The sequence below is a fragment of the Marinagarivorans algicola genome, from assembly GCF_001292705.1.
Taxonomy (GTDB): domain Bacteria; phylum Pseudomonadota; class Gammaproteobacteria; order Pseudomonadales; family Cellvibrionaceae; genus Marinagarivorans; species Marinagarivorans algicola.
This window is the reverse complement of the sequence record NZ_LGAK01000009.1, coordinates 115,343-167,968: the sequence shown is the minus strand read 5'-3', so window position 1 is coordinate 167,968 and position 52,626 is coordinate 115,343. Positions and strand designations below refer to the sequence as shown.

Here is a 52,626-nt window from a genome sequence, read left to right as displayed (position 1 = left end):
GCATTTCTGTTTCTGCATTTGGGGTGTCCAGTTTTTCTGCACGTCAGAATGTTTGGGGTGTCCAGTTTTTCTGCATTTGGGGTGTCCAGTTTTTCCATGCCATTCGTCAGAATGTTTGGGGTGTCCAGTTTTTCCAGAAGCCTTGCCCAATAGGCCATCCAGCAAACATATGGCAGACTGCGATTTAGGCCGGCAAGAGCCAACCGAATCATTAAAATATAAAATGGCAGCCTAGGTCATGCTCTAGCGTTTCCTGTCAATAACTAAAAACTTCGGAATCGAGTTTATAAAAACCGACTACATTCTTAACCACATTGTAATAACCGTTAACTAAAAACCAAACCATCCACCAAAAGCCGCCCGCGTCATCTATTCAGGGCCTTTGGAGGCAGGATGCCGACTAGAGCCTACAGGGAAGTACTTGCCGCGTACCTTGAATGGGTAGCGAGGGTGGCGCACCGATCCAACCGAACAACCAACATGAACATGAACATGAACATGAACATGAACATGAACATGAACAACATAATGCACCACACACCCAAGCGAGCATATCCTCTTTTACACCAACATAAATAATTAAGCGGCATGATAAAACCTCTAAACACCGCAAAGCACTGAACACAATTTTGAAAAACACCAAAACTTTCGGGCTGCAACTGAAATAAGATCAAATCCTTAGCGACAGGGTGTCGCTAAGGGTCAGTAAACATCGCACTTAAAATAGGCTGTACAGCGTGTATCAAAAAGCGCCGCTAACGTGAACCTTTATACCAATTTAATTGACTCTGCAAAGAGACAACCGAGCCAATAATTAATAACGTAGGGGCTTTAACGGGGGTATTTTTAATGAGCAGCGGCAGCGTGATTAAATCGCCGGTATGCACTTGGTGATCGGGTGTTGTGCCGCGTTCAATTAACGCACAAGGGGTTTTGGGGTCTTTGCCGGCGGCAATTAAGCGCTGGCAAATGTCGGGCAACGCGACCAACCCCATATAAAAAACGAGAGTTTGATTGGCGCTGGCCATTTCGGTAAACGGTAAATCACAAGAACCTTCTTTTAAATGCCCCGTCACAAACCGCACCGATTGTGCATGGTCGCGATGCGTGAGTGGAATACCCGAATAGGCCGCGCAACCACTGGCAGCTGTAATACCCGGTACCACTTGAAAGCTCACGTTGTTTTCGGCTAAGAGTTCTATTTCTTCGCCACCACGGCCAAAAATAAAAGGGTCGCCACCTTTTAAACGTAATACGCGCTTGCCTTGCTTGGCTAAATCCACCAACAACTGATTAATATCCTGCTGGGGGACGGCGTGATTATCACGCTTTTTACCCACGTAAATACGCTCGGCATCGCGGCGTACCAGCTCTAAAATAGGCGGACTAACCAAGCGATCATAAAGTACCACCTCGGCTTGCTGCATTAAGCGCAGCGCTTTAAAGGTTAGTAAATCGGGGTCACCGGGGCCGGCCCCCACCAAATACACTTCGCCTTGCATATGATCGATAGCATCGTCTGCACCATCAAGGGCTTGGCGCATAAGCTGCTCGGCTTGATCGAGGTTTTTGGCAAATACCTGCTCAGCCACAGGGCCTTGCAAGGTATGCTCCCAAAACCGCCGGCGCTGCTCACCATCGCTAAAGCGCGCTTTAACCGCGTCTCTAAAACGGCTCGCTAGCTGCCCCAGCAAACCATAAGTACTCGGCAATAAAGCCTCTAGGCGTGAGCGCACCATGCGCGCTAACACCGGCGCTTCGCCGCCGCTGGTAATGCCAATAATCAGCGGGCTACGATCGACAATGGCCGGGGTAATAATCGTGCATTTGCTAGGGTCATCGACCACATTGACTGGCAACTTACGGGCATTACAATCTTCGGCGACTTGGGCGTTAACGCTATCAATATCGGTGGCTGAAATCACCAATACCGCATCGTTTAAATGCGCTTGAGTATAGGGTTGGTAAACACATTGCCCACCGGTTGCAGCAATAAGCTTGGCAAGCTCAGCGCCAATGTTTGGCGCCACAACCGTAATGCGCGCGCCAGCCTTAGTGAGTAGACGGGCCTTGCGCAACGCAATAGTACCGCCGCCCACTAATAAGCAGGTTTTGCCTTGTAAATCATGAAAAAACGGAAAATAACGCACGCGCCCTACTTGCCCGCAGCACTAATCACTTGTAATCCACCCATATAAGGGCGTAATACCGGCGGTACAACAATCGAGCCATCGGCTTGCTGGTAGTTTTCAATCACGGCTAACAAGGTACGGCCAACAGCCAAACCCGAGCCATTTAACGTATGGAGTAACGCCGGCTTGCCAGTTTCGCTATTGCGGTAGCGTGCTTTCATGCGGCGCGCTTGAAAGTCTTGAAAATTACTACAAGACGAAATTTCACGGTATTGCTGCTGTGAAGGTAGCCATACATCTAAGTCGTAGGTTTTAGCGGCCGAAAAGCCCATATCACCAGCGCACAACGCCATTTTACGGTATGCCAAGCCTAATTTTTGTAAAATGGCCTCGGCGTGCCCGGTTAAGGTTTCGAGGGCGGCTTCTGAGTCTTCGGGTTTTACAAACTGCACTAGTTCGACTTTTTCGAATTGATGCTGGCGGATCATGCCCCGCGTATCGCGCCCGTAGCTGCCTGCTTCTGAGCGAAAACAGGGTGTGTGCGTAGTATAGCGAAGCGGTAATTGTGCCTCTTCTACAATTTCGCCACGCAATAAGTTAGTGACCGGCACTTCGGCAGTAGGGATCAAATAAAACTCGCGGTCGTCGTCTAATTTAAAGAGGTCTTCTTCAAATTTAGGTAGCTGGCCTGTGCCGTATAATGATTCGCGGTTAACAATATAAGGCACGTAAACTTCTTCGTAGCCGTGCTCTTGGGTATGGGTATTGAGCATAAACTGTGTCAACGCGCGGTGTAAACTGGCGAGCTGCCCTTTCATCACGGCAAAACGTGAGCCTGTAATTTTACTGGCTGTCTCAAAATCGAGCATGCCTAAAGCTTCGCCTAAATCGACGTGGTCTTTGGGCTCGAAATCAAAGCTTGGGACCTCGCCTACGGTACTAACCACAACGTTATGCTCTTCTTTGAGGCCGGCAGGCACGGTGCTGTGCGGTACATTGGGTACGCCACCTAAAATAGCATCTAGCTCATTTTGTAACTGGCTTAGCTCGGCTTCGGCCTGTTGCAATTTGGCTTTCATATCATCAACAGCCGCCAATAGTGGGGCAATATCTTGGCCTTGCGCCTTGGCTTTACCAATATTTTTAGCGCTGGCATTACGCTCTTGCTGTAAGGCTTCGCAGCTAACTTGCAAGGTTTTACGCTTGTCTTCTAGGGCCGTAATCGCGGCGACATCTAAAGAGTAACCACGGGCTTTAAGCACTGCGGCAAGTTGGTCTATTTCATTGCGGAATAATTTAGGATCTAACATAGTTACCCTGTATCGGTTGCCTTATCTAATAATTGATTGGTATACATATTTGAGCGCGGCGTACGCTATTAAGCGCTCAACAATGACTATTTATAATTGCAGTGATGGGCTTACCTGTATGCCCTGTATTTAATACTTGCCCTTGCCTTTAATACTGCCTTGCTCGCTGGCACTTTTAAACTACTCGTATTTGCCAGCCACTTTAAACCAGCGCTTTAGCACCCCAGCCAGCTAGCGCATAACCTAATGCAATCGCTAAAACACACGCCATCACACTGGCCACTAAATAAGCCAGCGCTAATAGGTGCGCATTGTGCTCAAGCAACAGCCAAGCCTCAAGGGCAAAACTCGAAAAGGTGGTCATTGCCCCTAAAAAACCCGCCATAAGCAACGGTTTAAAGCTGAATGGTATATGTGATTGCTGAATTAAGTAAAAAAGCGCACCCATAATAAGACAGCCGCTAACATTAGCAATAAATGAGGCCATTGGCCATTGGCCAGGCACTAGCGGAAACAGCAATACCAAAGCAAAGCGCACGCATGCCCCTAATGCACCACCAAAAGCCACCCCCAAAAACTGCATTAGCATTTTTTGCCCTCTATTTATTACCTTATTATTACGCCATAAAAGCGCACAATAACACCCCAGCCTAGTTGCATACGGCTTGATTACTCGCTCTGTTTGGCGGCGGCATCGAGCTCGGCTAGGTGAGCGAGTTTTTCGCCAATTTTAATCTCTAAGCCGCGCGGCACTGGCTGGTAATACTGCCTAGCAGGCATTTCATCAGGAAAATAATGCTCGCCGGCAGCATAAGCGCCCTCTTCGCTGTGGGCATAACGGTAATCTTTACCCATATCGAGGTTTTTCATTAATGTGGTAGGCGCATTACGTAGGTGGTTGGGCACATCGTAGCTTGGCTGCGCTTTGACATCGGCCATTACCGCTTTGTAAGCGGTATACACCGCATTGCTTTTAGGTGCGCACGCCAAATACACCACGGCTTGCGCGATGGCCAGTTCGCCTTCGGGGCTGCCTAAACGCGTTTGTACATCCCAGGCATTAAGAGCCAGCTCTAAACCCCGCGGGTCGGCATTGCCAATATCTTCGCTGGCCATACGCACCACGCGCCGCGCCACATACACCGGATCACAACCGCCATCAAACATGCGCGCCATCCAATACAAGGCACCGTCGGGGTTAGAGCCACGCACCGATTTATGCAACGCCGATATTTGCTCGTAAAATAAGTCGCCGCCTTTATCAAACCGGCGCACATCATGTGCCGCGACCTGCTCTACGGCCTCTAAGTTAATTTGGCCACCAGCCGATACCATATCAGCCGCTAGCTCTAATAAATTAAGTAAACGCCGAGCATCGCCATCGGCACATAATATTAGGCTGTCGCGTGCCGCTTTACTGACTGTAAGCTGTTGCTGACCCAAGCCTGCGGCATCATCGCGTAAAGCATTATCAATCAGTAAATTTAAGTGATCTTGCGACAGTGATTTAAGCACGTACACGCGGCAGCGCGAGAGCAAGGCATTGTTCACCTCAAACGAGGGGTTCTCGGTGGTTGCGCCTACAAATACCACGGTGCCCTCTTCTACATAGGGCAAAAAGGCATCTTGTTGCGATTTATTAAAACGGTGGACTTCATCGACAAACAATACCGTTTTTTTGCCGTGCATGGCTAAACGTTGCTGCGCTTGCTCGGCGGCTTGACGAATATCTTTAACGCCTGCCAATACAGCCGATAAAGCTTGAAAATGGCCGTCAACCAGGTCAGCAAACAGCCTAGCCAAGGTTGTTTTGCCCACCCCCGGCGGGCCCCATAAAATCATCGAATGCAAAGCCCCATGGCGCAAAGCTTCGCCTAAGGGTTTACCTTTTTCGAGGAGATGATCTTGGCCAACATAACTAGCTAAGTTACGCGGGCGCATGCGGGCGGCCAAAGGGGCTGCGCTGGCTGCTTTAGCGGCCACCTCGGCACTAAACAAATCACTCATTCATCAACACATCCGTACCTTTGGGCGGCACAAAAGTAAACAGGGCATCGTCAAGCACGCGGTTAGCGACTAGGTCATCAAAATCCATAATGGTTTGCTGGCCTAAGCGGTCGGTTAATATCGCTTGGGCAATATTGTTATTATTAAAAATCAAACGCACCGCAGCAAAAGGAGCATCTGCACTATTAAGCGGCGTTAAATCAAAGAGGTTTTGTGATGCTTTTTGAGCTGGAGGCGCGACTTTTTCAACCCTAAAACGCGTACTTAAATCTTGAATGCCCCCACTTAATAGAACAGCCGGGTTAAACGGCATTTGAGCTTGCGGCGTAATAGTCACTTGCTCAAGGTCGGGGTCGTAAACCCAAATCGTTTGGCCATTGCCTACAATCGTTTGCGGATAAGGCTCGGCACTTTGCCACAAATATAAACCTGGACGCTTGATCTTAAAGGTGCCCTCGGTAGTTTGCAGCTGCTTGCCGGCTTTAGAGTTGAGTATTTGAGTAAAACGGCCTTCTACGCTTTTATAAGTTTGTAAAATACCCATCAATTGCTCGGCAGCGGTATCGCTTGCCGCTTGCACAGAGTGTGGAGCCGGTGCTTGAGCGAATACCACAGCCGGTACACTCAACCCCACTAACCCCACTAATAATAAATTTGACCTTAAAACCGCTGATTTTAAGTATTTAGATAAAAACATAACGTACTCTTAGCTGATACCAGCATCAAAAAACAAGCAGTTATTATTACTGCTTAAACTTTACCACCACTGAACCTATGAGGTGGTGTCTATCGCGGCGGTGGCGGTGGCGCCAATACATCGCGGCTGCCATTATGCCCCATCGCACTAATAACACCAGATTCCTCCATTTGTTCAATGAGGCGTGCCGCGCGGTTATAGCCTACCCGCAGCTTGCGCTGTACCGAGGAAATACTCGCTTTGCGCGTTTCGGTAATAAACGCTACCGCTTCATCATACAAAGGGTCGGATTCGCTCCCACCACTGTCGCTGTCTTCACTAAAGCCCGGTACCACCACAGCATCGGTGGCTTCGCTAAAAATGTCTTCTAAGTAGTTGGGCTCGCCGCGTCGCTTCCAGTCGGCCACCACCGCATGCACTTCATGGTCATCGACAAAAGCGCCATGCACCCTCACCGATAAACTAGTGCCTGGCGGCAAATACAGCATATCGCCGTGCCCGAGCAGCTGCTCGGCACCGCCTTGATCCAAAATAGTGCGCGAGTCAATTTTTGATGACACCTGAAACGCAATACGCGTAGGTACGTTAGCTTTGATTAAGCCAGTAATCACATCGACCGAGGGGCGCTGCGTGGCGAGCACCATATGAATGCCTGCTGCCCTCGCTTTTTGCGCAATTCGAGCAATGAGCTGCTCTACTTTTTTGCCCACAATCATCATCATGTCAGCAAATTCGTCGATCACCACCACAATAAACGGTAAGCGCCCTAATAACGGTGCCTCTTGCACACCAATACCCGCCTCGTCGGGCTGCCATACAGGATCGGCAATAGGTTCACCCGCTTTAATGGCATCGCTCACCTTTTTGTTATAGCCAGCTAAATTTCGCACGCCCAGTGCAGCCATGAGTTTATAGCGGCGCTCCATTTCGCCCACACACCAGCGCAAGCCGGTTGCGGCGTCTTTCATGTCAGTAATCACCGGCGCCAGCAAATGTGGAATACCCTCGTACACCGATAGCTCTAGCATTTTAGGGTCAACCAGCAGTAAGCGGACTTCCTCGGGCGAGGCCTTGTACAAAATACTCACTAACATCGAGTTCACCCCCACCGACTTACCCGAACCTGTAGTACCGGCCACCAATAAATGCGGCATTTTAGCGAGATCGGCAATTATCGGCTGACCCGAAATATCGTGCCCCAGCGCAAAGGTGAGCGGCGAACGTGATTTTTCGTAAACACTCGAGGCAATGACTTCGCTTAAGCGCACCATCTCACGCTCTTCGTTAGGAATTTCGATCCCAATGACCGACTTACCTTGAATCACCTCAACCACACGTACACTAATAACCGCCAGCGAGCGTGCAATATCTTGTGCTAAACCGGTAATACGGCTGGCTTTAATACCTGGGGCCAATTGCAACTCAAAACGTGTCACCACAGGGCCCGGTAAGACCTCAACCACCTCGACAGTAATATTAAAGTCTTTGAGTTTTAGCTCTAATAGGCGCGACATGGCCTCGAGCGACTCTTCGGAGAAGCCTTTTTTATCGTTTTTTTGCACAGGCTCGAGCAAACTAATAGGCGGCAGCTCACCCACAATGGGCTCTTCATCGACAAATAGCGTTTGCTGTTTTTCTTTTTCGACCCTAGGGCTTAGCGCTGGCGCCTTTGGCGGTAAATTAATGGTGGGCGCTTTGCGCTCTTGGGTATGCTTGATTTCTTTTTCGATAGCTACATGGCGCCGCTGCACCGACATTTGCGCAGCTTTATGCTCTCGTCTGCGCAACAGGTAATGCTGCCAGCGCTCGGCCAGTGAGCGGCTAAACGTGAGTACCGTTTTGCCAATTGCATCCATTACCGTAAACCACGAGATATCAATAAAGATGGTCAAGCCAAATAAGAGCAAGCTCAGCAACATTAATGAGCCACCTATCACACCAAAGGCCCCATCAACCGCACTGGCAATCGATAACCCCAATACGCCGCCTACAGACGAGGGCAAGCGGGTAGATTCTAGCCCCTGCGAATGCACCGCCATGCCCGTGGCCGATACCATGACCAGCCAAAAACCAATAAAACGCAACCCTAAAATAACCGGGTCAAACGCATTATCTCGGCGATCGCGTAAGACGCACCACGCTTGATAACCGAGCATCAGCGGGAACAGGTAGGCCATATAACCAAATAACGAAAACGCCACATCCGCGAGCCACGCACCCGCCGGACCACCAGCATTTGCCACGCCGGTATTGGTGCCGGTGTTGGACCAGCCAGGGTCAAAGGGGTCAAATGTTGCGAGCGCTAAAGTAAAAAAGCCACAGCCGGCAGCAATAGCAATTAACAAGCCCTCTCGCATAATAACCGCCAGCATACCTGCTTTATGTGTAGCCGCCGCAATTTGCTCAACGGTAGGGCTATTGGCTTTTTTGGCCTTGCTGGCTCTGGGCTTGCGCGGCTTTTTGGCCGGTGCCGCACTCGCAGGCAGCCCAGCAGGCGCCGCCTCACGGGTATCACCCATTGAGGTACTGTCGATCAAGGTCTCGTCAAAATCGCTGTCAATATCTCTATCAGTCTCTAAATCGGTATCGCTCACATTGGCCCCAGCGTCTTTACGCACTTTTTTAAATATTCTACTGGAATAAAAGCACAAAAAAACCAAACTTTCTGATTATCTCTAATCGCATAACACTTGGCCGTGCCCACCAATCCCTCAATACTGCAGGCGTCACTTTTACGCATCGTAGTATGGACCATGATATCAGCAAGCCAAACATAGCTAAGTTGATGTATTTCACTTAAGATAGTCGCCATAAAACCCGCTAAAATGAACGCTTAACAAGGGTAAATGTTTATTTTGCATCGCCACCTTTAAATAGCGTGTAGCCGCTACCACATAATAAACATTCGAACACTACAATTTAGGATACCACCATGACTGACTCGCAGCACCGCCGCCTGATTATTTTGGGCTCCGGCCCCGCCGGTTATACTGCCGCTATTTATGCCGCGCGCGCCAACCTTAATCCGTGTTTAATCACAGGTATGCAGCAAGGTGGCCAGTTAACCACCACCACCGAAGTTGAAAACTGGCCTGGCGGTAAGCACGACTTACAAGGCCCCGACTTGATGGTCGAAATGCAGCAGCATGCCGAGCGCTTTAATACCGAAATGATCTTTGATCACATCAATGAAGTCGACCTAAGCAAACGCCCCTTCACCCTTAAAGGCTCTAGCGAATACACTTGTGATGCGCTCATTATTTGCACGGGTGCCTCGGCGCAGTACTTAGGCCTACCCTCAGAGGAAGCCTTCCAAGGCAAAGGGGTTAGCGCCTGCGCCACTTGTGACGGTTTCTTTTACCGAGACCAAAAAGTGATTGTAGTAGGCGGCGGTAATACCGCTGTAGAAGAGGCGCTTTACCTCTCCAATATTTGCGCTGAAGTGATTCTGGTGCATCGTCGCGACAGCTTAAAATCAGAAAAAATCTTACAAGATCGCTTATTCGAAAAAGAAAAAAACGGCAACGTGACCATTATGTGGAACCATCAGCTCGATGAAGTGCTCGGTGACGACTCTGGCGTTACTGGAGTACGACTCAAAAGTACCCAAGATGGCGCTACAAAAAACTTGGACATTAGCGGCGTATTTATTGCCATTGGCCACAAACCCAATACCGATATGTTTGAAGGCCAGCTCGATATGAACGGCGGCTACCTAGTAGTCAAAAGTGGCCTAGAAGGCAATGCCACACAAACCAGTACACAAGGCGTGTTTGCCGCTGGCGATGTCGCTGATCACATTTACCGTCAAGCCATTACCTCTTCAGGCTCGGGCTGCATGGCAGCTCTTGATGCCGAGCGTTTTTTGGATCAATAAGCGCCCTTAACTGACCGCTTAATAGCCATGAGCCGCCCTGCTGCAACCTGTGGCAGGCTGGCTTATCTCTTTTACGCTGACCAAACTGTCTCTTATGGATCAACCTATTTGGCTCAACGAAGACCCTAACCTGTTCCCCCCCACCGAACTCGCCTTGCAAGAGCCCAATGGCTTGCTCGCGGTGGGTGGTGACTTAAGCCCAGAGCGCTTAATGGCGGCTTATTCACGCGGTATATTCCCTTGGTTTGATGATGACCAACCGATCTTATGGTGGACGCCCGAACCCCGTATGGTCTTTAAACCCGGCCAAGTACACCATAGTAAAAGCCTGAAAAAGCATCTACGCAAACACACCTTGAGCGTGACTATTGATCGCGATTTTGAAGCAGTCATTCAACACTGCCAGCAGCCGCGTGCAGGCCAAGACGGCACCTGGATCACCGAAGAAATGCAAGCGGCCTATATCGAGTTACACCGTTGCGGCATTGCGCATTCGGTCGAAACCCGCGATGCCCAAGGCACTTTAATGGGCGGTTTTTATGGCGTGGGCATTGGTGGTATATTTTTTGGGGAAAGCATGTTTAGCCTACACACTAATGCCTCAAAAGTGGCTATTACGCAGTTTTCGGATTGGGCTCAAACCCAAGGCTTTGCACTCATCGATTGCCAAGTCGATAACCCACACTTAAGCACACTCGGCGGCGAACTGATTAGCCGCAAGCAATTAGAGACCACCATTAGCCAGCACGGCGCCAGCGAATTTGAGCATTTTCAAAGGCTTTGGCAGCAAATGCGCGGGCAGTGTATTTACAAGAGTGATATAAAGCGTGAGTGCGCACAACAAATGTCAAATGGCGTCAGCTTATGAGTGAACTCGCCAACCTTAAGCTCTATGCCACTGCCGAGCACCCTTGCAGCTACTTAAAAGATCAGCAAGCCTCGACGATTTTTATCGACCCAGCCGCTAACCTTGATGTTAATGTGTACTCTGCATTAAGCGAGCTGGGCTTTAGGCGCAGTGGCGGGCATATTTACAGACCGCACTGCGCCGATTGTGCCGCGTGTATATCGGTGCGCGTACCTGTGCAAGCATTTGCCCTCACTCGCACCCACAAACGCTGCATTAAGCGCAACAGCGACCTCACTATCACCGCAACAGCACACCCGAATATCGATGAGCATTACGCGCTCTATGAGCGCTATATTCATGCGCGTCATAGCGATGGCGACATGTACCCGCCCAACCGTCAACAATATATCGACTTTTTAAATAACCCACTCGGCTGCACGCATTACATAGAAATGCGCAAACAAGGCAAGCTTATAGGTTGCGCAGTCAGTGATAGACTCAGTAACGGGCTATCGGCCATCTACACTTACTTTTGCCCCACACAAACCACGCGCAGTCTAGGTCGCTTCGCCATTTTGCATCAAATACAAAAAGCGCAAAACTTAGGCCTACCCTACCTGTATTTAGGTTACTGGATCCGCAACTGCCAAAAAATGACCTACAAAAGCGAATATCAACCTTTTGAGAAGTTAATTGATCGGCAATGGGTATTGGGTGCATCCTAAGTCACACCGCCAATTAAGCCACACTGCCACAACAAGCTCATGCCAAACATCATATCTAGATGACATATCACCGGTACACGCACGATAACGCTACAAAAAGTGACACTCAAGCCATCGAGCGCACCAAAAATGCCCTCAATAATGTGCTTGTGACAATATGAACGACATTATCTTATCTTAATACTTGCCAACTCAGGCCCTATACCCTCATTATTGCAAATCTATTGCCTGTAACCCGCGCTTAAACCCGCAATGCATAGCCCGTCATTGATGAGCCTTTGCTGTTAACTCGTTGTTTTCGCTTGTTTTTGTTTGGGGTGTCCTCGATCATACTGACCCTTGATCATACCGACCCTTGATCATAGTGGGGCACGATCATACTGACCCTTAAATGGCTCGATCGATAAAACCACCGCGTGTGCCTGCTCAACAAGCCAATACACATAGCAGGCGTAACAGCGCAAAGACGACTTTGCATCAAAATACCTAACACACACACGATGCTATGTATTGACAACTTGGGTATTGACAACTTAGGTATTGACAACGTGGGTACTGACAACTTAGGTACTGACAACTTAGGCTGCCTAAAATGCGCAACCCAATCGCGATATACCTCTATAGACTATACCGTGAGGCTCACCAGTATTGGCAAGCCCGATAAAACGGCATCACCCAGTACAATACAGACAATTTATACATTTTAGAGCAATTTACATTTAGAGTGTCCAGATTCGCTCTTTAAGCACTGACTAAGAAAACGAGGAAAACCCTATGTCCGAAGATGTCGCCGCACTGGTCGCTAACGATATACACAAACAATTTGGCGATCATAAAGTACTGAAAGGCATATCAATGAATGCGCGTAAGGGTGATGTTATCTCGCTTATCGGTTCATCGGGTTCTGGCAAGTCGACTTTTTTGCGCTGCATGAACCTCTTAGAAATTCCAACATCTGGGGATATTGAAGTACATGGCGAAACCATTGATTTCAAAACAGATAAGCGCGGCAATAGACGACCTGCTAATATGCGCCAAGTTGAGCAAATGCGCTCTCGTTTGTCGATGGTCTTTCAAGGCTTTAATTTATGGTCGCATATGACAGTTATGCAAAACATTATTGAAGCACCTGTCAATGTATTAGGTATCAGTAAAGCCGAGGCCACCGAGCGAGCCAAAGAGCATTTAAACCGCGTGGGCTTATATAACCGTAAAGACTATTATCCGGCACACATGTCGGGCGGCCAACAACAACGTGCAGCGATTGCACGAGCATTGGCTATGAATCCTGAAGTCATGCTATTTGATGAGCCAACCTCGGCTCTCGACCCTGAACTGGTCGGTGAAGTTTTAAAAGTGATGCGCGGTTTAGCCGAGGAAGGCCGAACAATGATTGTCGTGACCCACGAAATGTCCTTTGCCAAAGACGTCTCAAATCATGTTGTTTATTTACATGAAGGTATCATCGAGGAGCAAGGTAAACCTAAGGATGTTTTTGAGAACCCTAGCTCAAACAGAATGCAACAATTTTTATCACCCAAATATTAAACATATGAAATGCTTATCTTTTAAAATAACGCTATAAATATACGCTTATTACCCCCTGTCATTATTCAATATTAATGAGCCGCGCTATCAAGCGCCTCATTTTTGCAACGTGGAGCATATAACATGAAAAAACTACTCATCATGGCTGCTAGCCTTTTAGTATTAGCCAATACTGCCAACGCTAAAAACAAAGACGTTATTCGCGCAGGTGTTGATGCACCTTACCCACCTTTCGAATACAAAGCGCCCGACGGCTCGTTAACGGGCTTCGAAATTGAACTGGGCAACGAAGTTTGCAAAGAAATTACCGGCAAAGATTGCGAATGGGTGGTGCAGGCTTGGGACGGTTTAATACCGGGTTTACTTGCACGGAAATATGACATGATCTTTTCTTCCATGTCCATTAATGACGAACGCAAAAAGCGCGTATTATTTTCAAACTCTTATTACACAACACCTTCAGCCTATTTTTCGGCTACAAACTTTGACCCCACTGCCTCAAAAGGCAAGCGTATCGGCGTACAACGCGCCACCATCCAAGACACCTATATTACTGAATTTTTAACAGACGCCGAAGTGGTGCGCTATACCACCGCTGACGATATGGCTTTAGATCTTGAAAGCGGTCGCCTGGATGCAATGTTTGTAGATGCACCTGTCGGCATGGGTATTATTAAGGAAGGCTCTAAAATTGTACAAGTCGGCGAACTCGTCAAAGAACCTGTGCGCATTTTTGGCAATGGCGTTGGCGCGGCCTTTCGTAAACGTGATGCCAAACTTGAAGCACAAGTTTCTGCTGCATTAGAGACCATCAAAAAAAATGGTAAATACGACGATATCATGAAGCGTTATTTCGATTTTGACATCAAAATTTAAATGATTGAACTCATCACATTAAAGCCGTAAAGGGGTCTTCTCCCCTTTTACTTTTTAAGACTCAAAGAGACTGATCGATGTTTGATTTTGAAGGTTATGGCCCGGGGCTTTTCCAAGGGGCCCTACTCACCATAGAGCTTGCAGCCTTATCACTGATAATTGCTTTTACACTTGGGCTACTAGGTGCTGTTGGGAAATTATCAAATAATACTTTAGCCAAGGGGTTGGCCACAGCCTATACCACCATTATTCGCGGCGTTCCCGATTTAGTCTGGATGATGTTATTATTTTTTGGCGGCCAAATTATAGTCAATACATTTTTTGATTGGCTGTATAACTTTAGCGACGGGTCAATTGATATTTTCTTTCCATTTAACGAATTCCTTGCCGGTGTACTCACAATTGGGTTTATTTTTGGCGCTTATATGACCGAAACATTTCGTGGTGCATTTATGGCTGTAGATGTTGGGCAAATAGAGGCAGGTAAAGCCTATGGCATGAGTAACATAAAAATATTCAAACGTATTATGTTTCCGCAAATGATGCGCCATGCCATTCCTGGTATCGCTAATAACTGGCAAGTTTTGTTAAAGACAACCGCGTTAGTGAGCATTATAGGCTTAGCCGATATGGTGCGTTTAGCCACTGAAGCGGCAAAATCGACGGGCGAGCCTTTCAAGTTTTTTATCCCTGTAGCTATTGTATATTTAGGATTAGCGGCGATCTCGGATTTGTTTTTCAAAAAGCTTACAAGCGTTTACAGTGCTGGCGTCGTAAAAGGATAAAACATGTTTGAATCTACCCTCGAAATATTCAGTAACCCCGACACATACCAGACCTATTGGGACGGTACTGTTGTCACCATACAAATGGTTTTTTTATCGCTACTCATTGGCGGTGTGATTGCTATACCACTGGCAATTTTACGCACATCCAAAAATCGATGGATTAACACCCCCATCTGGACATTTACTTATTTGTTTCGCGGAACCCCTTTATTGGTGCAGCTATACATGATTTATTATGGCGTTGCATTAGTAGAAGGCATACAGCAAACATTTTGGTGGGTCATTTTAAAAGAAGCCTTTTACCCATGCTTAATTGCTTTCACTTTAAATACTGCCGCTTATACCACAGAGATATTTAGAGGCACTATCGAAACAACACCAAGAGGCGAAATAGAAGCTGCCAAAGCGTACGGCATGAACTGGGGCAAGCGCATGCAGCGCATTATTTTGCCCAGCGCCTTTCGCCGCGCAATACCGGCATATTCTAACGAGGTCATATTTATGCTGCATGCTAGCGCTATTGCATCCACGGTAACTATTGCTGATTTACTTAATGCTGGCCGACTCATTTATGCTCGCTATTATGCGCCCTTTGATGGGTTTATTTTTGCAGGCATTATCTACTTGTGTTTAACCTTTGGTATTTTAGCGGTATTTAAACAACTCGAAAGGCGCATGCTAGGTCACCTACAGCCACGCTAGCGCAATACACAGCCCATAGACCTTCGACGCCTCTGCAATAGTGATGCTACTCTTTGATGTCGCTCAGTACTTTAAATTACTTATAACTATTCAGAGGTATCGACATTGTGCACTAATCAATCATTGTATGGCCCGTTCAAGCCCTCGGCGACTTTGTGATCCTCGGCTGTGTGCTCCTGCAAAGTCTAATCTTACATCCCCCCATGCAGATGCAGTGTCTAACCCTTGCTTTCCCTGCAGGGTCCGGCGCTTAAATACCCAGAAAATAATCCATCAATACCCTATCAGGTGAAATTTTTCAACTTGGCTAAAATTGTTTAGTTTGTCTAAATCGCGACAATCACTTACCCATTACAGGCTAATCCAAAAACCATAAAGCCCAGATCTATTTTAATAGACTGGGCTTTATAGCGATTATTCAGGGATAGTGAGACTGAACATTAATACATGATGATTTCATTTCCAACCAGTTTAATGCTGGTGCCCTGAATGATTACCAGCCGGCAAGGTATTACCATTGGTGTCATAAAAACCCGTAGCGCCGTGCTCTACAAAACCTAAGTTAATCATCTTTCTAAAAAAAGGATCGGATTCATTATCACCAATATCGGCAAAATCGGTTGTTTGGTAGGCATACAACTCACTAAAATACTGTTGGACAATTGCATCATCATGCACGCTATCTAACAGCAACCATGTAACGGTTTGATTAGCCTGCTTACTCTCAATACGTTTAACAAGCTGCTTATGAGGGTACCACCACACATCAATCGTTTTTGCCTGTGTTTTTTGCTGGTAGTGCTCTAACATGTTACAGCCTGAACCCTTTGTTGTAAGCAAACTTGCACGCTCTTTAAAAGACGGGTGTAACAGCTGAGCATGATAACGCCATGCCTGCTCAGATGACACGGGAGTGACGTCATATTCAATAGCACGTAAATCATCCATAAAGTACGACGTTTTCTTCATATGCTTACCCGATAAATGAGTCCACTGTGTGGCCATTTTTTTATCGTTAATATGCACAGCGTTATTATTGTAACGCAATAAAATTAATTCATTTTTGACACTAGAAGCTGGCGACGCATTATGTTGCTCAATACGATAAGTTGCCATAACAGTGTCTGAGGGGCAATTATCATTTGCCGAAGCCAAAAGGGATAGTAATAAAGTGGCCATCGCCCATACATATTTCATACAATCACATCTTAAAAAATTCACTATTGAGCAATACTGTCACTGATCAGCAATACTAAAAATTGGGTGCTTAAATGCACAAAATAATCCATTAGCCCCCTCATCCTAACTGCATAGTCAAAAAAACCTGCAATAATGTGAACGCTCATATTATTGCAGGGGCAGTATTATTTTAGGTGTCGTATTATTGAGCAGACAGGTTAGCTGCGTGATTCATCACGTGAAATAATAAACTTTGCTCATTTGTGCCGGTAATTAAATGCGCGCCAGGACCGATCGCAAAGACACCCACATCCTCGCCAGCATGGGTTTCACTACCCAGCGGCACTAGCGATTCCTGATGAAATCCCGGTGCCAAGGTATCAACATCCGTTAAGTCAACACGCCCTGTGACTGCTGTCGCTTCATAGGCTTTATCGGCGTTGGTCTCATCACCAAGATCTCTAAAGCCAAGGCCATTCGCATAACCTACCGTAGTATAAGGCATATCATCTAAACCCAAACTCGGCTCAGTAGCACCAATGCCAACCACTTTACCCAGTATAGGATTACCGCGCTTGGGGTAACCGGCAATAGTAAATACATGACTATGATCCGCAGTCACAATAATCAAGGTGTCCTCTTGATTAGTTGCATCCACAGCAACCTGTACTGCTTTCGATAACTCAATCGCATCATTTAATGCGTTATACGCATTACCAGCATGATGCGCATGATCGATACGGCCAGATTCAATCGTTAAGAAAAACCCTTTATCGTTATTATCCAGTACATCGATCGCTTTTGCAGTCATTTGTGAAAGGCTTGGTTCACCCGCAATATCATTCGCGCGATCAGCCTCATATTGCATATGAGACTCATTAAATAAACCAAAAACTTTTGATGTTGTCGCTGCATCAATAGCCTCAAAAGAGGATTGATCGACCACATAAGCCCCTTCTGTATATTTAGCCTGCCACTCAGCTGTTAGGTCGCGCCCATCAGTACGATCGCCTTCAACAGCACTGCTGGCATCAATACTGTTATAGCTAGCATCTTTAGGTAAAAAGTGGCGACGGCCGCCACCCATGACCACATCAATGCCATCTACATTAACGCCGGCATAGCGGGTTTCTAGATTTTTTTCAAAGTTAATTAATTGCAAAGCAATATCTTCGCAATCGGCACGCTCTGGGAACTCATCAATTTTCATATCCGAGATATCTTCCCAATTACGATCTGCCGACTTGGCATAAGCGGCTGCCGGTGTTGCATGAGTAATACGTGCGGTAGAAATAATACCTGTCGATTTACCAGCAATTTCAGCAAGCTCTAATGCGGTAATCATTTCAATGCCTTTAGTACTGGCACATTGACCACGCACAACATTTTCATCGACGCCCAAGACACCGGCATCAGTTTTAACTCCCGACATCATTGCTGTCATTGTACCGGCTGAGTCGGGCGTTTGCGCATCAACATTATATGTTTTTGCCAAGCCCGCAAATGGGAATTGATCAAAACTGAGTTGATTCTCTTCACCCATCATACCTTTATTTTGGCCATCTAAAATACGCGCAGCGGTAACGGTCGATACACCCATACCATCGCCTACAAATAAAATCACATTTTTAGCAGCGCCTTTCAGTGCATTTAATTGCGCCTCAGTCGACACTTCAGCAATAGCAACATTACTGTTACCTGCGAGCTGACTATCTATTTTTGCCCAAATTTCTTCGGCAGCCTTTATTTCGGCAGAGCCTGCTTTAAACCAAGTATTATTGGTACTGGTTGCCAATAAAGCCTTGTCGACCGTTGGCTCAGGTAAGCATGTATAACTCGTCGCAGTGACTTCTGACTGACTTAAGGTTGCATCACCATTGGTATCGACTCCGGTATCAATTTGCATACCACCGTTAATGCAATTTTCATTGCCCACCGCTAGTGCAATTTCATTGGTCAGCGTTGCCGGCTTATTCGCCCCACCACCACCGCTACCGCATGCCGATAAACCAAGAACTAACGAAGTACTCACTGCTGATAATATATATTTATTCATGATGAAATCCTTATGGCCTATTGACCAACTAAACCAAGAGCGCGATCAATCAAATGGAACACAACACTTTGCTCAACAGTACCTTGAATAAAGTGTGCCCCAGGGCCTGAGGTGTGAATAGCGACATCTTCACCAGCATGTGTTTCACTACCTAATGGCACCGTAGCCTCTTGGTGATAACCCGCCGCTGTTGTATCAATGTCGGTCATATCCTGCCTACCGACTACAGCATCCAATGAATAAATAGCATCCGCGTTCGTTTCGGCACCTAAATCTCTAAAACCAAGGCCGTTGCTATAACCCAGTGTCGTATACGGGTTACCATCTAATGCTTTACTAGGCTCTGTGGCACCAATGCCAACCACTTTTCCAAGAATAGGGTTGCCACGTTTAGGATAGCCAGCAATAGTAAACACATGGCTGTGATCAGCAGTTACAATAATTAAGGTTTCTTCATCATTGGTTGCATCTAGCGCAGCCTGTACAGCATTCGAAAATTCAATCGCATCATGTAATGCGGTACTAGCACTACCGGCATGATGACCATGATCAATACGACCAGATTCAACTGTTAAAAAATAACCCTTTTCGTTGTTATCAAGAATCTGAATCGCAGTGGTCGTCATTTGTGACAGGCTGGGCTCACCTGCAACATCATTGGTTCTGTCGGCTTCGTACTGCATATGCGACTCATTAAATAAGCCGAATAGTCGTTCGGTTTTTTCGGTATCAATCGCATCAAAGCCTGTCTGGTCCATAATATATTGGCCATTAGGATAGAGCGCGCTCCACTCAGCAACTAAATTGCGGCTATCGGTACGATCGCCCTCAATATCACTCACAGCATCGATACTATTAAAAGCCTTATCCTTAGGTAAAAAGTGACGACGACCGCCACCCATCACAACATCAATACCATCCACATCAACACCGGCATAACGCTGCTCAAGATTTTTTTCAAAATTAACCAATTGCAAGGCAATATCTTCACAGTCGGCACGCTCTGCATGATCGTCAATTTTCATATCCGAGATATCTTCCCAGTTACGATCTGCCGATTTGGCATAAGCTGCCGCTGGTGTAGCGTGGGTAATACGCGCCGTCGATAACAGGCCTGTTGATAAGCCTTTGATTTCAGCCAATTCCAACGCGGTTATCACCTCATTACCCTTCACCGAGGCACACTTACCGCGCTCAACATCTTCATTAACACCCAGCACACCGGCATCGGTTTTTAGACCGCTCATCATGGCTGTCATAGTACCGGCTGAATCGGGGGTCTGCGCATCCACATTGTAGGTTTTCACAAGTGCTGAATAAGGAAATGTCTCAAAACTTAGATAGCCTTCTTCACCCGATTTCCCAGCTAACTGACCTTTTAATATACGCGCGGCGGTTAATGTAGAGACGCCCATACCATCACCCACAAATAAAATAACATTTTTTGCTTTTGTGGGTCGGGCTTGCTGTAATTTTTCAACTATTTTGGCTTGCCCTTCTTTATACCAATCATTATTTTTTTGAGCTTCTGGTGTCACCGCTGAGAAGGCTAGCGGAGATACTATGCTCGCAATCATGATCGACAAACCTTTTTTGATCACTTTCATATTCAACCTAATATTATCTAAAAATGTGAAATCAATAATTAAGATAATATTGTGCAGTACATATATAAAAGTTTTTTGACATTAATGTGACACTTTTATGTCAAAATCCTAAGCGCCAAACGACCCATATGGGGTATGACAACCAGAAAATTTATTGATAGGAGGCCAAGTAAATAATAGATATCCTGAGCTGATATCGATTATTGGACCTGTAACAGTCTATATAGCAAGCTCGCCTCACGATTAATGATAGTCACTCATTTCTCAGTACGGACTATAGTCCACGCTACATTTCTTCAAGGTCAACGGCGCTATCGCCCAACAAGTATCGCGGTCCTGAGCCTCGCTGATTGATTTTGTCATCAGGGTTATACAGTCTACATTTTTGCAATGATAAGCAGCCGCAGCCGATACAGGTAGACAGGGATGCTTTGAGCGTTTGTAACTGCGCTACTTTTTGATCGATATCTTTCGCAAAGCCACGACTTAGCTTCTCCCAATCGGCTTTGGTGGGTGTTCGCTCATTGGGCAGTGAAGCTAATACCTGCTTAATATGGGATAGCGAGTAACCTAATTGCTGCGATATGAGAATAAACGATACTCGACGAATCACCGAGCGCTCAAATAATCGCCGTCCGCCCGTCGTTCTGTTGACGGGCAATAATTGCTCATCAGCGTAAAATCGAATAGCCGAAACTGCAGCGCCAGTACGCTCAGCCACTTGTCCAATACTCATTAAGGTGTCTTTTTTCATAAGGCTACATTAATGAAAAAAACGCTTGATCTCAAGTTAACTTGAGGTTTTATTATTGATGGCAACATCTAACGAGGAAAAGACTATGCCTGAAGCTATATTAGAGCACGCCAATATTACCGTACATTCGGTACAACAAAGTGCAGCACTTTTTTGTCGATTATTTGACTGGAAGGTTCGCTGGCAAGGTGACTCCATTCACGGAGGGCGAACAATTCATGTCGGTGGTAAAGGGAGTTATTTGGCGCTTTACGAAAACCCTAAAAAAAGCAATGCAATCACTGACACCTACTATCAAATAAACGGCCTTAACCATATATGCCTAATAGTGAGCGACCTAGATGATGTCGAGCGTCGCGTGCAAGATGAAGGCCTCACCCCCATTAACCATGCCAATTACGAGCCAGGGCGCCGCTTTTACTTTAAGACCAACGATAATATTGAGGTTGAAGTAGTCGACTACAAGTAATAGCAAAGGGGAGCATAATGCCAGTATTATGCTCCAGCGACATCACACCAGCAAGTAGAGTAATCACATAACAGGCAGAGTGAATAGCAGCCAAACATTTTAGTGGTTATTCAGTGATTGGGTCACTATTTATCACCGCATGCGTGCTCTTCCATTAATAATTAACGTCACTATTCAGAGGCACCAAATTGGACACTAATGAATCATTGCCTGAGCCGCTCAAGCCATTTATGGGCGCCATATAAGCACGCTCGACAGTTTGCTCTGTACTGTCTAGCCTTGCTTTCACTGCAAGGCCCGGCGCTTAAATGCCCAGAAAATAACTCATCAGTGCCCTATCAGGTGAATTTTTTCAGACTGACTGATCAGACTGACTGAATAGTTACTCATTAACAATGACTCACAAAAATCCGCACTGTATTCTATTTTTATGCAGTATTGGATAATATCCAGATAAAATCCAATACTGCTACAGCTCACGCACTTTTAGCGGTACAACTATGGCAGGATGTATACTGGTACAAACGTATATCACCTTAATGCAGGCGACGTACGCTAAGCACCCATGACCCAACGTCCATTTTATCCCAAGGTTACTTCGCTATGCGTAATATATACAAAGCCATTAGAGTTTCTCTAGTAGGCTTTATTTTTACTCTTACGGCCTGCTCACCACTGAAGCCTGGTCATTCGCAATGGCAAAATATCGCAGCAACAGGCCAGCCCACCGCCCGCCATGAAGCGGCCTTTGCAGCCTATGGTCAGCAATTATACTTAATGGGTGGGAGACGTATAAACCCGACCGACGTTTTTGATATTGCCACCGCCAGCTGGACACAAAAGTCCAAGCCACCTGTAGAAATACATCACTTTCAACCCGTCGTGAAGGGTGATGCTATTTATATCGTGGGGGCAATGACTGGCAGCTGGCCGCATGAAACCCCACTCGATAAAGTGCTGGTTTACTACCCTAAACGCGATGAATATCAATTTACCCATACTATTCCTGAGCACAGGCGTCGCGGTGGTGCAGGTGCAGTCTTGCATGACGGTAAAATTTATATTGTGGGCGGTATTGTTAACGGCCACATGAACGGCTACAAGCCTTGGCTAGATAGGTATGATCCTACAACTGGCCAGTGGCAAACCCTTGATGATGCCCCTAATGCACGCGACCACTTCCAAGCCGTTGTGGCTAACAATAAACTTTATGCACTGGCTGGGCGCACCACCTCCAAAGCGACTGAACAAGATATGGCACTCACCATTGCTCACGGTAATGTCTATGATTTTGCTAAAGCGGCTTGGGAGCCTGTCACCAACACGCTTAAACTGCCCACTTTGCGCGCTGGCAATGCCGCTTTTAATTGGGGTGATAATGTGGTCATTGTAGGTGGCGAAAGCGACACCCAAGAACCCGCCTTTGCCGAAACACAAGCGTACAACACCGCCACACAAACGTGGTCCCGCTGGGCCAACCTTAAACAAGGCCGCCACGGTACCGGCGTTGCAATTGTTGATGGTTATGCTTATATGGCCTCGGGTGCAGGCAAGCGCGGCGGCGGCCCAGAGCTCACCAGTATCGAGCGTTTAGCACTGCCGCCTATACAACCTCACAGTGCAATCACATCAACGCAACCCCCTGCCACACGCGTAGTGGCACCAACACCGACGATACAACAGTGGCATACCCATACCCTAAATTTCACCGGGCCTGACACCTCTGAGCAGGCTCAAGACAACCCCTTTTTAAACTACCGCTTGCGTGTTGATTTTACCAATGGTGACACTCATATTCGCATACGCGGGTTTTATGCTGCTGACGGCAAAGCCGCAAAAACCTCAGCCACTAGTGGTAATATTTGGCAAGTTAAATTCACTCCTCCCAGCATGGGGCAATGGAAATATCAAGCCACTTTAGAGCACGGTAATAATATTGCCTTAGCGAATGATGATGTACAAGGTACTGCAATTGCCCTTGAACACCCCCAAGGGCAATTTAATGTGACACGCAGTGATAAAGAGGCACCGGATTTTCGCGCTTATGGGCGTTTGGGTATTAAAGACAGTCAGTTTTATTTTGCGGCCACCGAACGCTATTGGCTAAAAGCGGGCAGCAATAGCCCCGAGAATTTACTTGCCTATCAAGGCTTTGATGGCACCTACCGCCTACAAGCGAGTAACCGCGAAGGCGAGGCTAAAGCCAATACACAACTACATCAGTTCACGCCACACATACAAGACTGGCAAACCGGTGATTTAGTCTGGAAAGACGGCCAAGGTAAAGGCTTGGTTGGCCTGTTTAATTACCTGAGTGCGCAAGGCATGAACGCCAGTTATTTTTTAACTATGAACATTAATGGCGACGGCAACGATGTATGGCCTTACACCGCGCCCACACAATTTGAGCGCTTCGATGTAAGCCGCCTTGCACAATGGGAGCAACTATTTCAGCATATGCAGGCCAAGGGTATTTTATTGCACTTAGTGACTCAAGAAACCGAAAACGAGCGCCTATTAGATGATGGCGATACAGGCCCTTTACGCCAATTATATTACCGCGAAATGATTGCACGCTTTGGTCATCACTTAGGCTTAGTATGGAACTTGGGTGAAGAAAATGGCCCAGCCGAATGGTCACCACCCGCACAAAACGATGCACAACGTAAAGCTATGGCCAAATTCATTAAACGTAATGATCCTTATAAGCATCCCGTGCTTTTGCATACTCATTCAGAAGATTTAAACCGTACCGATTTACTCACAGCACTTTTAGGGGATGAGCATTTAGATGGTTTATCGTTGCAAGAAGCTGACCCCACAAAAACCGCCCACACTATTCAAGCATGGAAGCAAAAATCGCAAGCTGCAGGCCACCCATGGTTAATTACTATGGATGAAATTGGTCCGTGGTATACCGGCGCCGCTAGCGACCAAGAAACCCCTCAACACCCTGCATTAATTAAAGATGTGCTCTGGGGTTCACTCTTGGCTGGAGCGGCGGGTATTGAATGGTATTTTGGAGCAAAAACACAAGAAAATGACCTCACCGCCGAAAATCTACGCCTACGCCATGATTTATGGCAATACACGCGCATTGCGCACACTTTTTACACGCAGCATATTCCTTGGTGGGCAACGACACCGGCACACGCTAAAGTACTCAGCCCAACGGGCGCGCTCGCCGCCGAACAACCTGGCAAACTACTGGTCGCTTTTATTCCCCAAACAGCTACTGCTCAAACAGCCACAACCACACTCGATTTAAGTCATTTTAATGGTACGGTTAGTGTGCAATGGTTTAACCCATTAAGCGGGGGCGATTTAATTGATGCTGGTACACTCACCCCAGCAAGCAATAAACCCACTGAAATTCCTATACCAATAAAGCAATTAAGCGCGCAAGGCGGAGTCGTACTGATTAAAACAATAAAAGATTAATGCATAGCTGAAAAATATTGTACAAAAAATAACGCTATGATGGTGCTCAACAGCAGTCTGCTAATTAAGCAGCTTAGCACCGCTACTTTGTGCTTCGCTGTTTTATTATTTTAAAAGAGCGAAGCGCTTGTGCAACAGGCCCTAAGCAGTTGTGCTTTGATTTTAATACCAAGCAGTATTTCTCGTTGCCGCTAAAATTAAAATACCCTATAGTGCGCATTCGATCAGTTAACAAACTTATCTGTGTTCGCAGATATAATGACAGCTATAATAAAACTCACCGCGCGCTCCAACTACATTAAATTGCATTGCGCTACGCAATGATTAGATTCAGAGCTGCGTATAAAAGATAATATACATCGCGCTCTGCCGGAGCCCACCCCGCATGAAACACAACCCCTCACATCTGTTAGTACCGCAGATGTATTTAATTGCTTTTCAATAATGAGCAATGTAACCCATAACGCCCCGCCGTACGCGATATTACACTCATGCTTATTTAAAATGCTCTACAGTGATAATACCATGATCCTTAGGCTCGGCATCTAATACAAACCATTAACTAGTATTTGCAACCGCAACGCGAGACAACACATAACATGCTAAAAATAAGCCGACTTTTTAATCATACAAAGTTAAGCCCGCATTTTGTCACTCCAACCACGCCGCAACCTTACTGCATAGCCATCCTATGTTTATGCTTGGTTTTTATCGCAAGTTGCAGCCAAGATAATGCCGTCACCTCCAATGATACCCCCATCAGGCCGGCTAAAATTGTGACCGCTAAAAGTGCTAATGCCGCTACCCAGCGCATTTATCCTGGCACCGTTGAAGCATCAAAAAAATCTGACTTAGCTTTCCGCGTCAGCGGCCAACTGACATCACTGACGGCGAAATCAGGAATGCATTTTAAGCAAGGCGATACATTGGGTGTACTCGATGATGCTGAATATCAAAATGCAGTCGATGACAAACAAGCAAAATTTGATTTTGCACTGTCTCAATACGAAAAAATTAAAACACTTTTTAATCAAAAATATGTCAGCCCATCTGATTTAGATGAAGCCGCCGCCAACCTCAAAGGCGCTGAGGCAGCTCTTGCCTCAGCGCGCGACAACTTGAAATATACCCACCTCAAAGCCCCTTTTGATGGTCTTGTTGCTCATGTTTCTGTCGAGAACTTTCAATCAGTACGCGCAAATGATGTCATTATGCAATTCCATAACAGCGATAGCTTAGATATCCGTTTCAATATCCCAGAGAGTCTATTGGGTCGCATTAAACCTATCGAAGATCCTAGTGGGTTTTGCGCCAAAGTACATTTTAATGCATACCCCTCCAGCGACTACACCGCTTGCTTTAAAGAATTTGAATCGGTACCCGACCAACAAACACGCTCTTACAGCGTCGTCCTAACGATGCCGCAAATACAAGCTTTTCAAGTACTGCCCGGCATGGCCGTTACTGTGCACCTCGATTTAAGTAATATACTGATTCAACCTTCAGTGACTGGAGCATTTGTACCTGTCGAAGCAGTATTTGAAAAAAACGGCAAAACATGGTTATGGAAAGTCAATAAAGAAATGATCATCGAGCAAACAGAAGTAGAAATTGGGACGCTTAGCAACAGTGAAGTATTCATTCACTCAGGCATTCAAGCTGGTGACTCTGTGATAGCCGCCGGAGTCAGTCGATTACAAGAAGGCACTCAAGTGACACCTTTCACACAAGAACGAGGCCTATAATCTATGAGCTTAGCCGAAAACGCAATCAGTCATAAAACGCTATCTTGGATGGCAGTAGTGCTACTGGTCGTTGGCGGGGTTATTTCTTTTCTGAGCCTAGGCCGACTAGAAGATCCAGCCTTCACTCTCAAGCAAGCACTTGTTATTACACAATATCCTGGTGCCTCTGCCTTAGAGGTTGAAGAAGAGATTACTCTTCCCATTGAAAATGCCATTCAACAATTGCCCTATGTTAAGCGAGTAACATCTACATCATCTGCCGGCCTATCGCAGGTCGAAGTCGAAATGAAAAGCACTTATCGCAAAGATGATCTCGCTCAAATCTGGGATGAAATGCGCCGTAAAATTCGCGATATGCAATCACAGCTACCCCCAGGCGCCTACCCACCTATTATTAATGATGATTTTGGCGATGTATATGGTGTATTTTTGGCCATTACAGGAGACGGGTATAGCTATGAAGAGCTCGCCTACTATACCGACTTTTTACGTCGTGAATTGGTATTAATCAATGGCGTAGGCAAGGTAACTGCTGGTGGGCGCCTCGCCGAAAAAGTCTTTATCGAGATAGATCGATCTAAACTCGCAGCTTCTGGATTATCCATTGACGCTATTAAACACTTGCTACAAGGCCAAAGCTTAGTCAGCGATGCAGGCAAAATTACTGTGGGTAGCGAGTATTTGCGTATCAGTAGTATTGCTATGGACAGCCAAGGCCTAGAGACACTGTCGGGCTTACTTTTAAGCGGCACCCAAGAACAGTTAATCTATTTAGGTGACATAGCAACGATTTACAAAGGCTACGAAGATCCAGCCTCTCATCTGTATCGCTTTAACGGTAAACAAGCACTCACTCTAGGTGTTTCTTTTTCAGAAAATGTCAATGTTGTTAAAATTGGTGAGTTAATTGACCAACGATTAAATGCACTAAACTATGCTCGCCCGATCGGTATGGATATTAATACTATTTACAATCAACCTAAGCTTGTTGAGCGGTCAGTCAATGACTTTTTGGTAAGTCTGGCCCAAGCGGTTGTGATTGTCATTATTGTATTAATGCTTGCGATGGGCTGGCGGCCAGGCATTATCATGAGTGCGACGTTATTATTAAATATTGCAGGCACTTTCATTGTTATGAACATGTACAACATTGAATTGCATCGCATTTCTTTAGGTGCCTTAATTATTGCTTTAGGCATGCTCGTCGATAATGCAATTGTCATTACCGAGGGGATTATGATTAGTCTACAACGTGGGTTATCACGCGTACAATCTGCCGTTACCATTGTGTCAAATACTCGCTGGCCACTACTCGGAGCCACTTTTATTGCCATTGTGGCTTTTGCGCCTATCGGCCTATCACCGGATGCTAGTGGCGAGTTTACAGGCAGTTTATTTTGGGTACTTTTTATCTCATTACTCTTAAGTTGGATACTGGCCATTACCATTACTCCATTTTTTTGTTTTTTAATGTTTAAGCGCGATGAGCGCAACAATAGTACTCAACAGCAAGCCTTAACAGCACCCAACAATCAAGACACACCCTATAAAGGTCGCTTGTTTCAGCTATACAGTACATTTTTAAACATTTGTTTACACTATCGATGGGCAACCTTAATCGTTATGTTTGGGTTATTGCTCTCCGCCTTAGTCGCCTTTGGTAAAGTCAAGCAAGCTTTTTTTCCAGAAAGCCCATTACCTCTTTATATGGTGGATTATTGGCTGCCCGAAGGAACGAGCATTCAAGTCACAGAGAGCGACATAAAAAGCCTTGAACAAAAAATATTGAATATGGATGGCGTTAGTCAAGTCACCGCCACCATTGGCCGTGGTGCTGATCGCTTTATGCTCACGTATGAACCAGAAAAATCCTACTCCAGCTATGCTCAGTTACTGGTTCATATGGACTCTTTTGATGAGGTGACTGAAGCCATCGAAAAAACTAAAAATTTAATTCTTCACTCGTACCCACAAGCTTTTGCTTTGTATAGACGCCCAGCGATCGGTCCTAGTTCTGCGGCTAAAATAGAAGCGCGCATCATTGGGCCTGATCCCGATACATTGAGAATACTCGGCGATCAAGTGATAGAAATTTTTAGAGAAAATACAAATGTTATTAATATACGGCATGATTGGCGCGAGAGAACGAAAGTCTTGCACCCTATTATCGATACGGCTGCTGCGCGCCGTTTAGGTATTAACCAAGCTCATTTAGATGCCGCCATGCAGACACATTTAAACGGCCAAACTGTAGGTGTCTTTAGAGATGGGTCAGAAGTCTTGCCAATACTCATGCGTCCACCTCAAGAAGAGCGCAAGGGAGTGGATCAATTAAAGCAAATTCAAGTTTACAGTCCTGTGACTCAATCATATATTAATATCGGACAATTTATGAATGATGTTTCGGTGCAGTGGGAAGACCCTATTATTAAACGGGTCAACCGTAAACGTACACTGTCAGTCCTTGCAGACCCCGACATCAACAGTAATGCTTTTGCATTACACTCAGAATTAAATCAAGCCATTAAAACCTTAACGTTGCCACCTGGCTACGCCTTAGAATGGGGTGGTGAATATGAAGACCAACAAGAAGCTAATACTGCGGTTTTTGCTTTTTTACCCTTAGGTATTGTGGTAATGATTGTCATTAATATTTTTATGTTTAACTCTCTACGCCAAACTTTAGTGGTTTGGATAACGGTTCCTTTAGCGATTGTGGGGGTAGCTTATGGCTTACTACTGACCGGAGCGCCTTTTAGCTTTATTGCCCTGCTGGCCGTTTTGAGTTTAATTGGCATGCAAATCAAAAACGGCATCGTTTTAGTCGAAGAAATAAAGCGACTAAATACTGAAGAGCAAATACCTTGGCTCCAAGCGATACAAATGGCCTCACTCAGTCGTTTACGCCCAGTATCGATGGCTGCACTCACGACAATACTGGGTATGATTCCGCTATTGAGTGATGTATTCTTTCAACCCATGGCTGTCACTATTATGTTTGGCTTGGGCTTTGCTACACTATTAACCTTAATTGTGGTACCAGTATTATTTGCATTGTTTTATCAGGTGAGCAGCAAGCGAGAGATTGCTCATTAAATTACCATTATTTTTATAAACCCGTCTTTTAAGGGGAATTTTTTGGGGTCCCACAAGGAAAGTAGGGCCCCATACCTAATGCCAAAGGATCAATCATCAGTAGGGTACCAAGGCCCCTTGTTCGGTCGAGTTAAACAGTCACGTGATGACCACTTTGCACTCAAAATGGGGTCTCACACTGGATATACAGTCTTAAACCCATTATTGCCATTTTTTAATGCAACTGTAAGGTAGAGTAAGGCAGCCTATGCACACTAAGCCTTTTTCGCAGGCCTGCGAAAATAATAAAGCCGTCATATTGGCGCATCTACAACGCTTGTTTAAAAAAACGCACAGCGTTTTAGAAATTGGCAGCGGCACAGGCCAGCACGCAGTGTTTTTTACTCAAGCGCTGGCACATATTCGCTGGCAAACGTCGGACCGGGAGATCAATCATGCGGGCATTAATGCATGGATTGACGAACAACCTCAGGCTAACCTGATAAGGCCCATTGAGTTAGATGTGCTTACCAGTGACTGGCCCAAACCCGTAGATGCGATTTATACCGCCAATACTGCCCACATTATGCCTTGGCAGGCGGTGCAGGCAATGTTTGATGGCGTAAGCCGCTCACTTGCGCACAAAGGGTTATTTGTTTTATACGGACCCTTTAATTACCATGGTCAATTTAGTAGCCCCAGTAACGCCCGCTTTGATGAGCATCTACGCACGAATAATGCCGAGCAAGGCATTCGTCATCATGAAGATATTTGCGCGCTAGCCATACAGGTAGGCTTAACACTTATTGAAGATAATGCCATGCCAGCAAACAACCAGTTGCTGGTTTTTACACGCGAAGCATCATGCGGTTAAATAGAACAGTTAGAGCGCGGCGCTCTAAGCTATCGATACAGGCAATCCGGTGATGCAAGCCTGCCTGCGGGGTATTGCAGTACGTGCTTATCAGCATGCCCCCATGCAAACACTCACCCATGCCGTCGTCACAGTCGATAAAGGTGTAGCCCATGATGCGCGCGGCAAGCCTTCTTTGCGGCAAGTGACAATACTGAGTGAAGCAAGCTGGCTGCTGGTATGTCACCAGTTAAAAGTCTTGCAACCCACACTACCGCCTTATGCCTTTAGCTGGCTAAACCGCCGAGCAAACCTGTTGATCAGTCATAGGATCTTTAACACCACAGATATTGGCAGCACCCTCCGTATAGGCTCATGCGTTTTAGAGATTACCCAGCCATGCAACCCTTGCGTTAAAATGGATCAACACATCAAGGGATTACAGGCTTTACTGACCCCGGCATTAACCGCAGGGGTCTGTTGTAAAGTCATCAGTGGCGGGTACATTAAGCTTGGCGATCAGGTAACACTCACCCCACAACCTTATCAGGCTCTATTGCTGTGATACAGGGGTCATCGAAAGGTCTTTAAATACCGCTTTACCTTACAAGGCGCATTAATGTGATAACATGCTATTAAATTTCTTCAGCAAAAACCTCGAGCACCGCGTCTTCCACTGAAGGTGCTGCGACCTCAAGCGCTTGTGCAGGCTGCGCGACTAACATGAGTGTAATATTTTTTAAACTGGCTATTTGTGAGAGCCAATCATCCGTACCCAGTAGCACACTATCGGCCAAAACCACATAAGAGCTACCCGTATTATTCAAACTCACTAAAGCAGATAAAAAATTACTTTGAGGGAACAGCATAACACCTCCGCGCGCGCCAAACGCAGCCCAACCTTGCCAATGCTCGCGGCCGCTTGGTTCGTTGAGTACCACAGGTATCAAGCTGACACGCTCTGCTTTTTTACGACGCACGACGCTTTTCATGAGTGTATCGTCTTGCTGGATCCAGCAGCCCGCGATATAGCAACTATAAGGTCCACTAAATTGTGGCGCTCTTAAACCGCAAGAGGCCATTAAGCGCCCAAGCGTCGTTGCGCTACAGGTTACACCAAATTCAGCCCCTATCTTTTGCAATAGCTGCGCACGGGACCAATTGTAACCCGGTGCAGCTATCAACCAGTCAATAACTTGTAGCAACTGCTCTTCTGTTAGCTGGCGGCGGCGACCTTGTTTAGCCGTTTGCGCCAGCGCTTGAGGGCCTTTATTTTTGTAAGTACGCAACCACTTGTACAGAGTTTTATCGCCCAAACCATAGGCACGCGTTACTGCGGTGACGGGCTCGCCGGCCAATACACGCTCAACAGCCATCTGCCTCAATAAGGCTTGCTCGCTATTGCTCAGCTTTCTCGCATCGTACTTTACTGGTGTACTCTTTATGGTTTGCATCAATCTAACCCTAGCTTATCTGTTGTGCCCGCTAGGGTAATGGGTAACGATAAAGAGGTCGTGCCAGTTTACTCTTTTACCTAAAATTGGGTTCACGCCCACAAAAGCACCGATTTGGCTAGATGTCTCATGTTTAACTAAGACATAATAGGGACCCAAAAACCTCAAACAAAACAACGACATATACATAATGGAAGACTTATTCAGAACGCCACTTTTTAATTTACACGATCTTATTGTTGTCAGCACAGCAATCACTACAGTATTTGTGCTTTTTACGCAAGTGATTGTTCCCGCAAAAAGTCCTGTTGCACGGCGTTATTTAACAATTTTTTTCATTTGTGTATTTATACACTCCGTTACAAGCTTGCTTATATGGAATACTCAAATCGAGCTACCCAATCAGGCGGCTAGCCTATCGGTACTTATTCTCTTTACTTTAAGCAATCTTCTTAAGGGTCCCGCTCTATTTTTGTATGTTTGCGCACTCACCAAAACCCACTTTCAGCACCAAAAGTGGTATCTTCTGCACCTTGTCCCGCCCTTTTTTATGGTAGGCCTTATATTGGCACTTGGTATAAGTCTGGATCAGGCAAAAGGCTTAGAGCTTAATGACAACCATAGGCTTCTTCATGATATATGCCTATTAATGAAAGGCATACCTACGCTTTATGCTTTAGCGTGTATTCCTGTGGCTATTTCAGCCTCAATCATCATGCAAAACTACTATTCAAACGATTATGCCTTAGGTACAAATTGGTTAAGCGTATTGTGTATGGGTTATGCGGGATACTGGGGCTGGGTGTTTTTTAGTCAGCTCTTTGGTCATGTATTGGTGAATGTTTGGCAGGTTATTCCATCCATTGACAGCTTAGGTATTGCTAACAACTACTTAGCCTTCGTTTTGTTACTCATACTTTTTGGCTATAACATTTCTGTTGCGCAGCAGCAATTAGCTCGCGCTTTGAATGCGATCAAAAAAAACCTACTGCCCGCAGACGAGCCAAGCCATACATTACCGACCCCGCCTCATGCGCCTGATGCACACGCTCATGCGCAAAAAACACCCAGTGATTTAGCGCAGCGCATTCAAAGCCTGATGGTACAGCAAAAACCTCATTTACAGAGCAGTATCACAGCCGAGCAATTTGCGCATTTACTGGGGCGTTCAACTCGCGAAGTCTCAGCTGTGCTCAATCAACACTTTGAGCAAAACTTTTTTGAGTTTATCAACACTTATCGCGTGAACGATGCAAAAGCACTGCTAATCAGCCCAGAGCATATCAATACACCCATCACCCATATTTTGTCTATGGCAGGGTTTAATAGTAAATCGGCTTTTCAGCGGTTTTTTAAGCGTATTACAGGTATGTCGCCCAGCGAATACCGTCAACGGTATGGGTCGGTAAAGAAAACCCCACGATAAGGCCAAATTGGCATGCAGGGCTTCGCTCACTTAGGTGTCAAGTAACTATTCAGAGATACCAACATTAGACACTGATGAATTATTGTCTGGGCCGCTCAAGCCATTCATGGGCGCGATATAAGTGCTCTGGGTACTGACTATAGCCAGAAAATATCCATCAGCACCCTATCAGGTGAACTTTTCAGCTTGGCTAAATAGTTACGGTATCAAAAACATTTATCAGCTATAAGGTGGACTGCCAGCATAAGAGGAAGGTGGTGCTACCCTCTCACTGTGAAAGGGTATTCAATAGTAGAATAAGAAGGATGACATCAAGACAATCAGGCGACCTGCTAGCGTTAGTTTCCTAGCTGCCACCCATTAGTCATGGGGTAACGACGGTCACGACCGAAACCACGCTGTGTAATGCGCGGGCCAATGGCCGCTTGCCGGCGTTTGTATTCATTGATGTCGACCAATCGCAATATGCGGTGTACGGCCTCTGAATCAAAACCGGCGGCAATCACAGCTTCGGCACTGCTGTCTTCTTCAATATATAAGCGCAGAATTTCATCCAACTCTTCGTACGGCGGCAACGAATCTTCATCGACCTGATCGGGTGCCAATTCGGCCGAGGGTGGGCGTGAAATAACTGACTCTGGAATGACTGGCGATACCGTATTGCGGTACTTTGATAACTCGAATACAAGCATTTTAGGCACATCTTTTAAGACATCAAAACCGCCCGCCATATCGCCATATAACGTGCAATACCCCACCGCCAACTCACTTTTATTGCCAGTGGTTAACACCAGTGCGCCCTTTTTATTTGAGATCGCCATCAGCACGACGCCTCGGCTACGCGCTTGTAAATTTTCTTCGGTGGTGTCGGCGGCTAGACCTTCAAATTCTTCGGCTAGCGCGGCACTAAAAGCATGAAATATCGGCTCGATACTGATCGAGCGATACTTAACCCCCATGCGTGATGCCTGCTCTGCGGCATCGTTTTGACTCAGCATTGAGGTATACTTAAACGGCATCATAACGGCCTCTACGCACTCAGCCCCCAAAGCATCTACTGCAATGGCCAGCGTTAATGCCGAGTCAATACCGCCTGACAACCCCAGCACCACGCCTTTGAAGCGGTTTTTATTCACATAATCGCGCACCCCTGTCACTAACGCCTGATAAACACTGGGCAAGTGGCCAGCGTTGTCAGCAAGCTCGGCGGCATTAAACCATAACCCTCTAGAGCCCAATTGCGCACTCACTGCCGTTAAAGAGGTTGCAAATAAAGGCGCTCGATGAACCAAGGTACCACAACTGTTTACCACCATAGAGCCGCCATCAAAAACCAGCTCGTCTTGCCCGCCCACCTGATTAACATACACAATCGGCATACCTGCTTGTACAGCGCGCTTGGCAAGCAGTTGCTCGCGTTCACTTTGCTTATTGATATGAAAAGGCGAGGCGTTTAAATTAAACATCACATCGGCACCGGCTTGTTTCGCCTGCTGAGCAGGACCATCGTGCCAAATATCTTCACAAACGGTCAAGGCAACCTTGATGCCCTCAATTTCAGCGCAGGCAATATTTTGGCCCTCAATAAAATAGCGCTTTTCATCAAACACTTGGTAATTGGGCAAATGCTGCTTGGCGTATTCTATGAGTAGACGACCATTATAAATAATAGCAGCCATATTCATTAAGCCTGCGGCCGTTTGTTTGGGGTAACCCACCACCAAAGCGATACCCTGACTATGCGCCTTCAGTACCTCGATAGCAGCCTTTATACGTGCTTCAAGGCTCGGGCGGAGTAATAAATCTTCAGGTGGGTACCCTGTTAATGTCAACTCCGGAAATACGACAACTTGTGCACCCAGTTCATTTTTTGACCGCTCGGCCGCTTGTACAACTAGCTGCGTATTACCGGGGATATCACCCACTAATGGGTTAATTTGCGCTAACGCCGTGACAAACATTGACATTGATACTTACACCTCGAGTATGCTCCGGCAATGAGCCGGCAATAAACTGTCATTGATACCCCCACAATGATGAAATAGTCCAAGGGTATCAAAATGCGCTATTTTGGTGGAAGTCGCCCAGAAAGCAAAGTATAAATAATAAAAAAGTATCGTCACTGAGCAATACTCCCCCCTCACGCGATTTCATAAACGGCTCAATGGCTCGATATTTTTATGTATCTCGATACTCTTCTCTTACACTCCTCGACTGTGTGCCCGTCAATTCTGTATTTCTACTCTTGCGACATCTCATCGTGATTATTCAGAGATATCGAAATTAAGCGCTCACCAATCATGGAGGGGTCGCCCAAGCCACCCCACCCGTGGGCGCCATATCAGCGCTCTCGACGCTCAAAAACAGAGAAAACACCGCCTCAGCCTCGAGGATATGCAATGCGTTAATTCAGCAGAGTATTCAACCGTACTAAAGCGTTTATAATAACCAACACTATCGAACATGATAATGACTCCCACCCCATTCAATAGAGAATTTCGCCAGTGCTAGAGCATACCTTAACCTCAGTACCGCTAAAGTTAACTGGGCAGCCAGCCTCTCACAATATACGCCTATTGGCGATGTACCAATATATTCGGGTGATTATCGGTCTTTTACTGCTGACACTACAGTTAACCAGCAATTCCCACAGCGTATTAGGCTCTGAAGAGCAAGACACCTACATCTGGGCAACAGCTATTTATATTGCCGTATCAGTACTGACTATTGTGGTGTGGCCACCCATCAAATTGCGCTACTCTCATCATCGCTTAGTCGCTTCATTGTTATTTGATATTTCGACCATGCTGGTTTTATTACATACCAGTGGCGGCGTCGCCAGTGGCTTAGGCTATTTACTGATTATTTTTGTCGCCATTGCGGCCATTTTTATTCCTGGGCGTCTAGCACTGGGGCTAGCCGCTCTAGCAACAGTGATTGTTATTGGTGATAGCGTTTATGCGGCCATCGTGAATAAAGCTGTCGATAAAGATATTTTTTCGTCGGGTGTATTAGGAGCCGTTTTATTTTTAACCGCGCTAACGTTTCAGTTTTTAACCGAAAAAATTCGTACTAGCGATTTGGCCGCTGCTACCCACAGCGCCCATGCCGAGCATTTGCAAAAATTGGCACAAGCCATTATTACTCGTATGCGTACCGGTATTATTGTGATCGATAACACCGGCAAAATTGAACTCATTAATGATTCGGCGCTGCAACTGATGGACCTTCCGCAATCGCGCAGTTACCGTCAAACACAACTCGCTGAGATATCATCGCTCAAGCAATTAGTGGATCAGTGGCGAGCCAATCCTGTCAGCAAACCCGCACAAATTCATACCCTCAACTCGGGCCAACAAGTGCGTGTTAGCCCTGCATTACTCACACTGGGTAACAACCAGCGAACAGTATTGTATATCGAAGATAATCGCGCACTGGCACAGCAAGCGCAGCAATTAAAACTCGCCTCACTGGGGCGTTTAACCGCCAGTATTGCCCATGAAATTCGCAACCCACTCGGCGCCATTAGTCACGCTTCACAACTGCTTAATGAGTCATCACAAATCAATGACGCCGACAAAAGACTGCTCGATATTATCCTGAGCCACTGCGCACGCGTTAATCAAATCATAGAAAACACCCTCTCTATATCGCGGGGGCAAGAAATTCAAGCCCTACCACTAACACTCAATGAGTGGCTACCGACTTTTAAAAGTACTTATGAGCAAGGCAGCCAAGCCACCATTGATTTACATATTGAACACAACAATCTACAAGTTCGCGTAGATGCCTCCCACTTATCACAAGTACTCACAAACTTATGCGACAATGGCGCCCGTTATAACGCCAAAACGACTGGTCAGCAGTGTGTGATCTTGCGTGCTAACCTTAATCCTAATAGCGATGCAGCTTTTATCGAGGTGATTGATAATGGCCCTGGGATTCCTGAGCAAGAGCTTGAAGATATTTTTAATCCCTTTTTTACCACCGATGCTGAGGGCACAGGTTTAGGGCTTTATATTTGTAAAGAGCTGTGTGAAATAAACCAAGCCGTATTAAGCCATAAGCCCAGTACGCTAGGGCGCACTTGCTTTCGCATCGACTTTACACACCACCAACGCATGAATTAAAAACGCCGACACTCAAGGGCTCAAAAATTAAAGCTAAAAAGCTGACCGCATTATTTTATAAGACCTGCATTCTTTTATAAGACCTACAACACAGATAAGTAACTATGAACCACGCCTTAAGTGCCCTAATTATTGATGACGAACCCGATATTTGTGAACTGCTAGATATGACCCTTAGCCGCATGAATATCCAATGCGCTATAGCAAACAACGTAGTCAATGCTAAAACGCTCCTCGAACGTAAGAACTTTAATATTTGCTTAACCGATATGCGCCTACCTGACGGTAGCGGCTTAGATATTGTGCGCTTTATTCAAGGCCACTGTCCTTCACTGCCAGTGGCGGTTATTACTGCGCACGGTAATGTTGATGTCGCCGTTGAGTCTTTAAAGGCAGGCGCTTTTGATTTTTTATCAAAGCCCGTCAATTTAGCTAATTTGCGAACACTGGTACAAAATGCCATTGCCTCCAATCAAATGCCAGAGCCCACGATTAAAATCAAATCTCGTTTACTTGGCGATTCACCTATTATTCGCGCTCTAGGCAAAAATATTGGTAAATTAGCGCGCTCACAAGCCCCTGTGTATATCACGGGTGAGTCGGGCAGCGGTAAAGAGCTTGTTGCACGCTCCATGCACGAACGTGGCCCTCGCGCCGATGCACCTTTTTTAGCTGTCAACTGCGGCGCGATACCGCGTGAGCTCATGGAAAGTGAGTTTTTTGGCCACAAGAAGGGGTCTTTTACTGGCGCTCATCAAGATAAAGAGGGCTTGTTTCGTGCTGCAGAAGGCGGCACTTTGTTTTTGGATGAGGTCGCTGATTTACCCTTAGATATGCAAGTTAAGCTATTGCGTGCCATTCAAGAAAAGGCCGTGCGCGCCATTGGCGGCTCAGCAGAAGAACCTTTTAATGTCAGAATATTATGCGCCACACACAAAGATTTAGAAGCCGAAGTTGCCGAAGGGCGCTTTAGGCAGGATCTATTTTATCGCCTCAATGTTATTCAACTCAATGTTCCCCCGTTACGCGACCGCAAAGAAGATGTTGTCTTATTGACTCATTTTTTATTAGATAAACTCGCCAAAGATATGAGTGCTGCCACACTCAAAATATCGCCTCAAGCACTTAACGAGCTAGAGCGCTATCAATTCCCGGGCAATGTACGTGAACTCGAAAACATTCTAGAGCGCGCTTTTACTCTATGCGAAACAGACACCATTGAAAGCCACGACCTACAGCTTAAGCACAACGCTATACTCACCGAAAATCTACCCGCCACGCATACTGCTGTCAATCACTATGAGCGGGCCTTACAATTTGAAAATATTGACGAGTATTTAGCCGATATTGAAAAAGATATTATTTTAGGCTCTCTTGAAAAACTGCGCTGGAATAAAACCATGGCCGCCAAAGAACTTGGTGTGACATTTAGGTCTTTGCGCTATCGCATGCAAAAACTAGGGCTAGAAGAAGACTAAAAAAGGGCTATAAAGCCCTCCTTTTTTATTCACCATTCAAAGTTAAAACGAGAGTTCTAGCGCCACCGTTGTTGCGGTGCTCGCACAGATAAATACCCTGCCAAACACCTACATTAAAAGCACCGTTTTTGATAGGCACGGTTACGCTTGAACCTAAAATACTCGCTTTAAGATGCGCTGGCATATCATCACTGCCCTCATCATTATGCAAATAATAAGGCTGATCCTCGGGTACCGCACGACTAAAATAGCTTTCGAAATCTTGTCGTACCGTAGGGTCAGCATTTTCGTTCACCGTTAACGACGCCGAGGTATGCTGAATATGAACATGCAGCAGCCCCACCTTGACGGCAGCCAATTCAGGCAAGCTGGCAAGCACTTCACGCGTAACTAAATGAAAACCTCTTGTCCGCGCCTTTAACCGGATCTCTTTTTGTAACCACATCAGGAGTCTCCATCATAAGTGTTAAACATTTGCGGGCGGCTATACCGTCTATAACAACATCGTTATGCCGTTATGATTTTTTCACGTAACAGCTTAAAATCACAATACGCTGCCCTTCTACACGGCCTTCGATGTGCTCCGGATTACTCGTTAGCGATATTCCGCGCACAGCTGTACCACGTTTAGCCACAAGGCTCGAGCCTTTAACCGGCAGATCTTTAATAATAACAATATTGTCACCGGCAGCTAAGCGCACGCCATTACTATCTCGGCAATCAACGGCATCTTCGTCTTCTTCTTCGATTCCTGCTTGTGCCCAGGCTTTTAGCGCATCATCTAAATACAGCATATCTTTTAAGTCATGCGCCCAGCTTTCATTTTCTAAACGGTTTAATAAGCGCCACGCCATCACTTGCACGGCCGGCGTCGGGCTCCACATGGTATCGCTTAAACAGCGCCAGTGGTTAGGCTCTAATGCGGTACCTTCAGGCAGCTGCGCGCAGCACTTTTCACAGGCTAAAATCGTAGCATCCGCTTGACCCTCTGAATGAGGCAGCTCAAAGGGCTGATTATTATCATCACTGCCGCACAATTCACACTGATGGTTTGCGCGGGCTAATAAATTACTATCTATCCTCATTGGATTTTCCACATCAATAAAAGGGATATTATGCCATAGACAGGGTAAACCGCTGAATTTAACGCAAAAAAAACCCGAGCTAATCATGGCTCGGGTTTTTCAATAGGTGGCTCAGGGGTTAATTACAACCAATGCGGCCTTCCGTCGATACCGCGATATCGTCAAACCAAATATTTTCGACACCTTTATTATCACCAAACGCTCTCCAGCCCAGTGTGACGTGATTATTCACTCCACTCATGCTGCCACTAAAGAACTTACCGGGGTCTCGCGCCCAATCGGCCGCTTTAGTCGCTTCAAAAAGGAGTTGATCATCCATCCAAGCATACACTTTATCAATCGCATTGCCTTTAACAACAGCAAACTCTAAACAAACCCATTGGTTGGCAGGGATTGTTTCAGTAGGTACGACCTTTTCTGTACCGGCATCAATACTCACGGGTAAGAAGGCGCCAAGAATAGCATCTTGCACAGTACCAAAGCGCAGCTCTTCTTTATTTGAGCCACTCATTTCAGTAGAGTAAGACATGAAGTGTACATGGTTACCATCAGCACCTTTAACACCACCGCCTAATTCAACCGGAATATTCATCCAAAAGCGTGTGTAATAGGCATCTTTGCCATCGGGTAAATCCTGGAAAATAAACGATGGCTGAATCGACTGACCACCGGTTTTAATTCTGACCGAATTAGAACCAGAATGCGCCTTACTTGAATCGATTAAGGCAAAAGTCGTGTTGCTAGAGTTATTATTTTGCATATCAATTTGGTATTGTAGAAATGTTTTCCAACCAGCGGGTACTGAATTATTATCTTGACCTTCAAAGTCATCATTAATAATCAAGTTACCGTTACCCGTTGCAGGCGGTGTACTGCTGCCACCCACTACAGGAAGATCTTTACCGTTTAACTCATTCCACACATAATCAGCTATTTGCGCGGCACAATCGCCTGCTGGCGTACACGCTGGCATAGGGCCTTTACCCTCTTCGATAATTTTTTTGATGCCATCGTAATCATCGTTGTTACACAAATCGCAACTATTACCACCTGCTGTAATATCAGCAACGATAGGTCCAAAAGGCCCTCCGGTACCATCAGCACCATGACAGCCACTACAAGTACTGGCCTCATACAGCGCCTTACCGGCCGCAACACGCTCGGCGCGCTCTTGCTCAGAAACACCTTCGGGTTCTGCTGGTGCGCTCGATGAGCTCATAGGCGCAGAGCTTGACGCAGGCGGTGGAGTACCACCGTTGACAACAGGAAGATCTTTACCGTTTAACTCATTCCACACATAATCAGCCAATTGCGCGGCACAATCGCCTGCTGGCGTACACGCTGGCATAGGGCCTTTACCCTCTTCAATAATTTTTTTGATGCCATCGTAATCATCGTTATTACACAAATCACAACTATTACCACCTGCTGTAATACCAACAACGATAGGTCCAAAGGGCCCTCCGGTACCATCAGCACCATGGCAACCACTACAAGTACTGGCCTCATACAGCGCCTTACCAGCCGCAACACGCGCGGCACGCTCTTGCTCAGAAACACCGGCTGGCGCACTGGATGAGCTCATGGCAACAGAACTCGAAGCGGGTGCAGAGCTTGAAGACATAGGTGCAGATGAAGGCGTACCGCCACCGTCGACTGACGTAGGCTCATAACGCACCTCAAATGTACGAATAGAGATATTCATCTCTTTAAAGTCTTCTTCAGGCTTGTCTGCTAAAGTTGTCCATTCGTTATAACCATAGGCATTACGTACTACATAACCGTGGGTTTCTGGTGAGCCATTACCTAAGGTTTCTGGGTTTAGGTGTAAGCGACCGAAGTTCGCGTTATCGGCATTGCTCTGGCTAACGGCTGTTTTTTCCCAGTTGGCGCCACTCCAAAAGTAAAAGCCATTTTTAGGGATACTAATACGCACCCATTGGTCAGCATACACATCTTGGTCTAACTCAATAAACACTTCGCCACGTACGCTGTTGTTATTCGCATCTGGGTCGCCTAGCGTAATGGCAAAGTTAATTTTGCCGTTATCTACTTTTGCTACGCCATCAGCGCCAATGGTTGACTCAAACTGGCTCAGTAAATCAGCTTGAGTCGGCACATCGGTCAAATCACTATTAATGCGCAATTCAAGCACAACGCTATCGATATCACCCATTTTGCCGCTAACACTCTGAGTTGAAAACCCATTGGAGTGCTGACCATCGGTATCGACTAACTTTTTAAGCCAGGTGCCTTCGTGGACTTTACGGTTATCACACGATGGGTCGTTAACGCCGTTGCGCTGCAAGCTGTAATCGTTCGCGCCTTGGCGTGCTAAATTCGCGTAAGCAGCTGAGTTGAATTCTTTGTTAAAAAACTGACCATTAAATGCACCGCTGCCATCAAACAATATTGCGGCACGGCCGGTGTAATCATCGGGGTCATTACAACCAATTTTAGTGATGGTATACGGTAAGTCAGTCGCCGGAGGCGCCATGCTAGACGAGCTAACGACCGATGAAGAGCTCTCGACAACACTTGAGCTGCTTGGGGCTTCGGAGCTCGAGACAACAACACTTGATGACGATTGCGCCACCGAGCTTGAAGAGGGGGCAACGGAGCTTACAGACGAAACGATAGAACTTGAAGCGTCAACGCTAGAAACTGGCGTCGTACTGCTGCTTGGCTGCGAACTGCCGCCACAAGCCGATAAACCGACAGACGCAGTCGCCATAAGCGCAGTACGCCAGTGACGTGCTATAGCCTGTTGTAATGAAGAATGAAGCATATGTTGCCCTCTTGGTGATGAAATCACACAGTTGTTAACTATTTTTAGAGTGGTGTCTTTCAATATAAAACAAGCGCCTGTCACACATTCAATACGCAGGCAGCCGCTATTTGATGGCGCCAAATATATGAAAGCTAAACCGCTATAACAAGGAACTGTTTAGCAAACGACAAAAAATACCGTATTTAGTGATCTATGGCACTCTATTCGCATGACGTTATTCACATCCAATATTGATAAACAACTGGGCCTATCAACAAGCGACGGCCTCAATACGAAGCCACCGATAAGAACATCCGCGCCAAAAAAAAGGTCGATAAAGCGCAACACTCAATCGTGTTTACATTCAGATAAAATAGGGAGTTCCTATGCCAGCCAACACCGCCGTCCCATGCTTAGCCCAGCCCTTAACTGCCAGTACCGCCGAGGCTTTTTTAAAAGATCTATTTAGCCTTGCCGTTGCCGCCAGCCATCCCGCTCAAACACTGCCGCGCTACTTACCCAAAGACACCACAGGCAAAGCCTTGGTGATAGGTGCAGGTAAGGGAGCTGCGGCGATGGCAAAAACCTTTGAAGCCCACTGGCAAGGCCCTGTTCGCGGTCTTGTTGTCACCCGCTACGAGCACGGTGAACACTGCCGTCATATTGAAGTAATAGAGGCGGCCCACCCCGTACCCGACGCTCAAGGTACGCTCGCCGCCGAGCGCACGCTCGCCTTAATCGACTCCGCTGCGCCCGATGAACACATATTTTGCTTGCTCTCTGGCGGTGGCTCATCATTGCTAAGCTTACCGGCAACAGGCATTAGTTTGGCGCAAAAACAAGCCATCAACAAAGCACTGCTCAAATGTGGTGCAAGCATTGATGAGATAAACTGCGTGCGCAAACATTTATCAGCCATTAAAGGCGGCCAGTTAGCCTTGCGGGCAAGCCCGCGTCCAATTACCACGTTTGCGATATCCGATGTGCCTAACGACAGTCCCGATATCATCGCCTCTGGCCCAACCGTTGCCGATCCAAGTACCCGCGAACAAGCGCTGAATATTGTAAAAAAATACGCCATCGCGCTGCCCAATAACCTTGCCAATTGGCTGCACAACCCCGATAGCGAAACCCCAAAAACTCTGAGTCATAGCGCCAGCTATCAGCTTATTGCTACCCCCATCGATGCCCTCAATGCCGCTGCTGAGTTTGCCCTAGCACAGGGCATTACGCCACTTGTGCTGGGCGATAGTATTGAGGGCGAAGCTTGTGAGGTCGCTAAAGTATTTGCTGGTATTGCCAAATTCACTGCCAAGCACAATCAGCCACTACCCAAGCCTTGTGTTATTTTGTCGGGCGGGGAAACCACCGTAACAGTCAAAGGGCATGGCCGCGGCGGCCGCAATGCCGAATTCTTATTATCGCTGTTTCACGAGCTCAAAGGACAAACCGGTATTTACGCGCTCGCTGGCGACACTGACGGGATAGACGGCACAGAAGATAATGCCGGAGCACTATTTAGCCCCAGCGATTACACCAAGGCGCAAGCATTGGCACTCAATAGCGCAGATTATCTTGCCAACAACGATGGCTACAGCTTTTTTGAATGCTTAAATCGTTTAATCATGACTCAACCTACCCGCACTAACGTCAATGATTTTAGAGCTATTTTGATTATATAAGCCCTTTTGTCATATAAGCCCTTTTGTCATATAAGCCCTTTTGTCATATAAGCCCTTTTGTCATATAAACGCTTTGATATGGGTAGGCTAACGGCACCATCACCTAAGACGTCTATAATTAAGTCAATATACCGCCTAAATAGCGACTCAAGACTCATCATTTAACTATAGCTCACCCACATATCGAGGCACCTCATATGCAAATGACCATAGCAGAAGCGATTCATCGATTTGAAGAGTTACTCTCCACTTTGGACCATGCCTACTGGGAAAGCGCTAATATTGAACGTAAAGATGCATTATTTGATGTGATTAGTATTTTTGCACTGGAGCTACGCGAGCTTGCTAAACTCAGTGTCGAAGATCACTATCTCACCTACGAGCCCATTTCTACCGGCGCTCGTAATGTACAACTGAAACTACAAAACATGCACAAGCAGTTAGATGCATGGTCTATACGCTCAACAACGATCAATAACTTACGACTTCAACTACCGCAAGTCACCAACGCCTTAGCACCAAGCACTTAGAAAGACAACTTAAGTACGCAAGCTCGCCGATCCGAGCAATTGACACCAACACCGAGCACACATATCAACATTTTATCGATGCCCATCAAAAATCAACATATAGCCATAGTCGCCATAAAATTTTAGACTTAACGCAAAAACGTTTAACAAAAACTTCGAATCAACTGGCACTTTAAACAACTTGAACGATACTTATAAGTATCGGTGGCGCGCATTCCCCCAAGTGTTATGCGCCACTGTAGAGCTTAAACAATGTGCGTAGTTTGTTGAGGCTTGATTAAGGTTTACCCTTAATGTTTCACTCCTAATGGTCCTGGCCCGGCGCTTATTTGCGCCGGGTCTTTTTTACCTAGCATAGCCAGCGCGTTTACTCATAATACTCGGATCACCGCCAACTCAAGTATTTAACCCGCACTATTCGACTTATAATATTCACGCTGCAAGACTTAAACCCTCAATCCATAACTATTGATACAAATACCGACGCAATCGAAGATTATATCGCCAAAACAATTGCACATTCACCTCGGTTTTACGAATAACCAACACGCTACGCGCGCGCATTGCTTTTGGCGGGCGCTTTTTTGCTGTATGCTTCGCTTCGCTTAATTGCACGACACCCTACGCTTTTGCAACCTGAGCAAGCCAAACAAAGTGCCGCTTAATAAAAAGCCGGCAGCGCAAGTATTTTCTATCGATTGACCTCAAAGGTAACCATCTCCATGTACGTTTACGACGAACATGATCGACAACTGATCGCCCAGCGCGTGGCGCAATTTCGCCGCCAAACAGAGCGCTACTTAGAGGGCTCGCTGCCCGCCGAACAATTCTTACCTATACGCCTACAAAACGGCTTATACGTACAGCGCCTTGCGCCGATGCTACGCATTGCCGTACCTTATGGCCTACTTAACAGTAGGCAGCTGCGCAAACTTGCACATATTAGTCGGCACTACGATAAAGGTTACGTGCACGTCACGACACGCCAAAACATTCAATTTAACTGGCCAGCACTCGAAGAGGTTCCCAATATTCTTGAGGAGCTTGCCGACGTTGAAATGCATGCCGTGCAAACAAGTGGTAATTGCATACGCAATACCACCACCGATCATTTTGCAGGTGTTGCGCCTGACGAGCTCATTGATCCACGCCCTTACTGCGAAATTATTCGCCAGTGGTCTACCTTTCATCCAGAGTATGCGTTCTTACCCCGCAAATTTAAAATTGCCGTATCAGGCTCGGATGAGGATCGAGCTGCCATTCGATTCCATGATATAGGCTTGCAGTTAGTCACCAATAATGAAGGCGAAATTGGCTTCACTGTAATGGTTGGCGGGGGTCTAGGCCGCACACCAGTGATTGGCAAAGTCATTCGTGAATTTTTACCAGAGCACGACCTACTCACCTATCTTGAAGCCATTTTGCGAGTTTATAACCTTCGCGGGCGCCGTGATAATAAATATAAAGCACGCATCAAGATTTTAGTTAACGCCATGGGCATAGAGGCCTTTAGTGAAGCCGTTGAGCAAACATGGCAAAAACTGCAAGACAGCCCAACCCGCTTAACCGACAAGGAAATTAAACGCACAAAAAGCTTTTTTACTGAGCCAGACTACCAAAGCTTTGACGATACCGCTGAAATGGCCGAAATCAACCGCCTTCGCGGCGAAAACACCGCCTTTGCCCATTGGTTAGCCCATAACGTACACCCGCATCGCATGGCCGGTTACCGCGCCATTACTTTATCGCTCAAGCCGACCGGTGTCGCCCCAGGCGATATTACTGACAGCCAACTCGAGACTATTGCTAACCTAGCCGATGAATACTCTTTTGGCGAAGTGCGCACAACACACTTGCAAAACATGGTGCTTGGCGATGTGCCTGCACACAAACTCTATGAGTTGTGGCAAACACTTAGTACTCATGGCTTTGCCACCGCCAATGTCGGCACACTCACCGATATGATTTGCTGCCCAGGAGGTGATTTCTGCTCGCTAGCGAATGCAAAATCTATCCCCGTGGCCGAGGCAATTCAGCGCGAGTTTGACAACCTTGATTATCTTTATGATTTAGGGCCATTAGATTTAAATATCTCAGGCTGCATGAACGCTTGCGGTCATCATCACGTCGGTCATATTGGCATTTTAGGTGTCGATAAAAAAGGCGAAGAGTTTTATCAAATACAGCTAGGGGGCAACGCCAAAAACAACGCTGCACTCGCAAAGGTACTCGGGCCAGCTTTTTCACGTGCCGAAGTCACCAACGCAGTCAAAACAATCATTAATGTTTACCTCGAGCAACGCCAAAGTGATGAAAGCTTTCTTGACGCTTATAACCGCCTAGGCCTTGCCCCATTTAAGGAGCGCGTATATGCCAAAGCTAATTAAAAACGGCACCACCGAGGCTTTTCACTGGCAAATTCTACGCGATAGCGATGCGGTTAGTGCGACCGATTTAAATAGCGGCCAATATCTAATTCCGCTGAACGATTGGCTAGCCGCACCGACACCCTCTCGCAATGTGGGTGTCTGGCTAGCCATAGACACCCAACCAGAAGAGCTCACCAAGGCCCTTAAAAACCTTGAGACTATCGCTATTGAATTTGGCTCCTTTATGGATGGTCGAGGCTTCTCTCTCGCCCACATTTTACGTGAGGATTGCGATTTTAGCGGTGAACTACAAGCCGCGGGCGGCTTTATGCAAGATCAGCTATTTTATCTAAAGCGCTGTGGCTTTAATGCCTTTGTTGTGCCCGATGATGCAGATACCGACTCCATGTTAGTCAGCCTTGGTGATTTCAGTGATAGCTATCAAGCCGCTTGCGATGAGCCAAGACCATTATTTAGGCGTCGATGATTGCCTTGAGTCTTCAAAATACATCAAGAAAACAAAAGGGGTGCTATTAGCACCCCTTTTTTTGCCCTATGATGAAAGCCTAGCCCACCCCGTGCATTCGCAGGAAGCCACCCACCATGACAGGCCACCTCTTTGACGCATTTTTTCTTATTTTTACTGGCTCAGCAATAGTTGCATCACTAGCACTGTTTACTCGCCAACCTCTACTGGTGGCGTATATTGCCGTAGGCGTAGCTCTAGGCCCTTACGGCCTTAAAATTGTCCCTGATATCAATATTGTCAGTGAGATTTCTCACATTGGGATTGTTTTTTTGTTGTTTTTGCTCGGGCTAGACATGCAGCCTAGTGCGTTACACCGGGTATTTAAAGAAATCTCTAGCACTGCCATTATTAGCTCACTCCTATTTGCCAGCCTTGGCTACACAACAGGCCTTGCATTTACCTTTACCCATACCGAAGCGTTAGTGCTCGGCATGACTATGATGTTTTCAAGCACGATCATTGGCATCAAGTTGCTACCAACAACAGTTCTACATCACAAGCAAACAGGCGAGCTCATGGTGGGGCTTTTATTATTCCAAGACTTCCTAGCGATCATTTGCCTGCTCATTTTAGCCAGAGGCGCACCCGGTGAATTTAACGTGAACGAGCTAGGTCTCGCCTTTATCGCCCTCCCCGCTCTTGGCATAGCTGCTTTTTCATTTGTTAGATATGTACTGCTAGCACTTATCGCCCGCTTTGATCGCTTCCATGAATACATTTTTTTAATTGCCATTGGCTGGTGCTTAGGGCTAGCAGAGCTTGCACAAATGATACATTTATCGGCTGAAATAGGTGCATTTATTGCTGGTATATCACTCGCGACCAGTCCAATTTCACAATTTATTGCCCTCAACCTTAAACCATTGCGCGACTTTTTTTTGATTTTATTCTTTTTTGCATTAGGTGCTCAACTTAATATCGCTTTACTGCCCGAGCTAGCCCTGCCTATCATCGCCGTCTCGGTATTCGTACTCACGACCAAACCAATTACCTTTTACGCACTACTCTGTCGCAAAAGCGGGCGCAAAGGGCTAGCTTGGGATATTGGCTTTAGATTAGGACAAATCAGCGAGTTTTCGTTACTGCTAGCTATAGTCGCTTCTAGTAACGATCTTATTGGGGAGCGTGTAAAGATTATTATTCAAAGTGCTGCTATTGTGACATTTATTGTTTCCAGCTACATCGTGATTTTTTGCTTTCCCAACCCTATTGCGATCAGCGAAAAACTCCGAAGGGACTAAAAGCACAACCCTCAACAATAGCAATAGCTAAACAAGAGAGGAACCGGTCGCAAAGGGCCGGTTATAGGTCTGAATAATCATCCACAGCGTCATCGTCGTCACACAACAACAGCTCTGGGGCATCGAGTAACTCTTCTAAGTAGTCTTGCATGGGTATCTCCTTAATGATGATTAACGGTAGTTTTTTAGAGCTTAGTCAGTGTCTTCTGTTTTTATGACAACGATATGACAAAATAACTTCAGTATTTATCACTTTTTATCATAAAAATAAGGTAGCTATTCAGGGATACCGAAATTGGGCACTAATGAATCATTGTCTGGACCGCTCAAGCCATCTACGACTTTGCGCTCCTCGACTTGCTCCTCGATATTACGCTCCTGCAAAGTGTAATCTTGCATATCCTTATGCAGGTGCAAACTCTACCCCACGTACCCATGCTGGGCTCGGCGCTTAAATGCCCAGAAAATAATCTATCAATACCCTATCGAGTGATTTTTTCAACTTGGCTGAATAGTTACAAAATAAGAGCCATCAACCATGACAGCAATTACACACCAACATGCAAAAGCTTAGCAAAGTCTCATAAAAGCGCAAATTAAGGACAATCATAAAAGAAGGTGCAAGGATACTGAGCATTAAGGCGCAAGAATAAAAGACGAGCAATAAAAAAGCCACACATAAAATGCGCGGCTTTTTTGAATAGTGGCGGACTGGACGGGACTCGAACCCGCGACCCCCGGCGTGACAGGCCGGTATTCTAACCAACTGAACTACCAGTCCACTAACTTCTTTCCATTACTTTGTTTATTAAAACAAAGAATATGGTGGGTGGTACAGGGGTCGAACCTGTGACCTACGCCTTGTAAGGGCGCCGCTCTACCAACTGAGCTAACCACCCCAAGAAGAGGTGCGCATTTTACAGATTGAATATCTTATGTCAATCACTAAAATACATTTTAAAATTAAGCAGGTAAGCAATGAATTACTTACCTGCTTAAGCAACGCTGTATAAGCTCTAAGCTATACAGCGTTATCAAATAGTGGCGGACTGGACGGGACTCGAACCCGCGACCCCCGGCGTGACAGGCCGGTATTCTAACCAACTGAACTACCAGTCCACTATCTCTCGAGCCAACATTTTGATTCACTGAATAAAAGTATTGGTGGGTGGTACAGGGGTCGAACCTGTGACCTACGCCTTGTAAGGGCGCCGCTCTACCAACTGAGCTAACCACCCGAGTGATGGCGCGCATTCTACAGTTTAGCTAAGCCATGTCAAACACTATTTAATAATTTTATTAAAATACAGAAAAACGTATATAATTCAAACAACTAGACCGATTTTCCAACCTTTAATTGGGCAAATAAAACTCAAAAACGCCACCACCCAAAGGCTCACCATTGCGCAATACAATACTGCCCGACCGCTCACCCTCAGTATGCATTTGAGCAATCACGCTGGCAAAGTACAGCCCTAACTGTGTACTATCGCTATGCCCTAGCCCGCGCCTATGGCGCAATGGGTAATCAAGCATGCCCTGAGGGAAGCCATCGCCATCATCAGCCACGCTAATACACACAGCCCCATCAGCCAAGGTCGCTCGCAATAAAAGCCGCCCCTTGGTATAGCGACAGCCATTCACCAAAACATTTTGAATCACACTCCCGACCAAATCAGCATCAAAGTAGGCCTCTAAATTCGAATCGCAATCCACACACACACTCACTTTGCGACTTTCGATTAACGGATAGTTACGAGCAACCTGATCCTCTAGGATATCAATAACAAAGTGCTGATCAATGCTCATTGGGAGCCGCTCTTGCTGCATGCGATAGATCGAGAGCAGCTGCACCAGTTCGTTATTAATGCGCGAGGCTTCGTAATGCAGGCTATTGATTTGCTCTGCCTGCCTAGCATTCGCAAGCGGCATATCCACCAGCACACTCTGCAATGACGCAATCAGCATACTGACTGAGTTTTTCATGTCATGCACGCTCGAAGCAAGCACCGTGGCAAAATCTATTTCGTTTGGTTTCACCTACCCCAGCCTCGCAACAATTACACACTCCAAATCTACACGGCATACTCTTTGACTGCCGATAGCCCACACCACATATACACCTCCAACTCACTAGTAACCCTTATAATAGTCGCTCATAACCTCTCGCGCCTACCTTCCCCTTATATCGACCCTTCACCTAACCCCGCAAAGGTCACTGATCACCCTTTAGCCAAAAAGGTGGCTCACCACGCAGCTGATAGATGATTTTGTAAGCACTTCGCGCCAGCTTGTAGTGCGCATCACCCTAGAGAGAAAGCAAGAGCCAAACAACGCAGCGATCTAGAGGTATACGCGATGAAAGTTTACGGAAATATGAGCACAGATAGTTTGTGCAAGCCAATCTATAACTCATGCGCGCCCAACTTCGGTATTGCTAGGCAACTACGGTTATTTTTTGCACATATTACACTTGTGTAAATATAGAACACCCTATAAAAAGACATTCAAATGAAGGAAATAAGAGGTATTCACATCTCCGCAATGAATCTAAGATTCAAAAATACTGACGCAATGAGATTAATCGTAAAATTTAAGTTGAATTACCCCACCCAAGCACAGGACAATAGAGATCAAGTTACTAAACACCAAAAAGATAACTTTAACGCCAAAGTGTCATCGTTAAATATTATAATAGATGCAATTGACTTCAGCAGGTAATGGCACCAAAATTGCCTTGATGACATTTACAAATTACTGCAAAATATAACATGGTAATAAAAACCAACATCGACTTTTAAACAGAGGCTTTTATGGACGGCATACTTTCTAGTATGGGCTCGCTATTTGATAAAAAAGAATCTAGCAACCCCACCCCCAAAACATCGATAGCCCAGCAGCCCAGCGACCCAAAGGGTGACGCCGTGCCGACTACCCGCACAGCAACGGGATCGGCGACAGCTCCTAATACCGCAACCTCAAGCTCTGATACCAACACTACAAGCGCTGAAGCGACGAAACCTAAAGCGATAGACCCTAATAATATCGACCTTAAAAGCATTAACTTTAAGAATATGGGCTCTAAAAAAACCGGCCTCAATAATTCAGACCGCACAGACACGCGCATAGACTCTAACACTATCGCACCCAAAGCTGCAGTCCCTAACACTACACGCTCAAGCGCTAGTACTGAGAGCTCTGAGACTAAGAGCGCCAACATCGCGGACTCTTATTCTGTTGC

At 46.2% G+C, this 52,626-nt stretch carries 41 protein-coding genes and 4 tRNA genes (1 of these 45 running past the window's edge); 24 read left to right on the top strand and 21 right to left on the bottom strand.

Annotation, left to right across the window (positions count from 1 at the left end; all coding sequences use genetic code 11):
• On the top strand, nt 1–188 hold a 188-nt coding region (locus tag AC438_RS17135; RefSeq protein ID WP_238376311.1), incomplete at its 5' end, for a hypothetical protein.
• 567 nt (nt 189–755) lie between these two features.
• Here AC438_RS17135 and cysG read toward each other — a convergent pair.
• From cysG to AC438_RS03970, 6 genes are all read right to left on the bottom strand, one after another.
• Nucleotides 756–2,150: a siroheme synthase CysG gene (cysG, locus tag AC438_RS03995; protein WP_053979975.1), complete on the bottom strand. Its 1,395-nt coding sequence runs from the start codon at nt 2,148–2,150 to the stop codon at nt 756–758.
• A 5-nt stretch (nt 2,151–2,155) separates the two neighbouring features.
• Nucleotides 2,156–3,442 (bottom strand): serine--tRNA ligase, encoded by a 1,287-nt coding sequence (gene serS / locus AC438_RS03990; RefSeq protein ID WP_053979974.1) that lies wholly within the window; start codon nt 3,440–3,442, stop codon nt 2,156–2,158.
• A 202-nt stretch (nt 3,443–3,644) separates the two neighbouring features.
• Nucleotides 3,645–4,031: a fluoride efflux transporter FluC gene (locus AC438_RS03985; RefSeq protein WP_053979973.1), complete on the bottom strand. Its 387-nt coding sequence runs from the start codon at nt 4,029–4,031 to the stop codon at nt 3,645–3,647.
• Nucleotides 4,032–4,111: 80 nt separating this feature from the next.
• Nucleotides 4,112–5,449: a replication-associated recombination protein A gene (locus AC438_RS03980; RefSeq protein WP_053979972.1), complete on the bottom strand. Its 1,338-nt coding sequence runs from the start codon at nt 5,447–5,449 to the stop codon at nt 4,112–4,114.
• Nucleotides 5,442–6,146 (bottom strand): outer membrane lipoprotein periplasmic chaperone LolA, encoded by a 705-nt coding sequence (lolA, locus tag AC438_RS03975; RefSeq protein ID WP_053979971.1) that lies wholly within the window; start codon nt 6,144–6,146, stop codon nt 5,442–5,444. Before lolA ends, AC438_RS03980 begins: the two co-directional genes overlap by 8 nt.
• Before the next feature lie 89 nt (nt 6,147–6,235).
• Nucleotides 6,236–8,518 carry a DNA translocase FtsK gene (locus AC438_RS03970; RefSeq protein ID WP_053979986.1) on the bottom strand — a complete coding sequence of 761 codons (2,283 nt, stop codon included), beginning with the start codon at nt 8,516–8,518 and terminating at the stop codon, nt 6,236–6,238.
• 560 nt (nt 8,519–9,078) lie between these two features.
• On the opposite strand from AC438_RS03970, the gene trxB reads away from it, so the two are divergent.
• The 7 genes from trxB to AC438_RS03925 all read left to right on the top strand — a co-directional run bounded on the left by trxB (nt 9,079) and on the right by AC438_RS03925 (nt 15,512).
• Complete coding sequence (gene trxB / locus AC438_RS03960; protein ID WP_053979969.1) at nt 9,079–10,023, top strand: thioredoxin-disulfide reductase; 945 nt, start codon at nt 9,079–9,081, stop codon at nt 10,021–10,023.
• 94 nt (nt 10,024–10,117) lie between these two features.
• The gene (gene aat, locus AC438_RS03955) at nt 10,118–10,891 is read left to right on the top strand and encodes a leucyl/phenylalanyl-tRNA--protein transferase (RefSeq protein ID WP_082353962.1); all 774 of its coding nucleotides are present in this window, start codon (nt 10,118–10,120) and stop codon (nt 10,889–10,891) included.
• The gene (locus AC438_RS03950) at nt 10,888–11,598 is read left to right on the top strand and encodes an arginyltransferase (protein WP_053979968.1); all 711 of its coding nucleotides are present in this window, start codon (nt 10,888–10,890) and stop codon (nt 11,596–11,598) included. Before aat ends, AC438_RS03950 begins: the two co-directional genes overlap by 4 nt.
• A gap of 774 nt (nt 11,599–12,372) precedes the next feature.
• Nucleotides 12,373–13,146 carry an ABC transporter ATP-binding protein gene (locus tag AC438_RS03940; RefSeq protein WP_053979966.1) on the top strand — a complete coding sequence of 258 codons (774 nt, stop codon included), beginning with the start codon at nt 12,373–12,375 and terminating at the stop codon, nt 13,144–13,146.
• A gap of 123 nt (nt 13,147–13,269) precedes the next feature.
• Nucleotides 13,270–14,022 (top strand): transporter substrate-binding domain-containing protein, encoded by a 753-nt coding sequence (locus AC438_RS03935; protein ID WP_053979965.1) that lies wholly within the window; start codon nt 13,270–13,272, stop codon nt 14,020–14,022.
• A gap of 77 nt (nt 14,023–14,099) precedes the next feature.
• Nucleotides 14,100–14,807, top strand: coding sequence for an ABC transporter permease (locus AC438_RS03930; RefSeq protein WP_053979964.1), 708 nt, complete (start codon nt 14,100–14,102; stop codon nt 14,805–14,807).
• 3 nt (nt 14,808–14,810) lie between these two features.
• Entirely contained in the window at nt 14,811–15,512 is a 702-nt protein-coding gene (locus tag AC438_RS03925; protein WP_053979963.1) for an ABC transporter permease, read from the top strand.
• Nucleotides 15,513–15,983: 471 nt separating this feature from the next.
• On the opposite strand, the gene AC438_RS03920 is transcribed toward AC438_RS03925, so the two are convergent.
• From AC438_RS03920 to soxR, 4 genes are all read right to left on the bottom strand, one after another.
• Nucleotides 15,984–16,709, bottom strand: coding sequence for a hypothetical protein (locus tag AC438_RS03920; protein WP_053979962.1), 726 nt, complete (start codon nt 16,707–16,709; stop codon nt 15,984–15,986).
• A gap of 184 nt (nt 16,710–16,893) precedes the next feature.
• The gene (locus AC438_RS03915) at nt 16,894–18,747 is read right to left on the bottom strand and encodes an alkaline phosphatase (protein ID WP_053979961.1); all 1,854 of its coding nucleotides are present in this window, start codon (nt 18,745–18,747) and stop codon (nt 16,894–16,896) included.
• Nucleotides 18,748–18,764: 17 nt separating this feature from the next.
• Nucleotides 18,765–20,354 carry an alkaline phosphatase gene (locus AC438_RS03910; protein WP_053979960.1) on the bottom strand — a complete coding sequence of 530 codons (1,590 nt, stop codon included), beginning with the start codon at nt 20,352–20,354 and terminating at the stop codon, nt 18,765–18,767.
• Nucleotides 20,355–20,640: 286 nt separating this feature from the next.
• Nucleotides 20,641–21,108, bottom strand: a complete 468-nt coding sequence (soxR, locus tag AC438_RS03905; RefSeq protein WP_053979959.1) for a redox-sensitive transcriptional activator SoxR — start codon at nt 21,106–21,108, stop codon at nt 20,641–20,643.
• Between the two features lie 85 nt (nt 21,109–21,193).
• On the opposite strand from soxR, the gene AC438_RS03900 reads away from it, so the two are divergent.
• The 6 genes from AC438_RS03900 (at nt 21,194) to AC438_RS03875 (ending at nt 31,256) form a co-directional block, all read left to right on the top strand.
• Nucleotides 21,194–21,577, top strand: coding sequence for a VOC family protein (locus AC438_RS03900; protein WP_053979958.1), 384 nt, complete (start codon nt 21,194–21,196; stop codon nt 21,575–21,577).
• 603 nt (nt 21,578–22,180) lie between these two features.
• The gene (locus AC438_RS03895) at nt 22,181–25,018 is read left to right on the top strand and encodes a Kelch repeat-containing protein (RefSeq protein WP_053979957.1); all 2,838 of its coding nucleotides are present in this window, start codon (nt 22,181–22,183) and stop codon (nt 25,016–25,018) included.
• Nucleotides 25,019–25,617: 599 nt separating this feature from the next.
• Nucleotides 25,618–26,763 (top strand): efflux RND transporter periplasmic adaptor subunit, encoded by a 1,146-nt coding sequence (locus tag AC438_RS03890; protein WP_156316989.1) that lies wholly within the window; start codon nt 25,618–25,620, stop codon nt 26,761–26,763.
• Between the two features lie 3 nt (nt 26,764–26,766).
• Entirely contained in the window at nt 26,767–29,859 is a 3,093-nt protein-coding gene (locus AC438_RS03885; protein WP_053979955.1) for an efflux RND transporter permease subunit, read from the top strand.
• A 247-nt stretch (nt 29,860–30,106) separates the two neighbouring features.
• On the top strand, nt 30,107–30,712 hold the full coding sequence (locus AC438_RS03880; protein ID WP_053979954.1) for a DUF938 domain-containing protein: 606 nt from the start codon (nt 30,107–30,109) through the stop codon (nt 30,710–30,712).
• A 52-nt stretch (nt 30,713–30,764) separates the two neighbouring features.
• Nucleotides 30,765–31,256 carry an MOSC domain-containing protein gene (locus AC438_RS03875; protein ID WP_053979953.1) on the top strand — a complete coding sequence of 164 codons (492 nt, stop codon included), beginning with the start codon at nt 30,765–30,767 and terminating at the stop codon, nt 31,254–31,256.
• A gap of 70 nt (nt 31,257–31,326) precedes the next feature.
• On the opposite strand, the gene AC438_RS03870 is transcribed toward AC438_RS03875, so the two are convergent.
• The gene (locus AC438_RS03870) at nt 31,327–32,145 is read right to left on the bottom strand and encodes a helix-turn-helix domain-containing protein (RefSeq protein ID WP_053979952.1); all 819 of its coding nucleotides are present in this window, start codon (nt 32,143–32,145) and stop codon (nt 31,327–31,329) included.
• 565 nt (nt 32,146–32,710) lie between these two features.
• On the opposite strand from AC438_RS03870, the gene AC438_RS03865 reads away from it, so the two are divergent.
• Entirely contained in the window at nt 32,711–33,571 is an 861-nt protein-coding gene (locus AC438_RS03865; protein ID WP_162230693.1) for an AraC family transcriptional regulator, read from the top strand.
• A 338-nt stretch (nt 33,572–33,909) separates the two neighbouring features.
• On the opposite strand, the gene AC438_RS03860 is transcribed toward AC438_RS03865, so the two are convergent.
• Nucleotides 33,910–35,538, bottom strand: coding sequence for an NAD+ synthase (locus AC438_RS03860; protein WP_053979950.1), 1,629 nt, complete (start codon nt 35,536–35,538; stop codon nt 33,910–33,912).
• 537 nt (nt 35,539–36,075) lie between these two features.
• On the opposite strand from AC438_RS03860, the gene AC438_RS03855 reads away from it, so the two are divergent.
• Nucleotides 36,076–37,701: a sensor histidine kinase gene (locus AC438_RS03855; RefSeq protein ID WP_238376310.1), complete on the top strand. Its 1,626-nt coding sequence runs from the start codon at nt 36,076–36,078 to the stop codon at nt 37,699–37,701.
• A gap of 104 nt (nt 37,702–37,805) precedes the next feature.
• The gene (locus AC438_RS03850) at nt 37,806–39,179 is read left to right on the top strand and encodes a sigma-54-dependent transcriptional regulator (RefSeq protein ID WP_053979949.1); all 1,374 of its coding nucleotides are present in this window, start codon (nt 37,806–37,808) and stop codon (nt 39,177–39,179) included.
• Between the two features lie 25 nt (nt 39,180–39,204).
• Here AC438_RS03850 and AC438_RS03845 read toward each other — a convergent pair whose 3' ends face one another.
• The 3 genes from AC438_RS03845 to AC438_RS03835 form a co-directional block, all read right to left on the bottom strand.
• A complete protein-coding gene (locus AC438_RS03845) occupies nt 39,205–39,624 on the bottom strand; it encodes a secondary thiamine-phosphate synthase enzyme YjbQ (RefSeq protein ID WP_053979948.1) in 420 nt (139 codons plus the stop codon).
• A gap of 70 nt (nt 39,625–39,694) precedes the next feature.
• Entirely contained in the window at nt 39,695–40,264 is a 570-nt protein-coding gene (locus AC438_RS03840; protein WP_053979984.1) for a PhnA domain-containing protein, read from the bottom strand.
• 118 nt (nt 40,265–40,382) lie between these two features.
• Nucleotides 40,383–42,761 (bottom strand): c-type cytochrome, encoded by a 2,379-nt coding sequence (locus AC438_RS03835; RefSeq protein WP_053979947.1) that lies wholly within the window; start codon nt 42,759–42,761, stop codon nt 40,383–40,385.
• Here AC438_RS03835 and AC438_RS16760 point away from each other — a divergent pair.
• The 6 genes from AC438_RS16760 to AC438_RS03805 all read left to right on the top strand — a co-directional run bounded on the left by AC438_RS16760 (nt 42,760) and on the right by AC438_RS03805 (nt 49,385).
• Nucleotides 42,760–43,017, top strand: coding sequence for a hypothetical protein (locus AC438_RS16760; RefSeq protein ID WP_053979946.1), 258 nt, complete (start codon nt 42,760–42,762; stop codon nt 43,015–43,017). The two genes, AC438_RS03835 and AC438_RS16760, sit on opposite strands and share 2 nt — an antisense overlap.
• Before the next feature lie 403 nt (nt 43,018–43,420).
• Complete coding sequence (locus AC438_RS03825) at nt 43,421–44,716, top strand: glycerate kinase type-2 family protein (RefSeq protein ID WP_053979945.1); 1,296 nt, start codon at nt 43,421–43,423, stop codon at nt 44,714–44,716.
• A 197-nt stretch (nt 44,717–44,913) separates the two neighbouring features.
• On the top strand, nt 44,914–45,246 hold the full coding sequence (locus tag AC438_RS03820; protein ID WP_053979944.1) for a hypothetical protein: 333 nt from the start codon (nt 44,914–44,916) through the stop codon (nt 45,244–45,246).
• 722 nt (nt 45,247–45,968) lie between these two features.
• Nucleotides 45,969–47,633: a nitrite/sulfite reductase gene (locus tag AC438_RS03815; RefSeq protein ID WP_053979943.1), complete on the top strand. Its 1,665-nt coding sequence runs from the start codon at nt 45,969–45,971 to the stop codon at nt 47,631–47,633.
• Nucleotides 47,617–48,102 (top strand): DUF934 domain-containing protein, encoded by a 486-nt coding sequence (locus AC438_RS03810; RefSeq protein ID WP_053979942.1) that lies wholly within the window; start codon nt 47,617–47,619, stop codon nt 48,100–48,102. The genes AC438_RS03815 and AC438_RS03810 overlap by 17 nt, the downstream gene beginning before the upstream one ends.
• 116 nt (nt 48,103–48,218) lie before the next feature.
• Nucleotides 48,219–49,385, top strand: a complete 1,167-nt coding sequence (locus AC438_RS03805) for a cation:proton antiporter domain-containing protein (RefSeq protein ID WP_053979941.1) — start codon at nt 48,219–48,221, stop codon at nt 49,383–49,385.
• A gap of 276 nt (nt 49,386–49,661) precedes the next feature.
• On the opposite strand, the gene AC438_RS17320 is transcribed toward AC438_RS03805, so the two are convergent.
• The 6 genes from AC438_RS17320 to AC438_RS03780 all read right to left on the bottom strand — a co-directional run bounded on the left by AC438_RS17320 (nt 49,662) and on the right by AC438_RS03780 (nt 51,425).
• A complete protein-coding gene (locus AC438_RS17320) occupies nt 49,662–49,784 on the bottom strand; it encodes a hypothetical protein (protein WP_274377603.1) in 123 nt (40 codons plus the stop codon).
• Between the two features lie 305 nt (nt 49,785–50,089).
• Nucleotides 50,090–50,166, bottom strand: a tRNA-Asp gene (locus AC438_RS03800).
• 42 nt (nt 50,167–50,208) lie between these two features.
• Nucleotides 50,209–50,284, bottom strand: a tRNA-Val gene (locus AC438_RS03795).
• A gap of 143 nt (nt 50,285–50,427) precedes the next feature.
• Nucleotides 50,428–50,504: transfer RNA gene (locus AC438_RS03790), tRNA-Asp, on the bottom strand.
• Nucleotides 50,505–50,547: 43 nt separating this feature from the next.
• Nucleotides 50,548–50,623, bottom strand: a tRNA-Val gene (locus tag AC438_RS03785).
• 115 nt (nt 50,624–50,738) lie between these two features.
• Nucleotides 50,739–51,425, bottom strand: a complete 687-nt coding sequence (locus tag AC438_RS03780; protein WP_238376309.1) for a sensor histidine kinase — start codon at nt 51,423–51,425, stop codon at nt 50,739–50,741.
• 773 nt (nt 51,426–52,198) lie between these two features.
• Here AC438_RS03780 and AC438_RS17130 point away from each other — a divergent pair.
• Nucleotides 52,199–52,626: the 5' end (the start) of a bactofilin family protein gene (locus tag AC438_RS17130; RefSeq protein ID WP_053979939.1), read on the top strand. The gene runs 622 nt beyond the window's last position; 428 of the gene's 1,050 nt are visible here — the first part of the coding sequence; its start codon is at nt 52,199–52,201; its stop codon lies beyond the right edge, outside the window.

Bases quoted from the DNA above. Each gene is read 5' to 3' on its own strand.
- AC438_RS03815 (WP_053979943.1), top strand. From the start codon at position 45,969: ATGTACGTTTACGACGAACATGATCGACAACTGATCGCCCAGCGCGTG.
- AC438_RS03950 (WP_053979968.1), top strand. From the start codon at position 10,888: ATGAGTGAACTCGCCAACCTTAAGCTCTATGCCACTGCCGAGCACCCT.
- AC438_RS03925 (WP_053979963.1), top strand. From the start codon at position 14,811: ATGTTTGAATCTACCCTCGAAATATTCAGTAACCCCGACACATACCAG.
- AC438_RS03840 (WP_053979984.1), bottom strand. From the start codon at position 40,264: ATGAGGATAGATAGTAATTTATTAGCCCGCGCAAACCATCAGTGTGAA.
- AC438_RS03835 (WP_053979947.1), bottom strand. From the start codon at position 42,761: ATGGCGCCTCCGGCGACTGACTTACCGTATACCATCACTAAAATTGGT.
- AC438_RS03845 (WP_053979948.1), bottom strand. From the start codon at position 39,624: ATGTGGTTACAAAAAGAGATCCGGTTAAAGGCGCGGACAAGAGGTTTT.
- AC438_RS03805 (WP_053979941.1), top strand. From the start codon at position 48,219: ATGACAGGCCACCTCTTTGACGCATTTTTTCTTATTTTTACTGGCTCA.
- lolA (WP_053979971.1), bottom strand. From the start codon at position 6,146: ATGTTTTTATCTAAATACTTAAAATCAGCGGTTTTAAGGTCAAATTTA.
- AC438_RS03915 (WP_053979961.1), bottom strand. From the start codon at position 18,747: ATGAATAAATATATATTATCAGCAGTGAGTACTTCGTTAGTTCTTGGT.
- AC438_RS03910 (WP_053979960.1), bottom strand. From the start codon at position 20,354: ATGAAAGTGATCAAAAAAGGTTTGTCGATCATGATTGCGAGCATAGTA.
- serS (WP_053979974.1), bottom strand. From the start codon at position 3,442: ATGTTAGATCCTAAATTATTCCGCAATGAAATAGACCAACTTGCCGCA.
- AC438_RS03880 (WP_053979954.1), top strand. From the start codon at position 30,107: ATGCACACTAAGCCTTTTTCGCAGGCCTGCGAAAATAATAAAGCCGTC.
- AC438_RS03970 (WP_053979986.1), bottom strand. From the start codon at position 8,518: ATGCTGGCGGTTATTATGCGAGAGGGCTTGTTAATTGCTATTGCTGCC.
- AC438_RS17320 (WP_274377603.1), bottom strand. From the start codon at position 49,784: ATGCAAGATTACACTTTGCAGGAGCGTAATATCGAGGAGCAAGTCGAG.
- AC438_RS03985 (WP_053979973.1), bottom strand. From the start codon at position 4,031: ATGCTAATGCAGTTTTTGGGGGTGGCTTTTGGTGGTGCATTAGGGGCA.
- AC438_RS03860 (WP_053979950.1), bottom strand. From the start codon at position 35,538: ATGTCAATGTTTGTCACGGCGTTAGCGCAAATTAACCCATTAGTGGGT.
- AC438_RS03885 (WP_053979955.1), top strand. From the start codon at position 26,767: ATGAGCTTAGCCGAAAACGCAATCAGTCATAAAACGCTATCTTGGATG.
- aat (WP_082353962.1), top strand. From the start codon at position 10,118: ATGGATCAACCTATTTGGCTCAACGAAGACCCTAACCTGTTCCCCCCC.
- AC438_RS03890 (WP_156316989.1), top strand. From the start codon at position 25,618: ATGCTAAAAATAAGCCGACTTTTTAATCATACAAAGTTAAGCCCGCAT.
- AC438_RS03920 (WP_053979962.1), bottom strand. From the start codon at position 16,709: ATGAAATATGTATGGGCGATGGCCACTTTATTACTATCCCTTTTGGCT.
- AC438_RS03940 (WP_053979966.1), top strand. From the start codon at position 12,373: ATGTCCGAAGATGTCGCCGCACTGGTCGCTAACGATATACACAAACAA.
- soxR (WP_053979959.1), bottom strand. From the start codon at position 21,108: ATGAAAAAAGACACCTTAATGAGTATTGGACAAGTGGCTGAGCGTACT.
- AC438_RS03930 (WP_053979964.1), top strand. From the start codon at position 14,100: ATGTTTGATTTTGAAGGTTATGGCCCGGGGCTTTTCCAAGGGGCCCTA.
- AC438_RS03850 (WP_053979949.1), top strand. From the start codon at position 37,806: ATGAACCACGCCTTAAGTGCCCTAATTATTGATGACGAACCCGATATT.
- trxB (WP_053979969.1), top strand. From the start codon at position 9,079: ATGACTGACTCGCAGCACCGCCGCCTGATTATTTTGGGCTCCGGCCCC.
- AC438_RS03980 (WP_053979972.1), bottom strand. From the start codon at position 5,449: ATGAGTGATTTGTTTAGTGCCGAGGTGGCCGCTAAAGCAGCCAGCGCA.
- AC438_RS03810 (WP_053979942.1), top strand. From the start codon at position 47,617: ATGCCAAAGCTAATTAAAAACGGCACCACCGAGGCTTTTCACTGGCAA.
- AC438_RS03900 (WP_053979958.1), top strand. From the start codon at position 21,194: ATGCCTGAAGCTATATTAGAGCACGCCAATATTACCGTACATTCGGTA.
- AC438_RS03870 (WP_053979952.1), bottom strand. From the start codon at position 32,145: ATGCAAACCATAAAGAGTACACCAGTAAAGTACGATGCGAGAAAGCTG.
- AC438_RS16760 (WP_053979946.1), top strand. From the start codon at position 42,760: ATGCTAGACGAGCTAACGACCGATGAAGAGCTCTCGACAACACTTGAG.
- AC438_RS03820 (WP_053979944.1), top strand. From the start codon at position 44,914: ATGCAAATGACCATAGCAGAAGCGATTCATCGATTTGAAGAGTTACTC.
- AC438_RS03825 (WP_053979945.1), top strand. From the start codon at position 43,421: ATGCCAGCCAACACCGCCGTCCCATGCTTAGCCCAGCCCTTAACTGCC.
- AC438_RS03875 (WP_053979953.1), top strand. From the start codon at position 30,765: ATGCAAGCCTGCCTGCGGGGTATTGCAGTACGTGCTTATCAGCATGCC.
- AC438_RS03895 (WP_053979957.1), top strand. From the start codon at position 22,181: ATGCGTAATATATACAAAGCCATTAGAGTTTCTCTAGTAGGCTTTATT.
- AC438_RS03935 (WP_053979965.1), top strand. From the start codon at position 13,270: ATGAAAAAACTACTCATCATGGCTGCTAGCCTTTTAGTATTAGCCAAT.